This is a genomic window from Alicyclobacillus pomorum DSM 14955 (genome assembly GCF_000472905.1).
Classification (GTDB): Bacteria; Bacillota; Bacilli; order Alicyclobacillales; family Alicyclobacillaceae; genus Alicyclobacillus_A; species Alicyclobacillus_A pomorum.
Genome location: NZ_AXAR01000009.1, coordinates 57,672 through 114,857, shown reverse-complemented (window position 1 = coordinate 114,857; position 57,186 = coordinate 57,672). Strand labels below are relative to the sequence as shown.

At 55.8% G+C, this 57,186-nt stretch carries 63 protein-coding genes and 1 riboswitch (2 of these 64 running past the window's edge); of the genes, 15 read left to right on the top strand and 48 right to left on the bottom strand.

The window, feature by feature from the left end; translation table 11 throughout:
* Positions 1–1,271, bottom strand: partial view of an L-glutamate gamma-semialdehyde dehydrogenase gene (pruA, locus tag YWK_RS0110940; RefSeq protein WP_026964823.1) — the 5' portion only. It extends 280 nt beyond the left edge of the window; only the first 1,271 of its 1,551 coding nucleotides appear in the window; its start codon is at positions 1,269–1,271; its stop codon lies beyond the left edge, outside the window.
* A gap of 236 nt (positions 1,272–1,507) precedes the next feature.
* Here pruA and YWK_RS0110935 point away from each other — a divergent pair, with 236 nt between their 5' ends.
* Entirely contained in the window at positions 1,508–2,923 is a 1,416-nt protein-coding gene (locus YWK_RS0110935) for a sigma-54 interaction domain-containing protein (RefSeq protein ID WP_156909121.1), read from the top strand.
* A gap of 358 nt (positions 2,924–3,281) precedes the next feature.
* Positions 3,282–4,715, top strand: coding sequence for an amino acid permease (locus YWK_RS0110930; protein ID WP_026964821.1), 1,434 nt, complete (start codon positions 3,282–3,284; stop codon positions 4,713–4,715).
* Between the two features lie 73 nt (positions 4,716–4,788).
* Here the strand turns inward: YWK_RS0110930 and YWK_RS0110925 are convergent, their stop codons facing one another.
* Entirely contained in the window at positions 4,789–6,210 is a 1,422-nt protein-coding gene (locus tag YWK_RS0110925) for an MFS transporter (protein WP_084453647.1), read from the bottom strand.
* A gap of 138 nt (positions 6,211–6,348) precedes the next feature.
* A riboswitch (cyclic di-AMP (ydaO/yuaA leader) is annotated at positions 6,349–6,482 on the bottom strand.
* 817 nt (positions 6,483–7,299) lie between these two features.
* On the opposite strand from YWK_RS0110925, the gene YWK_RS21910 reads away from it, so the two are divergent.
* The 3 genes from YWK_RS21910 to YWK_RS0110905 all read left to right on the top strand — a co-directional run bounded on the left by YWK_RS21910 (position 7,300) and on the right by YWK_RS0110905 (position 9,150).
* Entirely contained in the window at positions 7,300–7,470 is a 171-nt protein-coding gene (locus tag YWK_RS21910) for a hypothetical protein (protein WP_156909120.1), read from the top strand.
* 617 nt (positions 7,471–8,087) lie between these two features.
* Positions 8,088–8,753, top strand: coding sequence for an SOS response-associated peptidase (locus YWK_RS0110910; protein ID WP_026964819.1), 666 nt, complete (start codon positions 8,088–8,090; stop codon positions 8,751–8,753).
* Between the two features lie 49 nt (positions 8,754–8,802).
* On the top strand, positions 8,803–9,150 hold the full coding sequence (locus YWK_RS0110905) for a hypothetical protein (RefSeq protein WP_026964818.1): 348 nt from the start codon (positions 8,803–8,805) through the stop codon (positions 9,148–9,150).
* Positions 9,151–9,347: 197 nt separating this feature from the next.
* On the opposite strand, the gene YWK_RS19510 is transcribed toward YWK_RS0110905, so the two are convergent.
* From YWK_RS19510 to YWK_RS19485, 13 genes are all read right to left on the bottom strand, one after another.
* Positions 9,348–9,932: a cupin domain-containing protein gene (locus YWK_RS19510; protein WP_051375492.1), complete on the bottom strand. Its 585-nt coding sequence runs from the start codon at positions 9,930–9,932 to the stop codon at positions 9,348–9,350.
* A 267-nt stretch (positions 9,933–10,199) separates the two neighbouring features.
* Positions 10,200–10,619 carry a hypothetical protein gene (locus tag YWK_RS0110895; RefSeq protein WP_026964817.1) on the bottom strand — a complete coding sequence of 140 codons (420 nt, stop codon included), beginning with the start codon at positions 10,617–10,619 and terminating at the stop codon, positions 10,200–10,202.
* A 196-nt stretch (positions 10,620–10,815) separates the two neighbouring features.
* Positions 10,816–12,435, bottom strand: coding sequence for a chaperonin GroEL (gene groL, locus YWK_RS0110890; RefSeq protein WP_026964816.1), 1,620 nt, complete (start codon positions 12,433–12,435; stop codon positions 10,816–10,818).
* 32 nt (positions 12,436–12,467) lie between these two features.
* Positions 12,468–12,752 (bottom strand): co-chaperone GroES, encoded by a 285-nt coding sequence (groES, locus tag YWK_RS0110885; protein ID WP_026964815.1) that lies wholly within the window; start codon positions 12,750–12,752, stop codon positions 12,468–12,470.
* Positions 12,753–12,919: 167 nt separating this feature from the next.
* Positions 12,920–13,663 carry a twin-arginine translocase subunit TatC gene (tatC, locus tag YWK_RS0110880; protein WP_026964814.1) on the bottom strand — a complete coding sequence of 248 codons (744 nt, stop codon included), beginning with the start codon at positions 13,661–13,663 and terminating at the stop codon, positions 12,920–12,922.
* Positions 13,664–13,692: 29 nt separating this feature from the next.
* A complete protein-coding gene (gene tatA / locus YWK_RS0110875) occupies positions 13,693–13,941 on the bottom strand; it encodes a twin-arginine translocase TatA/TatE family subunit (RefSeq protein ID WP_026964813.1) in 249 nt (82 codons plus the stop codon).
* Between the two features lie 7 nt (positions 13,942–13,948).
* A complete protein-coding gene (gene mobB, locus YWK_RS19505; protein WP_051375491.1) occupies positions 13,949–14,512 on the bottom strand; it encodes a molybdopterin-guanine dinucleotide biosynthesis protein B in 564 nt (187 codons plus the stop codon).
* Positions 14,505–15,485: a molybdopterin-binding protein gene (locus YWK_RS0110865; protein ID WP_026964812.1), complete on the bottom strand. Its 981-nt coding sequence runs from the start codon at positions 15,483–15,485 to the stop codon at positions 14,505–14,507. The genes mobB and YWK_RS0110865 overlap by 8 nt, the downstream gene beginning before the upstream one ends.
* Positions 15,482–16,102: a molybdenum cofactor guanylyltransferase gene (gene mobA / locus YWK_RS19500; RefSeq protein WP_051375490.1), complete on the bottom strand. Its 621-nt coding sequence runs from the start codon at positions 16,100–16,102 to the stop codon at positions 15,482–15,484. The genes YWK_RS0110865 and mobA overlap by 4 nt, the downstream gene beginning before the upstream one ends.
* Positions 16,078–16,722 carry a 5-formyltetrahydrofolate cyclo-ligase gene (locus YWK_RS19495; RefSeq protein ID WP_051375489.1) on the bottom strand — a complete coding sequence of 215 codons (645 nt, stop codon included), beginning with the start codon at positions 16,720–16,722 and terminating at the stop codon, positions 16,078–16,080. Before YWK_RS19495 ends, mobA begins: the two co-directional genes overlap by 25 nt.
* A complete protein-coding gene (locus tag YWK_RS21055; protein WP_415782804.1) occupies positions 16,715–17,617 on the bottom strand; it encodes a phosphatase PAP2 family protein in 903 nt (300 codons plus the stop codon). The genes YWK_RS19495 and YWK_RS21055 overlap by 8 nt, the downstream gene beginning before the upstream one ends.
* Before the next feature lie 171 nt (positions 17,618–17,788).
* Positions 17,789–18,421 carry an HlyD family secretion protein gene (locus YWK_RS0110845; protein WP_156909125.1) on the bottom strand — a complete coding sequence of 211 codons (633 nt, stop codon included), beginning with the start codon at positions 18,419–18,421 and terminating at the stop codon, positions 17,789–17,791.
* A gap of 21 nt (positions 18,422–18,442) precedes the next feature.
* Positions 18,443–20,107, bottom strand: coding sequence for an MFS transporter (locus YWK_RS19485; RefSeq protein ID WP_084453640.1), 1,665 nt, complete (start codon positions 20,105–20,107; stop codon positions 18,443–18,445).
* A gap of 241 nt (positions 20,108–20,348) precedes the next feature.
* Between YWK_RS19485 and YWK_RS0110830 the strand changes: the two genes are divergently transcribed.
* The gene (locus tag YWK_RS0110830; protein WP_026964809.1) at positions 20,349–21,248 is read left to right on the top strand and encodes a LysR family transcriptional regulator; all 900 of its coding nucleotides are present in this window, start codon (positions 20,349–20,351) and stop codon (positions 21,246–21,248) included.
* A 43-nt stretch (positions 21,249–21,291) separates the two neighbouring features.
* Here the strand turns inward: YWK_RS0110830 and YWK_RS0110825 are convergent, their stop codons facing one another.
* Complete coding sequence (locus YWK_RS0110825) at positions 21,292–21,480, bottom strand: H-type small acid-soluble spore protein (protein ID WP_026964808.1); 189 nt, start codon at positions 21,478–21,480, stop codon at positions 21,292–21,294.
* A gap of 170 nt (positions 21,481–21,650) precedes the next feature.
* On the opposite strand from YWK_RS0110825, the gene YWK_RS0110820 reads away from it, so the two are divergent.
* Positions 21,651–23,612, top strand: a complete 1,962-nt coding sequence (locus YWK_RS0110820) for an ABC-F family ATP-binding cassette domain-containing protein (RefSeq protein ID WP_026964807.1) — start codon at positions 21,651–21,653, stop codon at positions 23,610–23,612.
* A gap of 56 nt (positions 23,613–23,668) precedes the next feature.
* On the opposite strand, the gene YWK_RS0110815 is transcribed toward YWK_RS0110820, so the two are convergent.
* The 4 genes from YWK_RS0110815 to thiE are packed head-to-tail and all read right to left on the bottom strand — an operon-like array spanning position 23,669 to position 26,511.
* Positions 23,669–24,448 carry a thiazole synthase gene (locus YWK_RS0110815; protein ID WP_035466733.1) on the bottom strand — a complete coding sequence of 260 codons (780 nt, stop codon included), beginning with the start codon at positions 24,446–24,448 and terminating at the stop codon, positions 23,669–23,671.
* A gap of 59 nt (positions 24,449–24,507) precedes the next feature.
* On the bottom strand, positions 24,508–24,708 hold the full coding sequence (gene thiS, locus YWK_RS0110810; RefSeq protein ID WP_026964805.1) for a sulfur carrier protein ThiS: 201 nt from the start codon (positions 24,706–24,708) through the stop codon (positions 24,508–24,510).
* Positions 24,702–25,838 carry a glycine oxidase ThiO gene (gene thiO / locus YWK_RS19480; protein ID WP_051375487.1) on the bottom strand — a complete coding sequence of 379 codons (1,137 nt, stop codon included), beginning with the start codon at positions 25,836–25,838 and terminating at the stop codon, positions 24,702–24,704. Before thiO ends, thiS begins: the two co-directional genes overlap by 7 nt.
* The gene (gene thiE, locus YWK_RS0110800) at positions 25,822–26,511 is read right to left on the bottom strand and encodes a thiamine phosphate synthase (protein WP_026964804.1); all 690 of its coding nucleotides are present in this window, start codon (positions 26,509–26,511) and stop codon (positions 25,822–25,824) included. The genes thiO and thiE overlap by 17 nt, the downstream gene beginning before the upstream one ends.
* A 365-nt stretch (positions 26,512–26,876) precedes the next feature.
* Between thiE and YWK_RS0110795 the strand changes: the two genes are divergently transcribed.
* A complete protein-coding gene (locus tag YWK_RS0110795; protein WP_051375498.1) occupies positions 26,877–27,893 on the top strand; it encodes a ThiF family adenylyltransferase in 1,017 nt (338 codons plus the stop codon).
* A gap of 40 nt (positions 27,894–27,933) precedes the next feature.
* Here YWK_RS0110795 and YWK_RS0110790 read toward each other — a convergent pair whose 3' ends face one another.
* The 8 genes from YWK_RS0110790 to YWK_RS0110755 form a co-directional block, all read right to left on the bottom strand.
* Entirely contained in the window at positions 27,934–28,683 is a 750-nt protein-coding gene (locus tag YWK_RS0110790) for a metal-dependent hydrolase (protein WP_026964802.1), read from the bottom strand.
* A 272-nt stretch (positions 28,684–28,955) separates the two neighbouring features.
* On the bottom strand, positions 28,956–29,873 hold the full coding sequence (gene cysK / locus YWK_RS0110785) for a cysteine synthase A (RefSeq protein ID WP_026964801.1): 918 nt from the start codon (positions 29,871–29,873) through the stop codon (positions 28,956–28,958).
* Between the two features lie 196 nt (positions 29,874–30,069).
* Positions 30,070–31,092 carry a tRNA (adenosine(37)-N6)-threonylcarbamoyltransferase complex transferase subunit TsaD gene (gene tsaD / locus YWK_RS0110780; protein ID WP_026964800.1) on the bottom strand — a complete coding sequence of 341 codons (1,023 nt, stop codon included), beginning with the start codon at positions 31,090–31,092 and terminating at the stop codon, positions 30,070–30,072.
* A complete protein-coding gene (gene rimI, locus YWK_RS0110775; RefSeq protein WP_026964799.1) occupies positions 31,089–31,571 on the bottom strand; it encodes a ribosomal protein S18-alanine N-acetyltransferase in 483 nt (160 codons plus the stop codon). The genes tsaD and rimI overlap by 4 nt, the downstream gene beginning before the upstream one ends.
* Positions 31,568–32,299 carry a tRNA (adenosine(37)-N6)-threonylcarbamoyltransferase complex dimerization subunit type 1 TsaB gene (tsaB, locus tag YWK_RS21050; protein WP_051375486.1) on the bottom strand — a complete coding sequence of 244 codons (732 nt, stop codon included), beginning with the start codon at positions 32,297–32,299 and terminating at the stop codon, positions 31,568–31,570. The genes rimI and tsaB overlap by 4 nt, the downstream gene beginning before the upstream one ends.
* The gene (gene tsaE, locus YWK_RS0110765) at positions 32,287–32,796 is read right to left on the bottom strand and encodes a tRNA (adenosine(37)-N6)-threonylcarbamoyltransferase complex ATPase subunit type 1 TsaE (RefSeq protein ID WP_026964798.1); all 510 of its coding nucleotides are present in this window, start codon (positions 32,794–32,796) and stop codon (positions 32,287–32,289) included. The genes tsaB and tsaE overlap by 13 nt, the downstream gene beginning before the upstream one ends.
* A gap of 42 nt (positions 32,797–32,838) precedes the next feature.
* Positions 32,839–33,837 (bottom strand): thiamine-phosphate kinase, encoded by a 999-nt coding sequence (gene thiL / locus YWK_RS0110760; RefSeq protein ID WP_035466697.1) that lies wholly within the window; start codon positions 33,835–33,837, stop codon positions 32,839–32,841.
* Positions 33,834–35,450: an amidohydrolase gene (locus YWK_RS0110755; protein WP_245578599.1), complete on the bottom strand. Its 1,617-nt coding sequence runs from the start codon at positions 35,448–35,450 to the stop codon at positions 33,834–33,836. Before YWK_RS0110755 ends, thiL begins: the two co-directional genes overlap by 4 nt.
* A 163-nt stretch (positions 35,451–35,613) precedes the next feature.
* Between YWK_RS0110755 and YWK_RS0110750 the strand changes: the two genes are divergently transcribed.
* Positions 35,614–36,210 carry a DedA family protein gene (locus YWK_RS0110750; protein WP_169727169.1) on the top strand — a complete coding sequence of 199 codons (597 nt, stop codon included), beginning with the start codon at positions 35,614–35,616 and terminating at the stop codon, positions 36,208–36,210.
* Between the two features lie 15 nt (positions 36,211–36,225).
* A complete protein-coding gene (locus YWK_RS0110745; RefSeq protein ID WP_026964794.1) occupies positions 36,226–36,474 on the top strand; it encodes a DUF1450 domain-containing protein in 249 nt (82 codons plus the stop codon).
* Between the two features lie 69 nt (positions 36,475–36,543).
* On the opposite strand, the gene YWK_RS0110740 is transcribed toward YWK_RS0110745, so the two are convergent.
* The 10 genes from YWK_RS0110740 to acpS form a co-directional block, all read right to left on the bottom strand.
* Positions 36,544–36,762: a DUF2922 domain-containing protein gene (locus YWK_RS0110740; protein ID WP_026964793.1), complete on the bottom strand. Its 219-nt coding sequence runs from the start codon at positions 36,760–36,762 to the stop codon at positions 36,544–36,546.
* A gap of 49 nt (positions 36,763–36,811) precedes the next feature.
* Complete coding sequence (locus YWK_RS19470; RefSeq protein WP_051375484.1) at positions 36,812–37,030, bottom strand: DUF1659 domain-containing protein; 219 nt, start codon at positions 37,028–37,030, stop codon at positions 36,812–36,814.
* A 95-nt stretch (positions 37,031–37,125) separates the two neighbouring features.
* Positions 37,126–37,863, bottom strand: coding sequence for a gamma-glutamyl-gamma-aminobutyrate hydrolase family protein (locus YWK_RS0110730; RefSeq protein WP_026964792.1), 738 nt, complete (start codon positions 37,861–37,863; stop codon positions 37,126–37,128).
* 228 nt (positions 37,864–38,091) lie between these two features.
* Positions 38,092–39,345, bottom strand: coding sequence for an adenosylhomocysteinase (locus YWK_RS0110725; protein WP_026964791.1), 1,254 nt, complete (start codon positions 39,343–39,345; stop codon positions 38,092–38,094).
* 145 nt (positions 39,346–39,490) lie between these two features.
* The gene (locus YWK_RS0110720; protein ID WP_026964790.1) at positions 39,491–39,841 is read right to left on the bottom strand and encodes a type II toxin-antitoxin system PemK/MazF family toxin; all 351 of its coding nucleotides are present in this window, start codon (positions 39,839–39,841) and stop codon (positions 39,491–39,493) included.
* Between the two features lie 4 nt (positions 39,842–39,845).
* Positions 39,846–40,118, bottom strand: coding sequence for a CopG family ribbon-helix-helix protein (locus YWK_RS0110715; protein WP_026964789.1), 273 nt, complete (start codon positions 40,116–40,118; stop codon positions 39,846–39,848).
* A 154-nt stretch (positions 40,119–40,272) separates the two neighbouring features.
* Positions 40,273–41,478 carry an alanine racemase gene (gene alr, locus YWK_RS0110710; RefSeq protein ID WP_026964788.1) on the bottom strand — a complete coding sequence of 402 codons (1,206 nt, stop codon included), beginning with the start codon at positions 41,476–41,478 and terminating at the stop codon, positions 40,273–40,275.
* Between the two features lie 154 nt (positions 41,479–41,632).
* Complete coding sequence (locus YWK_RS0110705; protein WP_035466696.1) at positions 41,633–42,628, bottom strand: LolA family protein; 996 nt, start codon at positions 42,626–42,628, stop codon at positions 41,633–41,635.
* Positions 42,629–42,662: 34 nt separating this feature from the next.
* Complete coding sequence (locus YWK_RS19465) at positions 42,663–44,117, bottom strand: NAD(P)H-hydrate dehydratase (RefSeq protein WP_084453636.1); 1,455 nt, start codon at positions 44,115–44,117, stop codon at positions 42,663–42,665.
* 64 nt (positions 44,118–44,181) lie between these two features.
* Positions 44,182–44,562 (bottom strand): holo-ACP synthase, encoded by a 381-nt coding sequence (gene acpS / locus YWK_RS0110695; RefSeq protein ID WP_026964786.1) that lies wholly within the window; start codon positions 44,560–44,562, stop codon positions 44,182–44,184.
* Between the two features lie 128 nt (positions 44,563–44,690).
* Between acpS and YWK_RS0110690 the strand changes: the two genes are divergently transcribed.
* Positions 44,691–45,428 carry a hypothetical protein gene (locus YWK_RS0110690; protein ID WP_026964785.1) on the top strand — a complete coding sequence of 246 codons (738 nt, stop codon included), beginning with the start codon at positions 44,691–44,693 and terminating at the stop codon, positions 45,426–45,428.
* A gap of 46 nt (positions 45,429–45,474) precedes the next feature.
* On the opposite strand, the gene YWK_RS0110685 is transcribed toward YWK_RS0110690, so the two are convergent.
* The gene (locus tag YWK_RS0110685) at positions 45,475–46,218 is read right to left on the bottom strand and encodes a DUF190 domain-containing protein (protein ID WP_026964784.1); all 744 of its coding nucleotides are present in this window, start codon (positions 46,216–46,218) and stop codon (positions 45,475–45,477) included.
* A 92-nt stretch (positions 46,219–46,310) separates the two neighbouring features.
* On the opposite strand from YWK_RS0110685, the gene YWK_RS0110680 reads away from it, so the two are divergent.
* Positions 46,311–46,508, top strand: coding sequence for a hypothetical protein (locus YWK_RS0110680; protein WP_026964783.1), 198 nt, complete (start codon positions 46,311–46,313; stop codon positions 46,506–46,508).
* 162 nt (positions 46,509–46,670) lie between these two features.
* Here the strand turns inward: YWK_RS0110680 and YWK_RS21905 are convergent, their stop codons facing one another.
* The gene (locus YWK_RS21905) at positions 46,671–46,946 is read right to left on the bottom strand and encodes a hypothetical protein (protein ID WP_156909119.1); all 276 of its coding nucleotides are present in this window, start codon (positions 46,944–46,946) and stop codon (positions 46,671–46,673) included.
* A 220-nt stretch (positions 46,947–47,166) separates the two neighbouring features.
* Between YWK_RS21905 and map the strand changes: the two genes are divergently transcribed.
* Positions 47,167–47,913, top strand: coding sequence for a type I methionyl aminopeptidase (map, locus tag YWK_RS0110675; RefSeq protein WP_026964782.1), 747 nt, complete (start codon positions 47,167–47,169; stop codon positions 47,911–47,913).
* 102 nt (positions 47,914–48,015) lie between these two features.
* Here the strand turns inward: map and YWK_RS0110670 are convergent, their stop codons facing one another.
* Complete coding sequence (locus tag YWK_RS0110670) at positions 48,016–49,170, bottom strand: VIT1/CCC1 transporter family protein (protein ID WP_245578595.1); 1,155 nt, start codon at positions 49,168–49,170, stop codon at positions 48,016–48,018.
* A 121-nt stretch (positions 49,171–49,291) separates the two neighbouring features.
* On the opposite strand from YWK_RS0110670, the gene YWK_RS22245 reads away from it, so the two are divergent.
* On the top strand, positions 49,292–49,444 hold the full coding sequence (locus YWK_RS22245) for a DUF488 family protein, N3 subclade (protein WP_211231397.1): 153 nt from the start codon (positions 49,292–49,294) through the stop codon (positions 49,442–49,444).
* Between the two features lie 52 nt (positions 49,445–49,496).
* Here the strand turns inward: YWK_RS22245 and YWK_RS0110660 are convergent, their stop codons facing one another.
* The 7 genes from YWK_RS0110660 to YWK_RS0110630 form a co-directional block, all read right to left on the bottom strand.
* Positions 49,497–49,874 carry a toprim domain-containing protein gene (locus YWK_RS0110660; RefSeq protein ID WP_026964780.1) on the bottom strand — a complete coding sequence of 126 codons (378 nt, stop codon included), beginning with the start codon at positions 49,872–49,874 and terminating at the stop codon, positions 49,497–49,499.
* A 96-nt stretch (positions 49,875–49,970) separates the two neighbouring features.
* Positions 49,971–50,648, bottom strand: a complete 678-nt coding sequence (locus YWK_RS19460; protein WP_156909118.1) for a GntR family transcriptional regulator — start codon at positions 50,646–50,648, stop codon at positions 49,971–49,973.
* Positions 50,649–50,769: 121 nt separating this feature from the next.
* On the bottom strand, positions 50,770–52,455 hold the full coding sequence (locus YWK_RS0110650) for an ABC transporter substrate-binding protein (protein ID WP_026964779.1): 1,686 nt from the start codon (positions 52,453–52,455) through the stop codon (positions 50,770–50,772).
* A 145-nt stretch (positions 52,456–52,600) separates the two neighbouring features.
* Positions 52,601–53,521: an ABC transporter permease gene (locus YWK_RS0110645; RefSeq protein ID WP_026964778.1), complete on the bottom strand. Its 921-nt coding sequence runs from the start codon at positions 53,519–53,521 to the stop codon at positions 52,601–52,603.
* A gap of 12 nt (positions 53,522–53,533) precedes the next feature.
* Positions 53,534–54,445, bottom strand: a complete 912-nt coding sequence (locus YWK_RS0110640) for an ABC transporter permease (protein WP_026964777.1) — start codon at positions 54,443–54,445, stop codon at positions 53,534–53,536.
* A gap of 28 nt (positions 54,446–54,473) precedes the next feature.
* Complete coding sequence (locus tag YWK_RS0110635; RefSeq protein ID WP_026964776.1) at positions 54,474–55,442, bottom strand: ABC transporter ATP-binding protein; 969 nt, start codon at positions 55,440–55,442, stop codon at positions 54,474–54,476.
* On the bottom strand, positions 55,439–56,419 hold the full coding sequence (locus YWK_RS0110630) for an ABC transporter ATP-binding protein (protein WP_026964775.1): 981 nt from the start codon (positions 56,417–56,419) through the stop codon (positions 55,439–55,441). The genes YWK_RS0110635 and YWK_RS0110630 overlap by 4 nt, the downstream gene beginning before the upstream one ends.
* Before the next feature lie 597 nt (positions 56,420–57,016).
* Here YWK_RS0110630 and YWK_RS21045 point away from each other — a divergent pair.
* A protein-coding gene (locus YWK_RS21045) for an SGNH/GDSL hydrolase family protein (protein WP_156909117.1) crosses the window boundary here: on the top strand, positions 57,017–57,186 show its beginning. 595 nt of this gene lie beyond the right edge of the window; the window shows 170 of its 765 coding nt (coding positions 1–170); it begins with the start codon at positions 57,017–57,019; its stop codon lies off the right edge, out of view.

The following is a 57,186-nucleotide window of genomic DNA, read 5'->3' as shown; positions in this document are numbered from 1 at the left end:
GCGACGACAGGACCAAAGATTTCTTCTTGAGAAATGCGGGCAGTCGGCGCAACGTCAGCGAAGATGGTCGGCTGAATGAAGTATCCCGGCGTTTCCGTCGCTTCACCGCCGCACATCAACTTGCCTTCTTGTTTCCCAATCTGAATGTACTCCGTGATCTTCTTATAGGCCTTTTCGTCAATGACAGGGCCCATGTAATTCCCGGCGTCTCTGACGTCGCCGACTTTCAATTCCTTGGTCAGTTCAACCACTCGCTGGAGCAGTTCATCGTACACGGCTTCATGTGCGATGACGCGCGAGCACGCCGAACACTTCTGGCCGCAGAACCCGAATGCCGAAGCAACGATGTTTTTGGCAGCCAACTCAAGGTCTGCGGATTCGTCGACGATAATGGCATCCTTTCCACCCATTTCAGCAATCACGCGTTTGATCCAAAGCTGCCCCGGCGCTCTCTTGGCAGCTCGCTCATTGATGCGAAGACCCACGTCGCGCGACCCGGTGAACGTCACAAACCGAGTCAACCTGTGGTCAACCATGTAGTCGCCGATTTCTTGCGGATCGCCCGGCACGAAGTTGACAACGCCATCTGGCAGTCCTACTTCCTTCAACACCTCAAGGAACTTGTACGCGATGACAGGCGTTGGACTTGCCGGTTTTAAGAGTACCGTGTTCCCTGCAACAATCGCAGCGGCCGTCATACCGCCCATGATGGCCAGTGGGAAATTCCAGGGTGGAATAACGACGCCCACACCAAGTGGAATGTAATGCATTTGGTTGTCTTCACCCGGCAGGGGAACGAGCGTGTGTTTGCCGCGCTCCGCAAGGGCAATCATTTGCCGACCGTAGTACTCCAAAAAGTCGATACATTCTGCAGTATCTGCGTCCGCTTCGGCCCGGCTTTTTCCTGACTCCAACAGCAACCACGACGAGAATTCATGTTTTCTGCGGCGAATGATGGCCGCCGCTTTGAAAAGGTAACCGGTACGTTGTTCTGCAGGTACGCGGGACCAGGTTTTGAACGTCTCCGTTGCCACTTGAAAAGCCCGATCCACGTCAGCCTGGCTTGCTTTGGATACACGCCCCACAATTTCACTGCGGTTGGACGGATTATATGAATCCAGCAGGCGGTCTGTGAAGATTTCTTCTCCACCAATCACGAGCGGATACGTCTTGCCAAGCTCACGCGTGACTTTTTCAAGTGCAGCGTTGAATGCGTCGAGATTGGCTTGGACTGAGAAGTCGACGAGGGGTTCCGGACTGTACGGAATCATGGGAAAGCCTCCTTATGAGTTCATCATGCTTGCTGAACAAAACGTCCCAACATGCATGGCGCATCAATAAAGCGTTTTCAAGCGTATGATTCTAAATGATGCAAAAGAAATTTGCACAAATCAAGTGCCGTTGTTTGTTGCAGGTGCAAAATTAATTTGCATAACGTCCGGTCGCGTTGTACCATGAGGCCATTGGAACGCCGTCATCCGTTGGAACAAATTGAGGTGGAGATGGAATGGATAATCCGAGTGGCCGGTGGAAACTCGATGAGTTGTTCAACATGTATGAATTTCTGCTGGATCAACTCGACGAGGGGGTCCACGTCATCGACAAGACGGGCAAGACCGTCATTTATAACCGCAAAATGGCTGAAATGGAGGGCATGGCAAAGTCGGATGTCTTGAACAAAGACGTCCTCGACGTGTTCAAGTTCCCTGAAGAGGGGCACAGCACGCTACTTCACGCGCTGCACACCGGACAAGCGACGGAAAACGTCAAACAGACGTATTTCAACGTGAAAGGCAAAGAAATTACCACCGTGAACAACACCATTCCGATTGTCATCGATGGGGACGTGCTGGGAGCGGTTGAAATCGCCCGGGATATTACAAAGATGGAGCGCATTCAGGAAAACATTCTGAAACGCGGCGATACCCGATACACATTTGACAGCATCATTGGCGAAAGCGATGCCTTACACGAAGTATTGGAGCACGCGAAGCGAGCGGCGCGAACGAATTCTTCGGTTCTGATTGTCGGTGAAACCGGCACCGGAAAAGAGTTGGTCGCACAGAGTATCCACAACGGCAGTCCAAGGTCTGGGGCTCCCTTTGTTTCTCAGAACTGCGCTGCGCTTCCCGAGTCACTCATTGAAGGCATCCTCTTCGGCACCACCAAAGGCGCGTTTACAGGAGCCATTGACCGTCCGGGCTTGTTGGAACAGGCCGATGGCGGCACGCTGTTACTCGATGAATTGAATTCGTTGAGTTTGGGGCTGCAAGCGAAGCTTCTCCGATGTCTCCAGGAAAAAACGGTACGTCGCTTGGGAGATACAAAGGACAGAAGCGTGGACGTGCGAATCATTGCAACCATAAACGAAGACCCTTTGGACGCTGTCGCGGGTGGGCGGCTCCGCAAAGACTTGTACTACCGTCTAAGCGTGGTCACCCTGTTTCTCCCACCCCTCCGGGAGCGCCGAGAGGATATCCCTCTCTTAACCCAGTTTTTCGTGGAAAAGTACAATCAGCTGTTTCACATGCACGTGTCCGGCGTGTCTGAAGATGTCATGAAGTACTTTTTGTCCTATCCGTGGCCGGGGAACGTACGAGAACTGGAACATACCATTGAGGGCGCAATGAACATGGCGACAGATTACTCCGACATCGAAGTTGTGAATCTGCCGTTTCATATGCGCTGGAAGATGAATTCACTGGATGAAACGGAGTTACACGCAGACGGCAGCGACCCGACAAGCCCGTCAGGCGTCCGGCAAACCAAGCGGTTGCAGAATCAACTCGATGATTACGAACGAACGTATATACAGAAAATCCTCGCCAAACATGATGGAAATATTTCGGCTGCAGCGCGCGAGATGGGTATCAGTCGCCAGAGCTTACAATACCGATTGCGCAAGTTCGACATCCAAAAGTGAAGACACCATAACAACCTCCCCTCCTGCAAAGAGGATTCATGATACAGTCTGATGTGCAAACGATATGCAAACGATTTTTGCATTCCGCCGATGAATTTGGCGGAATTTTTGCTTTGTCGACACACAATCCATGGAAGTTCGTCCAAATCATCTCCTATCCACTACGAAGGAGATGTAGTATGCTTATGGTTGCGATAGAAGATTACAAATTTCGAGATCTATTGCGATGTTGGCACGAATCTTGCTGCAAGTCGTATGTTCAACCGAGAAAACGGTTACAAACCGGTATTTTCAGAACCTACAAATGTTCCATACAGATGCGAACAGCTTCTGACAGTAGACAGGGGGTACACACGCCATGGAACAACTGAACCAAATTATTAAAAAGGAATCCGGGCTAAAACGAGGCATGCGAAGCCGCCATATGTTCATGATCTCGATTGGCGGCGTCATCGGAACCGGGTTGTTCGTCGGCTCCGGGTACACCATCAACCAAGCCGGTCCCGGAGGTGCAGTTCTCGCTTATATCTTGGGCGGGTTGCTGGTCGGCATCGTCATGATGTGTCTCGGAGAACTCGCGACCATTATGCCCGTCGCGGGATCGTTCAAGACGTACGCTCAAGAATTCATCAGTCCAGGCGTTGGATTTTTGAGTGCTTGGTTGTACTGGTTGAACGGTGCCATCACGATTACTGTGGAGTGGCTCGCCGCGGCGATGATATTGCAGCAGTATTTCCCACATGTCCCGCTGGGAATATGGTACGTGTTGTTCTTCGCGATTTACCTGCTGCTCAACATCATGGCTGTCAGTGTGTATGGTGAGTCGGAATTTTGGTTCGCCAGCATCAAGGTCATCGGTATTGTCGTGGCATCTCTCGTCGGTCTTGCGGTCATATTCGGGTGGACAGGCCACACTGCGTTAGGAGCGCAAAACTACATACACCACGGTGGATTGTTCCCGAATGGGTTTACTGCCGTCTTGTTTGCACTCGTATCCGTGTGTTTCTCCTACAGTGGGACTGAGCTCATTGGCATTGCCGCGGGTGAAAGTAACGACCCAGCGCGTTCGGTTCCCCGTGCTGTCCGTACCACGAGTATTCGCACCCTGCTGTTTTACGTGCTTTCGATGGTCGTGTTGGTCGGCATTATTCCTTGGCAATCCGCAGGTGTGAACGACAGTCCGTTTGCAACGATTTTCCAAGTCGCGGGGATCCCCTACGCCCACATGATTATGGATTTTATCGTCGTCACATCTGCATTGTCTGCGGGGTCATCTTGGACGTATGCGTCGTCACGCCTGCTGTGGTCGATGTCCCTCGATGGGATGGCACCTCGTTTTCTCAGCCGCTTGAGCAAACGGCAAGTGCCCGTCCGGGCGGTCGTTGTCACCATGGTCGTTGGCGTCGCAGGATTAGGGCTATACATGGTGTCGCCGGACAAGCTGTACACCTGGATCTTATCGGGGATTGGGTTAGTGGTGGTCATCGATTGGGCCATTATCTGCTGGGCTCAACTCGGGTTCCGTTACAAGTACATCCGCTCTGGCGGTGATGTGAGCAAGCTGCCGTATCGCACGCCCCTGTTCCCGGTGTTGCCTATCCTGGGCATTGTTGCAAATGTGGCGATTGGCGTCAGCCTGTGGTTTGTTCCAGGGCAACGGATCACCATCTACACAGGTGTCCCCATCATCGCCATCATTATGCTGTACTACTTTCTGTTTGCGAGAAAACGCATCATACGAAAGCAAGGAGAAACACAGACAGCGATGCAGCATCAGCCAACCGCGCTGTAACCTGTGGGGCCTCATACACAACGAACCAGGCAGGCAATCCGCCTGCCTGGTTCATCACAAAGTCGCATGCCTGTTAGGACATATTCACGACATCTGTCCCGTCCTCCTTGATTCGTTCCTCAATCTCTTTCCGCTCTTCCCGCCACCATATCGAGCCCTCGTTCTCCTTCAGAGCTTCGGCGATTTCAGCTTCGCTAGCAACTGCCGGCGGGGACCCACGAAGTGGTCTTCCGGAAGTATCCTTCACAAAAATCGTGAGGACGACCAGGCCAATCACGCACGCGAAAATCAGGTAATACGCGGGAACCATGCGGTTGGCAGTGAGATTCATCAGCCACGCAACAACCAACGGAGCCGTTCCCCCAAATAAGGAAGTTGAAATATTGTACGTGATGGCAAGACCACCGTAACGGACATTTGTAAAGAAAAGGGAGGGCAGTAATGCAGGCATCGTGCCCTGGAACGAGGCGAGGAAGACCGCAAGAACCATGAGGCCCAAAAATACGCCGATATTCGTGCCGCTGTCAATGAGCCAGAACGAAGGGATGGACAGTACAATCACTCCGATTAGTCCCAACTGTACCAGCCGTTTGCCGCTGATGCGGTCGCCAATGCAGCCCATCGCGATGACAATCGGAATCATGATAAACATAACAATCAAAATCATCAGCAATCCCTTTGTGGCACCATAGCCGAGTACGGCGGTTAAGTGCGATGGCATATACGACAGGACGATATAGTCCACCACGTTGTAAAAGAACACGAGGATCAAGCCAACCAGCAGGGGGCGCCGGTGATACAATAGGATCTCTTTGATGCCCACATGTTTTCTTTCGTCGCGGACCTTTTCCATCTTCTCGAATGCAGGGGTTTCCTCCAGGTGCGTTCGCAAGTAAAGACCAATCAGCCCCAACGGTGCCGCGATAAGAAAGGGAATCCGCCAACCCCATTGCAACATAGCTGCATTTCCCAGCCAAAACGTCAGCAGGGTGACGATGCCGGATCCAAAGATGTATCCGACGAGTGTCCCGACTTCCAGTCCGCTCGCCAGCCTGCCACGTTGCTTATCCGGTGACGATTCCGCGATAAACGTCATGGCTCCGGCGTACTCGCCTCCCGTCGAAAACCCTTGAACCAAACGGCCGAGCAGGAGCAAAATGGGTGCCGCCACGCCAATGGATGCGTATCCAGGGATTAAGCCGATACTCAGTGTGGCCAAGGCCATCAGCAGCAGTGTGAACGTGAGGACTTTTTTACGTCCAATGCGATCCCCCAAGGTTCCGAAGAACATGCCGCCGATTGGGCGCACGAGAAAGGCAATCGCAAAGGTGGCTAGACTGTAAAGCAGTTGTGCCGAACCCGTGAATTGTGGAAAGAAGACCTTACCAATGATTGTGGCTAAGTAGGAGTAGATGCCGAAGTCGAACCACTCCATGGCATTACCGACTGCGGTGCCAACAACGGCTTGTTTTACCACACGCAGATCCACAACCATAATGTCGTCTCTTCGCAATCGTTTTTTCGCCGCCAATAAACACCCTCCTATTGTGGTTTTTTAGGTAACGAACGGTGTCCAGCGCAAAAACCCCCCGTAGACCATCTACGGGGGTCAGGATAAGTGCGCATAAATCCACTCTCTTCTCTTATACGCTTACGAAGTTAGCTGACGGATTAGGACGAAGAGATTGTCCTTCCAGTTCACCAAACTGGATTCACCCCAAGAACTTGGTTCCCCCGTTCCCTTACGGGATTCAGCGAAAACGTTATTTAGTTGTGTGTGTAAGTGTAGTTTGAAAATGATGTAACATCAACCAGGGTTCTGAGCAGCGAATGTCAGGATCCAAGTGGATTCCAGAGGATACGTTGGCCGACATACTGTAATGATTGATTACAGCGATTGCGTAGATATTTTCGATAATTCTGTTTATTGACTCACTTGGACTACTCTTCTTTGGTTGTGGGCTAGAATCCCGGGTGCTGTTCTTTTGTTCTCCGCTGAATCCACACGATAACCACAATCTCTCCATATCTTCTGTGCAGATTTTTCACATCTGCCTTGTACACTATGCTTGTAGGTAAGGCGACACAAGGGGTCGCCACTGTTACTGGCGAAGGCGGGGCCAGTAACCTGCACCCTGCGTATTCCATTTCACGCTCCTACTCCATGTATGACGCTCGCTGATGTGAGCGTCCCTTTTTTTGAATCCGACACCCAGTCAATGTACTACTTGCCGCTGTTGAACTTTGGTTTCACTTCGATGGATTGTCGAACCCGGAATGAAGGCTTGATATGGGGAGAAATATTCACTTTTCACACCCTAACCACAATCTCTCCACAATCTGTACACATATTTTAAACATTTATCCTGTACACTCTTTCTTGGGTTGAGTGCTCGCGTTTGTCTCAACCGTCGCTGGTGTAGTGTGTGGCCAGTGACGATTCCCTCTCTCCTTTTCGATATGTCACGCTCACTGAGGTGAGCGTCTTTTTTTATCCCACGGAATTCAATGTAGTTCTCAGCACAAACACTGTATAAGGAGCTCGGCTTCCGGTGAACCCTTCCTCAAGAAAGGGGGTGCTGAAATGAAAGAACCTTTGTTATTGGTCGCTGCAGGTACGCTGCTCTGTATGGTTGCGTACTTCATGCTGGATGCTCTGATGACCAATAATCCAGCTCGTCGCCGCCGTGATGAACAGGATCTTCGGATCATCGGCGAAGCGGCGGGTGCACTGCAACCGATTGTCGAGTTCTGATACTCGAAACAACTAGCCCACACCTACCATGTGTGGGCTGTCTTTGTTCACCGCTACTCCGCAGAGGGATTGGACATGTGAAGTTCGTGATCTTCAGTTGTACTGATCGGAAAATTCAAGAGATTGAAGGAAATGCACGAAATGGCCCTGATATGGCCCCTGCTCCTGCTACTCCTTCTCCGGCCAAAGCCGCCGCAGAAACCAGTGCGCCAGCCACAGCACCGACAAGCTCCCAAGTAGGCCCCCAAACACCAGCCCAAGCAACAGCCACACAAATCACCACTCCTATTGTTGACACCAACGTAACATCCGCAAAAAGACGTTTACACAAGCATTAGTATCTGCACTCCAAGGGCTGATTAACCACATCAAACAACTTGTACCCCAGCTGCAAAGCCGACAAGGAAGGACTAGCTATCGCCGTGATATAGGGAAACGAAATGCATACCGTGTACGAAGGCCTCCACGATGAAATGAGTGGGGGTCTTTTTATATGGTCAAACAAGAACCCCCTCATGGATCATCGAACCAACCATCTCACCTTGATATTCGAACATACGTTCGCATAGTATAGGATATGCTACATCGAGATCAAAGTTCTCTCGAGGTGATTTATCATGTGCGGACGGTTTACGATGGCCTATGAAGATTGGTCTTTCATGATGGATTACTTTGAGCTCACCGACTACGGATTTCGCTATCCCCCACGATACAACATAGCGCCTACGCAGAAGGTCATGGCTGTCATCTCTGACGGCAGGGAACGCCGCGCTGGACAACTGCGGTGGGGATTGATTCCGGAGTGGTCTGAGACGGAGACAACGACGTTTAACACCTTCAATGCGCGGTCAGAAACACTACTGGTGGCACCGTCGTTCCGAAACCTAGTGAGCAGGAAAAGGTGTGTCATCGTCGCTGATGGAATATACGAGTGGCACCGCACGACCAAAAAGCCGTACCGGATCCGCCTCAAGAAGCAGGATGTGTTCGGCATGGCCGGGTTGTGGAGTACGTGGCGGTCACCAGACGGAAAGAAGAAAGTACACTCCTGCACAATCATCACGTGTGATCCGAATCTGTTCATGCGCCATCTGCACGACAGAATGCCGGTGATACTGACGAAAGACACCATGGACATGTGGCTGGACCGCAGCATCACGGACACTGACACGGTGATGTCCGTACTGCAGCCGTATGAGGGCGAGATGTACGCGTACCGAGTGCCTGAGTTGGTCGGGAATGTGCGGAATGATGGACCGGAGTGTATTGAGAAGGTAAAATGACAAAACGCCCGTACAGGAATCGGTACCCAAGGAACACAGCGGCATTGCCTTGTCTTCGGTCACCCTGTTTCAATCCGTCGGAATGACGATTGGTGTCAGCATCTACGGCAGCATGCTCGCATCGCAGATTACGTCCGGAATGAGTAAATTAATCGGTAAACTGCCGATGGACAGCGCCGGAACCCTCGGTCAGGTGGCAAAAGGCGGCATTCCCGAAGGGCTCGACGTGAAAATCGTGGAGCAGATCAAAACGGTGTTTGCGCACGCGTTTCAGCATCTGTATTGGGTCTCGTTCGTGGTCTCGCTCGTCGTGGTTGTCCTTTGCTGGTTCCTGAAAAACGAGGTGCTGTCCACGTTATCCTCAAAGGTGAAAGAAGAGATACCTTCGGAAGCCTGAGTAACCGGAAGGCGAAGAAAAGAGCTCGAAAAGAGAGCGCGACATAGAACGTGAGATGGAGCCGCTGCTTGTTCTGCCCATGGCACGGTGCGGACTCGTCGGCACGAAGCAAAACGCCCTCATCCAATAATGGACGAGGGCGTTTGTATAGAGAAGAGAGACGCACCCATGCGTGTTCAGTGTGGGTGTGTGCATGCTCACGGATCCCAATACTGCCATCCCGGTTGCTGACCGGGCCGTTGCCGAGTCATTGGTTTTCCGTCGCCGACTGGGGGGCCCAGAATGACGGATTCCTTAATCGGTGCCACTGCTTCGGCATAATCCTCTTCATTCACGCCGTAAGCCCGATGCATGATTTCCTTCGGCGTAGCACGCAGGAAGTCCGATCCGTACACAATGTCTGGTGTCGGATGGTCAAAGATGGCTAGGATATGAACGTTATCGCTTTTCGCCACAATCCAGTGAAACCATCCCTTCGGAAACACGGATACTTGACCAGGGCTCAGCTTGTAAGTCAGAAGTTCTTGAGTAAATGGGTCAAAAACAGACGTGATGACTTTACCACTGACTACAATCACCATCTCCGTCACATTCGTATGCCAATGGGGTTGGATGATGATACCCTTGCTCATATAGACATTGAAAAAGCCGTTTTTTATCGCTGGAAATTGCTCTCCAAACAGCTGAGTGATGTAATTATGTGCGTCTCGTTTGTAATTTACCACTGCGTTGGAATCGGCTTTCAGTGTTAGGTCTGGAGACTGCAAAACGGAATCATGCATTGAACAGTACCCTCCCCTTCTGGGTAAACTATGCCCGAGGGGAACGGGTTGCTACTGGGCCTCCGCTTCATCGAGAGCGCTCTACTGTGTCACCTACTCTTTGGCACGAAACAAAAATGCCCCCATTCCATACGGATGAGGGCCATTGTGGGGAAGAGAGAAGCTCACCATTGCATTATGGCCAGGCAGGCGTTCACATAAACACACCTTGAACAAACGGAAGGAGCATAATAGATTGGTGTTTATCCAGGCGATAAAGTGATTGGTTTATTGATTGGTTCCCGTGTCAAACGTCTTCGCAATGGCTGCAAGCTGCTGCGGCGAAAACTGCGAAAGAACTTCTTGTGCCAGTTCTTTCTCTTGCTCAGGCGTGAGGGAGTCTCTTTCATTGTAAGCTTGTAGCAATTTCATATCTTCGCCTGGGGACATATGATTGATGGCATATTCAATGGCGTCCTGTTGGCTTTTAAAAGTCAATCCGCCTGTGTCTTGGGATGCATACTTGTGTATCAGGTATTGGACTTCCGGATTGTTCAATGCCTCATTGATCCGTTGTTTTAGCTCCGGGGAATTGAGTAAAGAAACCACTTTCGCACTGACTTTATTTACGAGCATATTCTTCGCGTACCAACCGACACCAACGACGACAATCGCCAATACTATCACAGTGGTAAGAAACTTCTTCACAAATACCCCTCCTTCCCGAAACAAGTATAACAAATTGTCCCCACTTCTTCGTGAGATGGAGTTTCCAGTGACAGGCGTCAACGCGTCGAAAAGACTTCCGAAACACGAGGATTAGAAAACGATTTGCAAACCGCCACAACAAAAAAGGAGAACCCCTGTCGAAACAGGGATTCTCCCGAGCGGGCTGGGCCCGAAATTACATCATGTCCATGCCGCCCATGCCGCCACCTGCTGCCGGTTTTTCCTTCTCCGGCTTGTCGGCGACAGCCGCTTCCGTGGTGAGGAAGGTAGCGGCAACGCTGGCTGCGTTTTGCAGCGCGGAGCGGGTAACCTTCGCCGGGTCGACGATACCAGCGGAGATCATGTCTACCCATTCGCCGGTTGCTGCATTGTAACCGAAGCCAATCTTTTCCTTCTTGATGCGTTCCACGATGACGGAACCTTCCACGCCAGCGTTCTCTGCAATCTGGCGAATCGGAGCTTCCAGAGCCTTGCGAACCAGGTTCACACCCGTCAGCTCGTCGCCTTCTGCCTTGACGTTATCCAGCGCAGAGAGGATGTTGATGAACGCCGTACCGCCACCAGCGACCATACCTTCTTCGACACCAGCGCGGGTTGCGTTCAGCGCGTCTTCGATGCGCAGTTTCTTTTCCTTTAATTCGGTTTCCGTTGCGGCACCGACCTTGATGACAGCTACGCCGCCAGCGAGTTTCGCCAGGCGTTCTTGCAGCTTTTCGCGGTCGAAGTCGGACGTGGTTTCTTCGATTTGCAGTTTGATTTGGTTGATGCGAGCGTCGATTTCCTTCTTGTCGCCAGCACCGTCCACGATGATGGTGTTTTCCTTGCTTACGCGGACTTGACGAGCGCGGCCGAGTTGGTCAATCGTGGTGTTCTTGAGTTCGAGGCCGAGCTCTTCGCTGATGACTTGACCACCCGTGAGGATGGAGATGTCTTGCAGCATCGCCTTACGGCGGTCACCGAAGCCAGGCGCCTTCACAGCGACAGCCGTGAACGTACCGCGCAGCTTGTTGACGACGAGGGTTGCGAGCGCTTCACCTTCGACGTCTTCAGCAATCAGCAACAGCGGACGACCGGATTGTACAACGCGTTCCAGAACCGGCAGGATCTCTTGGATGTTGCTGATCTTCTTGTCGGTGATGAGGATGAACGGATCATCCAGAACGGCTTCCATCTTGTCGGTGTCCGTAACCATGTACGGAGAGATGTAGCCGCGGTCAAATTGCATACCTTCGACGACTTCCAGCTCCGTGTTGAAGCCCTTGGATTCTTCAACTGTGATGACGCCGTCCTTACCGACTTTCTCCATTGCGTCAGCAATGAGAACGCCGATTTCTTCAGCGCCTGCGGAGATGGCAGCCACTTGCGCGATGTTTTCGCGGCCTTGAACCGGCTTGGAGATCCGCTTGATTTCTTCAACAGCGGCGGCTACAGCCTTTTCAATACCCTTGCGCAGAACCATCGGGTTTGCGCCAGCAGCTACGTTCTTCAAACCTTCACGAATCATCGCTTGAGCCAGAACCGTAGCCGTGGTGGTACCGTCACCAGCGACGTCGTTCGTCTTGGTGGCGACTTCCTTCACCAATTGCGCACCCATGTTTTCGAATGCGTCTTCCAGTTCAATTTCCTTCGCAATCGTCACACCGTCGTTGGTAATGAGCGGTGAGCCGAACTTCTTCTCCAACACAACGTTGCGTCCCTTGGGACCAAGGGTTACTTTTACAGCATCAGCAAGCGCATCCACACCGCGCAGCATGGCGCGACGGGCGTCTTCGCTAAACTTAATCTCTTTCGCCATGTTCCGTCGACCTCCTCAGTGAAATATGTAGGTTACTTTTCAACAATCGCGAGAATGTCGCTCTCGCGGAGAATCAGCAGTTCGTCGTTATCAATCTTCACTTCGGTACCCGCGTACTTGGAGTAGATCACGCGGTCGCCGACTTTAACTTCCAGTTCAACGCGCTTTCCGTCTTCGAAACGGCCCGGTCCAACTGCAATGACTTCGCCTTCTTGCGGCTTTTCTTTTGCAGTGTCCGGCAAAACGATGCCGCTAGCTGTCTTTTCCTCACGGGAAAGCGGGCGTACAACCACACGGTCAGCGAGTGGTTTTACCATGTAAGAACCCTCCTTGAATGTCTGAGTTCATTTGTTAGCACTCGTCTTGCGTGAGTGCTAAATCCAAGACTTATATTACTCAAGGGCTGCCGTGTTTGCAAGAGATCCTTGCACAAAAATTTGTTGGCTGGGGCAGCTTGTAACGGGCCAAAAATCTGGCCATTTTCCTACCCTTCCTTGCCCGTTTTCGGTGCCGCTTGACCGCGCTTATTCTCGACAAGGGCCGACAGGACTATGCTCACTTCATACAGCAAAATCATGGGGACAACCACACTCAGATGAGAAATCAATTCGGGCGGGCTGATGAGCACCCCGATAACGACGCAAATCAGGTACGCAAACCGCCGTACTTTTCTGAGATACCGCGGCGTCATGACGCCAATTCGGGTCAGAAACACCACCGCAATCGGCAGTTCGAAAATGAGCGACAAGGGCAGACAGATGTTCATGATGAACCCGAAGTAAGAGCCTGCCCTCAACATGACGGTGAAGTGCTGGTGTGCGATGTTAAGCAGGAAGTGCAAGATGGTTGGGAACACGATGAACCACGAAAAGCATAGTCCCAGAACAAACATGAACAGCGTAACGGGCAGCAGGCGCAGCGCATAGCGCCGTTCCACGGGCGTCAGTCCGGGTTGGACGAATTTCCAGATCTGATACAGCGCAAACGGCATCGTGAGCCCTACGCTCACAAACCCGGCGATGCCCATGTACACCGTAATCACTTCACCTGGCGAGGTCACCATCAACTTGTATCCCTCGCGCACGAGCGGAGAAACTAGATAACTGTAAATGTTCGCAACAAAAGCAAGACTTGCTGCCATCAACACGACAAACACGACACAGACGTAGATGATGCGTTTTCGCAAGTCTGACAGGTGTTCAACAAAGGTCATTCGCGACGGTGCCATCGCCAGCCTCCAATGCGTTGCAAGCGACTTCAGCGTTGCTCGTCCGACTTCAAATCAATCGGCTCTACTTTCACAGGCGAGCTGGACTGCACGGAATCTTGCGAGTTTTCGCGCGTGATCTTATTCTCGTCGTCCATAATGCCCTTTGTGGCATCTTTGAACTCTTTGAGGCCTTTGCCAAACGCCTTTCCAATCTCCGGGAGCTTACTTGGACCAAACACCAGGAGTAGTGCAATCAATATGAGTATCAGGCCAGGGATACCGATGTTTCCTAACACTGAAACCTCACCTCCCGAGATGGTAGCAAAGCTGAACCACGTCGTCCTCATCATACACTCGCCACGAGTCTCCGACAAGATGGGCCACTTCGGGTGAGCTGACCACCGCGTACACATTCTGCAGCGCTTGACGGTTCAGCCACGCCACATCCGATGGACGGCGGACGGGCACGACCTTTTTCAATCGACTAGACTTGTAGCCTTCCACTATGATGATGTCGAGGGGTGTTCCACTGCTCGCAGCAGCATCCACCATCCGGCGGCAGAGCGCTTCCACGTGGTCCGCATCCTTGTCTGCTGTCACGCGGAGCAAGGTCTGTCCGCCGCCGGCGACCATCGTGACGGCGGCGCCTGCCTGCGCATAGCGAACGGTGTCGCTGTCCGGCTTTTCCCAGTCGTCCCAGCCACGCGCATCCGCGTGTCCGTCGTGCTTGAGGACACCGACGTGCAGTCCCATCTTTCGCCACTCCACGCACATCCGGGCAATCAAGGTGGTCTTTCCGGCGTCCTGAGGACCAACCACCGACACCACGAACGGTCGCCCTGTCCGAGAAGTACTTTCGTTACGCATTGAGCCAACCGCCGACGCCAAGCCGGGCGATGTCGTCACGCGTGAGCTTCTGACCTGCCAACACGCGGGGAAGCAGGATGTCGAACGACGTCACCGGATCGTAAATGACTGCGCCGGGGAGACCAAAAATCGCTGTCGATCCGCGGTACGCCAACATCAACATGGAGCCAGGCAGCATCGGCGTACCGTACGTCACCACCTCGTCGGCCGCAGCGCGAATGGCCGCCGGTGATCTGTCATCCGGGTCCACCGACATACCTCCGGTGACACACACGAGCGGGATGCCTTCTTCGCAGGCCAACTGAATTTCCTTCGTAATCTCTGTCTGTTCGTCCCCCGGAAAGACCTGGCGAACCACCTGTACGCCATAGGCCGCGAGTTTCTCGCCCAAAACCGGCCCTGCTTTGTCGGCGATTCGACCCGACTGAATCTCGCTGCCGGTGGTGACGAGAACGGCTTTGTCCACCACGTAGGGGAGCACGTCAACAACCGGTTGGCCGGTTGCGATATTCAAAACTTTCTCTACTTTTTGCTTCTCAATCAGCAGTGGAATTGGGCGAATGCCAGCGACGGAAGTGCCGGCTTTGACATGAATGTTCGGTCGGCGGGTGGTCAACGAGATGCCGTCAATCCGGTTGATGTCGAACATCCGTTGCTCATCCACTGCAAGCATGCCATCACTGCGGGCCTTCAACACCACTTTGCCCTCGTGGACGTCGGAAAACACAATCCCGTCCCCTGCAACGGCCCGGGACATCGCGACGGCCGCGTCATTTTCGTGCATTTCATCAGGCCCTATCTCCAGCACGTAGATATGGCGTTTCCCGATGTCCAGCAACATGGGGATGTCTTCCTCTCGAATCACGTGACCTTTGCGAAACACCGGGCCTTTGAACTCCCCGGGCACAATTCGAGTCAAATCGTGAGCCAGCACAAGGCCTACCGCTTGCTCCACAGGCACTTCGCGTTTCACACGCCACTCCTCCCATCACTCAGCCACGCCTCGTAATCCTCCGGCGTATGTATCGGCCGCGTCCACCACGCTGGCCACTGCGCCTCGTCTGCATCCACCACAGCGCACGTCAAATCGGCCACCACACGCATCAATCGGGTCTCTCCGTGTTGTACAGCGCTGCGCCAGGCTTGTCCCACTGCACTGCGGTAGGCCGCGAGCAGCGGTTGCAACCGCCCGTCTCGACGCACCACAACCCCATCGGCGGCAATCGCATCCTGCTCCAGTGCGGCCTTCAGCTCGTCCAACACCTGTCGCTGGAGTCCCGGCAAATCCCCCGCGCAGACGAGGCATGCGTCGCGCACGGTCCAGTCCACCTGTGACCACGCGTGTGCGAGGGCAAACAGCGGGCCGCGGTGGGCGTGTGGATCGTGTAGGATGTGTGCGCAAGGAAACAGCCCCTCCGGGAACGTACCCGGTGCCGTCACAACGTACACGTCATCGACTACCGCTGAGACCACCTGCACCACGTGTTGCAAGACGGTAGTGGTGGCGTCGGGGTGTCGCGGCAGACGGAGCTTGTCCACGCCCATGCGGCGGCTCTGGCCGCCAGCTAATACAATGCCGCCAATCCGCACGAAACCACTCCTTCTTCCGTCACCACGAAGTGCATGCGGACGTCGTGTGGTTGCAGCGGTAGCCAGTCCGCCAATTGGGCCGCGTACGCGACCCCAATGCGCAACACGTCGCCACTGAGGCGTTCAAACAGGCGGTCGTAATAGCCCCCGCCGTACCCCAGCCGCCCCCCGTCTTTGGTGAAGGCGAGTCCAGGCACAACCACCGCAAACAATTCGCCATCCGCCATCCACGGTTGCGTGGAAACAGGCTCCCAGATTCCATACGCCCCCTTGACCCACGAGGTTCGTTCATCCGCCTCGCGAAACGCTATCGTGCGGGTCTCGGGGTGGGTCACCGGAAAGCCGGTTTTCCAGGATGCTCTTCGCAGAGCGTCCGCTGCGTCCATTACGTCGACTTCTCCGCGGTGTGCGCGGTACAGCGCGACCGACCGTTTGTGGACCTTTCCTTGTTCGCGAAATTCATGGAACAGTCCCACCAGGTGTAAAGCGATGGACACCTCCGCCGCATGGCGGGCGTCCATGGTCAATTGACTGCGGATCTGTTGGTAATGTTGACGCAGTGTCCGCTTTTGCTCGGCCCATCCAGTGGACGGACGGCTTGTGTGTTCGGCATCACGCATTCGGTTCGCCTCTTCGGTACACGCCGCACAACTGGAACACATACGGGGCGCCGAGCGTCCCCCACAGTCCCATCAGGAGATCTCGGCTCACCAGCCAGATGGTGTCAGGCGGCCATTTTACAATCCATTTTAACGCAACTAGCCCCGCAATGCCGATGACACTGGCACATACGCGCTTCCAGACGGCGGGATCCATCTCCGTGCCAAGGTACCTCTCTTCGAGCAGAGCGCCCACCCCGAGGCCAAGCAGCATCGCCGCATACGCTGCGGAGGCAGATCCGCGGTGTACCACCAACAGGACGCCTGGCAGCAACAGCGCAAACGTCATGCGAATCTTGAACGCAAATGTGCGATACGTCCACCACTTCCCCATCCACCAACCACAGACGCCAAACAAAAGACCCAGTGCCCACCCGATAAGGACGTCAATCGGCCAGTGCAACCCCAGGTATAGCCTGGATACGCCAATGGCCAACACCAAGAGCAGAGCGATGGGCCAGAACCACTTTTGGCGGATCCACTTGCCGATGATGACCCAGAACGTCATTGGCCCTTGGGCGTGTCCGCTCGGAAATGAGTAGATGCCATTGGCCGATTCGGTATACAGGGACCGGATGCCCGGTACCCCAATCGGGCGCACAATGCTGGTGACCTGCTTCAACCACTCATTGCTGTACATGGAGGCCAGAAATACGTAAGCGAGGCGCAACCCAACGGTTCTGTGGATGGACCAAAAGACAATGGGCAAGGCGACCATATAGACGTTTTCCAAGCCGACCATGGACAACCACTTGGCCGCTTTGTCCAGGTCTGGTGTTGCGTACGATTGCAACCACACCAATAAGTTATACTGCCACAGGTACCCGTTAGGCAGCGGAAAGTCCGGTGCGTACACAGGCATGCCCCCCGTCCCATACTTGAACAACCTTCGCTTGCGCACGATATCCTCTGCGCTGGCTAGCGGTTATTCCACCCTTTTCGTACAACCTTGTAGAGTGTATGAGACAAGGGAGACAAGGTATGCTCCCAGTATGTAAAACGGGACAGCCAGAAGCCGTCCCGTTCCTCATCGATGGATCCGTACCGTTGCGTTCATTCCTGGTACCAAACCACTCACACCGGAAGTGAGCTGGATTTTCACAGGAATGACTTGAGTGACCTTCGTGTAGTTGGCATCCGTATTTCCTGTAGGGAGCGGAGAGAATGTCGATGCCGTCGCGTAGCCGATTTGTTTCACGACACCGCTGTACGTGGTGCCTGGATACGCATCAATGTACACGTCGACGGTTTGACCCACTTTGACGTGATTGATTTCCGTTTCCTTGATATTGGCGGTGACCCACAGGTTGTTCATGTCGTACGCGTACGCGAGCGGTGTACCTGCAGCGACAAATTGGTTGTCGACGGCCAGGTTTTGAACAATGGTGGAGTCCGATGGATCCGTCACGTTGACATTCGCCGTACCATTCCCCGTCGAGCCTTGAATCGTACCGACGGTATCACCACTGTGAAAATGCTGTCCAACCTGTCCATTCCAATTGGTCAATTTCCCCGTTGCAGGCGCAGCAATGACGATTTGCTGTCCCGATACCTGCGCGTTATCCGTTTTGATGTAATTTGTCGACTGGTTGTAGAAGTAGTACCCGACAAAGCCCGCAATGATGACGATGAAGATGAAGCACGTTTGAAGTACAATCATACGTTTCGCATTCACAGTGTGTCAGTCTCCTTTCACTCCGAGCATGGGTCGATGTCCTGGTGTCTCCACGATGGGACCGATAGCAAGTGCAGGTTTCCTCTGAAGCTGCTCTTTTTGTACAAGGGACCGACCTTTTCCAGTGACCGCCATCCCGATGGAAGCGACCGCCATGATGACACCAGACACAAGCAGCATCGTGAATAGGTCCTGGTAAGCATTCAGCAGAGATGCCTTTTGTGAATTCATCATGAGCGTGGCAAAGGCCAATGTCTTCGCGCTCGCCATCGCATGGCCACTGTCCACAAAGTGTTGCGTGAGTCCGGCCATTTCCATGTTCACCTGCGGGTTCGCTAGGCTGATCTGTCCACGTAGGTTTTCGTAGTGAATGGTCGTCTCCTTGTACAAAAACCACGCAACGACCGGTACAACAATGGCAGCGATAAAGTTCCGATTGAAATGCAGCGTGACAGAACGCCACCGTGCTTGATGAATGTCGCCGGCCAGCGCAGTTGCTAATGCGCCGGATACCAGTACCATTCCGATGGAACCGCCCACGCAGCCCATCTGTAGGTTCAGCGTGGTGAATGAAGTGTCTGGTCCAATGTTCCGCCATTGCACGCTGACCAAGATGACCGCGAGAGACCCTATCATACCGAGCATCCCAGCGCCGACTTTGTCATATAACCAGGTACTCAGAAGAGCGGCTACAACGACGCCCACGATAAACCAGAGATAAAAGTAGGTCAGTGGTACGAATGGGGCCTCTTTCACGTTTCGTAGAAATCCACTGGTCCCCATCAGTGCGACAATCAATGCAACATGGCTCGCAATGGCCATCACGACCCCAGAAGCTTGTTTCACAGATTGGATGGAACGGAAAGGAACCAAAGGGGCTTCCACAGTACACTCAACCACGATGAATATCGCAAACAGAATCACTGTGGCGACGAAGAATGGCCACACATATACGGAGCCAAAACCCAACTTCTCGAGATTCACTAATGGGAATAGAACGACGGTCACCGTAGCCGCAAGAATGAGCGCACCCCATCTGTCAAAAGGAGGATGATGGTGTTCTTTGGGCTCATTTCTCGGCAAGACCGCGGCCCCGACCCACAAGCAAAGCAATGAGGGCAAGCAGCACAGCATAAACAACCATCGCCAAGCGTCCATACTTAACGACAAACTACCTAAAAATGCGCCAACCGAAGACGCCCCAAATAGTCCGCCAATCGCTAAAAACAAAAACCAATTTCGCACCTGGTTTGGAAAGGAAATCAAACCGACAGGCAAGATGGTCAAAAACAGTGCACCAGCGCTCAACCCTTGAATGAGTCTCCCGATTGTGAGAAAAGGCATTTCTGGAGATACGAGACTTATCACTGATCCGAACAGGAAGATGAGCACCAGCGTTAGATAGCTTCGCCGAAGTCCAAACTGTCTTGAAAAGACAGGTCCAAACGGTACACACAGGGCAAAAGCCAAATTGGATATCACAGAAGGCAGGAGTAAGTCGTACGAACCAGCCGCAAATGTATTTTGGATAATGGTCTGGTTCAGCATATAGGAGACGTTGAGAACATACTGAGGCCCAAACGCAAACATCGTTAACAAGGAGATGAACAAGTGTCTGGGGGCATGTCCTGTATTCGCACCGGCTGCTGTTGAGCCGTTGAGTTGACTCACCGAGATACCTCCTTCTCTTGAAATGTCCGCAGCTGATGGAATCGTGGAATGCTCCGCAAGTGAATCCATGAACCAGCGATGTACAAAACAGCCAACAACAGGTTCCGTACAATGCGCGGTGTTTGCGGCAAGCACGTTGACGGATCCATTTTAGGAACCCATTCTCATGATGTAAAATACATAATTGGCTATAAGTTAATTTATCTTGGTCTATTGATTTTGTGGATCAGGTGAGATGATTGTGGAGTTCCTTCAACTCAAGTACTTCCAAACTGTTGCTCAGCTGGAACACATGACGAAGGCTGCGGAACAACTTCAAATCGCGCAACCCTCTCTGAGTAAAACGATTGCACGCTTGGAGGAAGACCTTGGCGTTCCTCTGTTCGACCGCCAGGGACGTCAGATACGTTTAAATGCGTATGGCAAGGCATTCCTGGATCGTGTAAAACGAGCCTTTATGGAACTGAACGAGGGGAAACGTGAGATACGAGATTTAGCGGGGCTCAATCAGGGAATGGTGACATTGTCCGTATCCATCCCTAGTATATTGCCTGGATTGTTAAGTTCATTTTTGGCTCAATATCCTGACGTTCATTTCCGGCAATACTTTGAATCTCCTTCATCCATGAAACAACAGCTCGAAAATGGGGAAGTTGACTTTTCCATTTCTTCGGAGCCCATTGAAGGACCAGACATCGAATGGAGGCCCCTCATCACGGAGGAAATTTTCTTAGTCGTCCCTCCGGGGCATCCTTTGTCTGGACGTGACAGCGTGCTGCTGAGTGAGGTCAAACATGAACCTTTCATCAGCATGAATGCTGGTAATGGATTTCGTGACCTGACCGATAGGTTTTGTCACATGGCTGGGTTTACCCCGAACATTTGTTTTTCGGTAGATGAACCAGATGTCATCGGCAGACTCGTGAGACAGGGACTGGGTATCGCTTTCGTTCCAGCGTTATCCTGGCTCGCAGCATCTCCACGGTTGTCCAATCGATTGCGCATTATTGAACCGACGTGCCAACGTACCATTGGGTTGGCATGGTCCAAGAGACGTTATTTATCCTCTGCAGCGCAACGCTTTCGCGAGTTTGTCATCCAATATTTTGCGACCCTCTCGTCTGAGGTCGAGCGTATCTAGCCGCGAACAAAGAAACCACCTCCCGGCGAGGTGGTTTCGAGCGTTATTGGTACCCTTGTGGTTCATGAAGCCGTCCCACTTCCACGCGCAACACATCTCCTGTGCGCAAAGAGTGAACCGTGGCCGTTTTGTTGTCTGGATTGACGTCGTCAATCCACACCGAATCCCCTTCGTACAACACGTCGTATTGCTGCTGAGATTTCAGAATTTCCAACGCACGCTGAACTTCCATGAGCACCCCTCCAATCCCGTTTAGAATTTTCCTTAGATTGAAGGTTTATACAAAAGCCGCGGATGCTCAACTTGGCGGCGCTGCCGGTGTTCGGTACACTGGCGGTAGATATATGAACCGCGGCTCACCACCATGGCGCCGCAGGAACTGAACAAACGAGGAGACACCTCATGATTCTGCTACAAGCAAGCCATATCGCAAAACATTACGACATCCACGATGTGTTGATAGATGCCAGTCTGACGGTGCAAACCGGAGACCGCGTTGCGCTGGTGGGGCCCAATGGCGCCGGTAAGTCCACCCTGCTTCGCATTGCTGTCCAAGAGGAACTGCCGGATGCCGGAGAAGTGAGCGTCGCAAAGGGAACGAGTGTAGGATATGTGTCTCAGTTTGTAGACGCAAAACCCGGGGCCACCGTCTTCGGGTATGTGGCGGAGACGTTCACCGACTTGTACGACATGGAACGCAAGTTGCGCGAGATGGAACAAGCGATGGCGGACCCTGCCGTGTTCGGTGACGAGCGGAAGTTCCAGGAACTCTCCACCGCGTACGATAGGCTGCGCAACCAGTTTGAAGCAGCAGGAGGATACGCGGTAGAAGCCCGCGTGCGCCGCGTGCTCGACGGCCTGAGGTTTCCGTCTGACATGCACCAGCGGCGGGTCGAATCACTGAGCGGCGGCCAAAAGACGCGGCTCTCTCTGGCTCGCTTGCTCGCTTGGCAACCCGACCTGCTCGTGCTCGACGAGCCCACCAACTACCTGGACACCGAGACCATCTCCTGGCTTGAGAGCTACCTGGAAGGATACGAAGGCGCGCTGCTGTTGGTCTCCCACGACCGCTATTTTCTAGACAAAGTCGCCACCGTGATTTACGAGTTGGAGGACGGAAAAACAACGCGGTACGTAGGCAATTACAGCGAATACATTGAGCAAAAAGCGGCACGTCTCGAAGCCGACATGAAGCGCTACGAAGCACAGCAGAAAGAGATTGCGCGGATGGAGACGTTTATTCAAAAGAACATCGTCCGGGCGACCACCACGAAGCGGGCCCAGAGTCGCCGCAAGATGCTGGAACGGATGGAGCGCATTGAGAAGCCCAATGTGAACACGCCGCAGATGGCTCTGCGATTTTCGTGTGCGAGGGAGTCCGGCAAGGACGTGCTCACCGTCGAAGACCTCGTCATCGGCTACCCCGGCAAGACGTTGCCCGGGCCTCTGCAGCTGCGTGTTGCCAAAGGTCAACGCATCGCCATCCTCGGACCCAACGGGACAGGCAAGTCGACGTTTCTCAAGGCGATTGTCGGTAAAGTGAAGCCCCTCGCGGGCAGCATCCGCTGGGGCACCCACGTCACCATCGGCTACTACGACCAGGAACAGGCAGATCTGCATCCCAACAAAACGGTGCTGAGCGAAGTGTGGGACGAGTACCCGACACTCGACATGACCACCGTCCGCACTGCGCTCGGCCGTTTCCTGTTTCGCGGCACGGACGTGGACAAGCCGGTCGCGTCACTCAGCGGCGGTGAACGGAGCCGCCTTGCACTGTGCAAGCTGATGCTAAAGCAAGCCAACGTTCTCGTCATGGACGAGCCAACCAACCACCTCGACCTTGTCAGCAAGGAAGTGCTGGAGGATGCACTGCAGGACTACGAGGGTACGTTGCTGTTCGTCTCGCACGACCGTTACTTTATCGACACCCTTGCCACGCACGTCGTCACGATGGATGAACGAGGGTTCCACGTGTACATCGGAAACTACAGTGAGTACGTGGCAAAAATCGAGGAAGAGAAAAAGTGGGCAGACGAAGTGGTATCGCAGACGCCTGCGGCAAAAGGGGAGCGAAAACCGCCCGCGCCCCCCGCTGACGCCCGCCGCCACGTCCGATCCGCCGACATCCGCAAACTCCGCGAACGCGTTGCGGGCCTGGAAGCCCGCATAGCAGAAGTGGAATCTCGCCAGCAAGCGATTGCCACGGAGTTGACGGAGGCGGCCATCGCCCAAAACGTCGAACAGACCATCGCCCTGAATGACGAAATGCAGCGGCTGGAACAGGAGATGGAAACCCTCATCGCAGACTGGGAAGAAGCGGCTGCGAAACTCGAAGAACTGGAATCCATCCAAAGCCAGAACTAACCCGGAGCACTCGTGCAAGGGGCATCTACATCGGCGACGCTCGGTTTTTCAACGGGTCATTTGCCGACCATTCCCACCACCGGACTGCTTGGGGAGGCCGTTTCGGATTTTGGCATCCTGCCGGCTAAGTAGGCCGCGCGGCCTGCTTGTACGCCCAATGCCATCGCGCGAGCCATTTCAATCGGATTCCGCGCCTTCGCAATCGCTGTGTTGACAAGCACGGCATCTGCACCGAGTTCCATCGCCAATGCGGCATCCGAGGGTGCGCCGATGCCAGCGTCGATGACCACCGGGACTTTGCCCCGAGCGACATCGATAATCCGCAGAAGGCGCTCTGGATTGGGCAGACCTTGTCCTGTACCAATGGCCGATCCGTACGGCATAACGGTCGCACAGCCGACGTCGATGAGGCGTTGGGCCACCGTATGGTCGTCCGTCGTGTACGGCAACACGACAAACCCTTCTTCGACGAGCGTTTTTGCGGCTTCAACAGTGGCTATGGGATCCGGAAGAAGGGTCCCATCCGCCGGAATGACCTCGAGTTTGACCCAATTGGAAAGTCCGGCCGCACGCGCGAGACGAGCTGTGCGCACCGCCTCCTCCGCTGTCTGGCAACCCGCTGTATTCGGCAGGATAAAATAACGGTCGAGATTGATGTAGTTTAACAAGGATTCTTCACGAGTGTCGAGGTTGACGCGGCGTACGGCAACGGTGACAATCTCTGTGCCAGACGCCTCCAAAGCTTCTTTCATTTCTTGAAATGTCGCGTATTTCCCCGTCCCGACCATTAAACGGGAGTGGAATTCTCGGTCCGCGATTCTCAACGTATCTGTCACTGGAAGCCCCCCTGGATGGATGATGAACTGCTTGCTGATTGCTGAATCCTCCGCCGTGCTCAACCGCCGCCAACAAACCGAACAATTTCAACCGTGTCCCCCTCGGATAAGAGGGTGTGTTCGTAGTTCACTCGTTCGATGATGGTTCCATTCTTTTCAACGGCCACTCGCTCCTGGGTGAGCTGAAACTGGTTCAGTAAATCCTGAATGGATGAACCACCGGTTACTTCGCGCCGCTGTCCGTTGACCGTTATCACCATGTTGCATGTCCCTCCTTCATGGCAAGATGGACTTCGGGCCGAAATGCGGACCACAGTTCTGGCGCTGGATTCCCCTCAATGGAATGCACCACCATCTTTGCTGTCAGTGGCGTGAGCAGAATGCCGTTTCGGAAATGACCCACCGCAACGTGGATCCGCGGATGTCCGGGAATCGGTCCGATGGCAGGGAATCCGGTCGCCGAACCGGGGCGAAGTCCACTCCAGGCACGTTCGAACTGTGCATCGGAGAGGCCCGGTGCAATGGATTGCACTCGGCTGAACAGTTCATGCAACGCTTCCATGGTGACGGTTCGGTTGTACCCTGCACCATGCTCCTCCGTTGCACCGACGACGATGCTGCCATTGCGTTTTGGCACGAGATAGATGTCGTCTGAGAACACCGTCTTGGTCAGGCGAATGTTTCCCGTCGGACGGATGGAAAACAGTTGACCTTTGACGGGAGCAATGCCAAACTGAACGCCACTTCCTTGAAGGATTTTGTCCGCCCAGGCCCCCGCAGCGACAACGGCGGTATCTGCGGTGAAGGAATCGGTCGGTGTATGTACCACCACGTGTGTCCCTGTGGACTGGATGTCTGTCACGTCGGCACCCTCCAGGACGGTGCATCGCTTCTTCGCCGCCACACCGACCGCGCAAGCGACGCGCGGAGCGAAGACATTTCCGTCCTCCGGCAAAAACAATGCACCATGCACTGGGGCCAGTGCCGGTTCAAGTTCTGCCACCAACGTGGAGGGAATCCACTCCGCTCGACCGCCGTCTGCCGTTTGCCAGCGCATCCGTTCCTGTAATACCTCGACCTCTCCTTCACATGTCGCGACCTGCAAGATGCCGTTTCGGGTGTACTCGATGTCAATGCCTGTTTCTTCAAACAATTCCATGCTGAATCTTGGGTACAGAGACCGGCTTTCTAAGCAGAGATGGTAGAAGGGGCCTGGCTCTTTTACCTCGAGTTGCGCGCCGAGCATACCTGCTGCCGCGCTGGAAGCTTCCTGACCGATTTGCCCACGCTCCAACAACAAAACCTTTCGCCCGGTCTGACCGAGGCGCCATGCAATCGCTGAGCCAATGGCACCACCGCCCACGACAATCACATCATAGGAATTCGCCAATCGCATTCACCGTCCCAACCGGAAACGCAAATCTAGGTTTGGTTCTCGCCTTGTCCATTTCTTCTTTCAAGCGCTCTGTCGCATATCGTGGATTCGCGTGATGGAGGACAGCGCCAATCACCGCGACCCCGCTGCAACCTGTATCCAGCACAGGGCCGACGTTGTGCACGTCAATACCACCGATGGCGATGACCGGAATGTCGACCGCACCGACGACGCGCTCCAGTGCCAACAGACCGCGTGGTGGCTCACCTTGGTGAGACTCGCTGGCGAAAATGTGTCCAAACGTGACGTAATCTACTCCGGCAGCCGCGGCCAATTTGGCCTCTTCCACACTGTGTACGGAGACGCCGACGAGGCCGTGCCACGAAGATTGTTTCGTGACCGTCTTGACCACACCAGGGGGGAGGGATCGACTCGCCAAATGAACCCCATCCGCACAGACTGCCATGGCGACATCCACCCTGTCGTTGACAAACAACTGAGGCGTACGGTCCATTTGGCTCAATTTCTCCTTGAGTGACGTGCAGAGTTGGTAGGTTTCTATGGCGGGTGCCTTCTTCTCACGAATCTGAATGACGTCTGCTCCGCCTTCCGCGGCTTGGGTGAGCACGTCGAGCAATGGGACGGGCTTTCGCTGCCGGTCACTGATGACGTGCAATACGGCGCGCATTGCGAGCACCTGCCTTTCGGGGAAAATCACGGAGATGCATCACCGGGTGTCTTGGAACGAAAAAAACCGTACCTCAAAGAAAAGGTACGGCGGGTGTCCATTCTCAGCCCAGCAAACGCAACCACGTGAGACTATCGTTGTGGTATTTTCATGTTCATCTCGTTGGCCATAAGGTACCATGCTGTACTTCCGTCGTCAAGCAAAGGTAGATTTGTGGTAGAACCTGTGTGGTCGCATATGTCATGGCGTCATGAGAAATGACGTACTTGTGCGAACATCACGACGGATGAGATACTCGCGGTGGGCCTCTGGGTGTAAAATGGAGCAAATTCTATGAAAGGAGACCCGATATGTCAACGGACACGATGCGCGAACGGTATTCTCGACAAATGTTGTTTCGCCCGATTGGACCCACAGGACAGGAACGTCTCGCGCAGGCTCGCGTTGCCATCGTTGGCATGGGCGCTTTAGGCACGATATTATCCACACAAGTGGTTCGTGCCGGGGTCGGCTTTGTGCGCTTGATTGATAGGGATATCATCGAGCCCTCCAATCTTCAGCGCCAGGCTTTGTACGATGAAATCGATGCCAAAGAAGGTTTGCCGAAATCAGTGGCTGCGAAAGAAAAGTTGCAGCGGGCAAACTCCGACGTAGAAATAGAAGCGCTTGCCACAGATCTCACGTGGCGCAATGCAGAGTCTTTGCTCACCGACGTGGACGTGATTTTGGATGGCACGGACAACTTTCAAACGCGGTATTTGATCAACGATGTCGCTGTGAAACACGGGATTGCGTGGAGCTACGGAGGTGCCGTCAGCTCCTATGGCACCACGGCATTTCTGCGCCCGGGCATCACCCCGTGTCTCGTGTGTCTATTGGGTCCCGAACAAGGCGGTGGTACTGACACATGTGATACGGTCGGTGTGATTGCGCCGATTGTGTCCATCATCGCTTCCTTGCAGGTGGCGGAGACGCTGAAATACCTCACTGGAAACGCGGAGTCGCTGGCCAATGGCCTGACCTATGTCGACGTCTGGAGCAACGAGTTCCGCCGTATCGGCTATCCTGGACGAAACGAGGCTTGTCCATGCTGTGGACAACACCAGTATCGGGCACTTCAAAAGCAACAGGATGCACTGACAGTATCTTTGTGTGGCCGTCAGACGATTCAGGTCCGGCCGGACTCGGGAAGAACTGTGTCTTTCGATGGGATGGCCCATCGATTGCGTCAAGTCGGACAGGTTCGGTACACAGAGCATCTGTTGCGGTTTGAAGTCGAAGATGTGGTCATGACGCTGTTCAGGGACGGCAGAGCACTGATTCAAGGGACCGAGGACCCATCCCGGGCCCGCAGCCTATACGCGAGGTACATCGGGATGTGAACGAGGCGCTGATGCAGCGCCCCGTTCTTCAAGCGACCCGTTACCAGATGACCATCGCAATGAACGCCAGAGTGGCCAACCCACCAATCATGTGGTCCCAAACGCTCCCGGTGTACACCAATCGGATGCCTTGTCGATGTCGCCACGGCCAAAACAACGGGACGCCCCCTGAGACCCCGTCTGCCATCATGTGGAATGCGTATCCCAAGATGATGCCATCGGCGACATTTCCAAGGTGGTAGCGAGAAAGCGCGACCAGTGCGCCACAGGAGAGCAACACCAGGCCCAGCAAACTGTGTGTGAACGTTCGGTGCGGCGTGAACATGGCTCCCGCCGCCCAACACGCAAGCAAAATTCCAGCGAGGAAAGGAAGGTGTCCGACGAATGATAGGAGTAACAATCCCCCTCCTAACACCGCTAACCCGACCCTTCGCGCTGTATTAGACCGTACGCCACTCAGGAGGGCAAGCAGAACCACAAGTGCCCACGCAAAGATGGAAGACTGCATGTGCAAGAGAAACACCAGTGCAATCAACATAGCCGTCAGCACCAGCTGCCCGATACGTTCCACCTTGTGAGCCATGAGTGAATGGCGTTCTTCCAAGTCGGGCAAGAGACTGCCGACCAGCGCACCCACCACGAGAGATCCCTCAGCTACAACCGTGTGAGGTACAACGTCCCAGTTCAAACTCACCACATCTCGCAGGGCTATCCAATGCACGCCGAAAACAGCGGGCGCCAGTGCGGCTGTAGCGACCGCGCCGATGGCCATGTGGGTTCTGCCGAGCATCGGTGACTCCTCCTCTTCTACGTCACTCCTGCCATAACAAGGGTATTATTACCATTCATGCCATGACAGATCCTATTCATTATATATTATCGTTTTTTAGGTAGGGATTGGATTGTTGTGATCCGACATGAACATAAGCGCTGGTACGGCATTGGGGCCTCCCTCTCGTCTCACCCCTACAAGAAAACGAACCACGCTCCCCACTGAGGGGATCCGTGGTTCGTTTTGCATACAGGGCACAATACGAAGCCCTACCTGTGAATATCTCGCACTTAGTCCTGGAACAGCGGGGTGGACAAATAACGCTCGCCGTTGGACGGAGACACCGTCAGGACGCGGTGGCCTTTGCCCAGTTCCTTGGCCACTTGCAGCGCGATGTGCACGTTGGCTCCGGTGGAAATGCCGACGAGCAATCCTTCTTCGCGGGCCAGGCGGCGTGCCACTTCAAAGGCAGTTTCGTTCTCAACCGTACGCACTTCGTCGTAGAGGTTTGTATCCAGGATGGAAGGAATGAAGTTCGCACCAATACCTTGAATCTTGTGCGGGCCCGGTTTTCCACCGGAAAGAATCGGGGATGCTGCCGGTTCCACGGCAATCAGTTTGCAGTTTGGAATCTCGCGGCGCAGTACGCGTCCGACCCCCGTCAGCGTGCCGCCGGTACCCACACCGGCGATGAAGGCATCCAGTTTTCCGTCCACTTGCTTCACAATTTCAACACCAGTAGTCCGTTCGTGGATCTCGGGGTTGGCCGGGTTGTCAAACTGCTGAGCCATAAAGTAACCGTACTTCTCCTGCAGTTCGCGAGCCTTCTCGACAGCGCCCCGCATTCCGTCCGCACCTGGCGTCAAGACCAGCTCTGCACCGTAGGCTTTGAGGAGGCTGCGACGTTCTTGGCTCATCGTCTCCGGCATCGTGAGGACGACTTTGTAACCTTTTGCGGCAGCCACCAAAGCGAGGCCAATGCCGGTGTTCCCACTGGTGGGTTCCACGATGGTGTCACCAGGCTTCAGCTTTCCTTCACGTTCAGCAGCTTCAATCATCGATAGCGCAATCCGGTCTTTCACACTGCCGCCAGGGTTAAACCACTCCAGCTTCACGAATACCTCTGCAGAGCCTTCTTCAGGCAGCCGATTGAGTCGTACCACTGGCGTGTTGCCAATCAATTCGAGAATCGAATTTGCCACATTCATGGATCATGCCCTCCCTCATATGTAGGCGAATGTTCTGCAAACACGTTGGTGCAGATGGTGTAGATATCCACATGTCCACAGGGTTATCCACAACGCGAAATGCAGTCTACAACAGAGATTTTGACACGTTTCCACAAAATCCACAACTACACTTTCCACACACTGTGGAAAAACGACAGGGCCGACAACGGCCCGTCTATACCTTCCCCGCCTGCCAATCGGATAGGGAAAACGTGGCATGGGCGTTCAACCACAAGTTGTGTCGAACACCGGCCCGGAGCAGGAAAGTCCCTGCGGCAGCAATCATCGCCGCGTTGTCAGTACAGAGTTGGAGGGGCGGGAAATGCACGGCGAACCCATCGGCGTTCGCCCGCTCAGACAGTGCGCGGCGCAGGCCCTGGTTGGCGGCAACGCCACCTGCCACGACCACCGTTTGGTATCCCGTGTGCTTTACCGCTCTCGCCGTTTTTTCCACAAGCACTTCGACGACCGCCTGTTGAAAACTAGCACACACATCCTCCACCACAATCTCTTCGCCGCGGTTCCGACGCTTGGTGAGTTCGTTGGCAACTGCCGACTTGAGGCCGCTGAACGAGAAGTCGTAGCTGTCTTCCTCTATCAGAGATCTGGGAAACGCGTACGCTTCTGGATTTCCGACCGCGGCCAACCGGTCCACTTTCGGCCCGCCCGGATACGACAGCCCGACCAATCTCGCCACCTTGTCGTACGCTTCGCCAGCCGCGTCGTCTTTCGTCCCGCCCAGTTTGCTGAAACGGAACTGCTCGTCCACCACCAGAATTTCCGTGTGTCCGCCGGAGACTACCAAGGCGAGCGCGGGAAACTGGAGATCCGTATTCAGGCAGGCCGCTGCCACATGGCCGGCAATGTGGTGCACCCCCACCAGCGGCAGTCCCGTCGCCAATGCGTATCCCTTGGCTGCCGAAACACCGACCAACAAGGCGCCGAGTAATCCCGGTCCGCAAGTGACAGCGATGCCGTCCAATTCTTTCCATGTCATGCCAGCCTCGGTCAGCGCCTGGTCGACCACCCACGTCACGGTTTCCACGTGCTTGCGCGACGCAACTTCCGGTACCACGCCGCCAAAGCGTTCGTGCGTGTGGATTTGGGACGCAATGATTTGCGACGCGATGGTCCGACCGTCCACGACGACCGCTGCCGCCGTCTCGTCACAGCTCGTCTCAATACCCAATACGTTCACACATTTGCCCCCAAGTCCGCCCACATAATGAGCGCGTCTTCGTTGTTGTCCGTGTAATATCCCTTGCGCGTTCCAACGCCGACAAACCCCAATTTTCGGTACAGGTTTTGTGCAACCGTGTTGGAGACCCGCACCTCCAGAGTCATTCGGCGAATCCCTTGTCCTACGCATTCTGCCATTAACGCCCGCAGCAGCGTCTCACCGAGATGCCTGCCGCGAAAGTCTGGATGCACAGCAATGTTCGTCACATGGCCCTCGTCCACAATCAACCAGACGCCAGCATACCCGATGACTCGCCCCTGATATTCCGCGACAATGTAACGAGCCAAATGGTTGTCCGCCAATTCCGTGAGAAACGCCTGTCTGGACCACGGCGCTGTAAAAGAGCGGTGTTCTACTTCCAGCACCTGCTCTACGTCGGAGAGCATCATGCGTCGCAGCGTGACGCGCTCCTCCTCGTGCAACTCGCCAACGCTCACTGGCCTTCACGCTCCTTCTCCGCCAACCGAACCTCCGCTTCCACAGGCAGTGCGTAGTCCGGGACCACGGTGTGAATATCCGTGCCGGACGCAGAGGGTAAAGGTTGATGGTGGAACAGCCGAAGCAGCGCGGGGGCCAAGTCCGGTGCCACCTCGGATAAATGCACGCGCGTCTCGCCGGTGGCCGGCAGGTCCTCCAGCACTTTGTGCTTCGGCTCGAAGTCGTGGACAATCACCGCCATCCTCGCATCTCCGCGGCGTTGTTGCATCGCGTCTCCCCACTCAGACACTGGGCGCACCTGGGGCGGCAACAACGCCTCCCAGCGCCTTCCGACTTTTCGATATAAAGCCCCATATGCACGTTTGCGCCGGGCGTACAGAAGCGGCAGCGCGATGACACCCCCCGCCTCATACGGCACGGCGGACTCCGCCATTCCGAGGAGCGTCGATACCGACACCAACGGGATGGTCAGAGCACTGGCCATGGCCTTGGCCGTAGCCACGCCAAGTCTCACACCAGTGTATGAACCAGGTCCAATGCCCACCACAATCTGCGTCAATTGTGTCGGCTGCAAAGACGCTGTTTCCAGCACCGCAGCAATCGCGGGTTGCAACACCCGGGAATGGCCGCGCGGCACCATCGACGCCATGCTGGCCAGCGGTGTTGCCCCCGCTCCAACAGCAACAGCGGCCACATTCGTGGCCGTATCTAACGTTAAAACAGCCATTTTTTCACCCACTCGTCGAGCAACGCAAAGCTCCGTTCACCGGTCGATTTACAATGAAATACGCGCTCGTCAATCCGCGGCAGCGGTTGCCGGGCAATCTCAATGTGCAGCGCGTCGGGGATCTCCCGCTCAACGCCGGATGGCCATTCTATCAACACAGCGCCATCTCCCTCGAGGTAATCTTCCCAGCCGAGGCTCTGCAGCGCTGCCTGTACGCCATCCGCATCCACTGCTCCGCCTTCGTACAGGCGGTATAGATCCATGTGCACCAGGGGAATTCGGCCCTCGTATTCAGCCACGAGCGTGAAGGTGGGACTGGTGACCTCATCTTCCACGCCAAGCCCCTTGGCCACCCCTTTGCTGAACGTCGTTTTCCCAACGCCCAGATCTCCCGACAGCAGCACGACGTCGCCGGGCTCCAACAGTTCACCCAGCCGCTGTCCCAAGTTGTTCGTCTGTCCTGACGAATGCGTAGTAATGGCCATCTCGCGAACCATCGGACGCCTCCTCCTGCCACAGGACCATCGCGCAATCTCCCGTTACTCCTGTGCAAAATGATTGTACCCTTTCGGGCGGATCACTTCTAACCCAGACGGTGAATCCGCAATCACACCATCCCCAGGTTCCACTCTGCCGATGGCGGATAGGGAGATGCCGACGCTTTGGCAACGTGCCAGCGCCCGCGCAAACACCGTGGGTGGCGCAGTCCCCACCAGCTGAAAGTCCTCTCCCCCGTACCAAGCGTACGCCAGGGGGTCTTCGCCACGCCGGCGGGCAAAGTTCTTCGTCGCCGGGTGGAGTGGAATCTTCGCGCTGTCAATCCGCAGCCGCACGCCGCTCGCTTTGGCAATTTCGTTTAACTCGCTCGCCAGCCCGTCGCTGATGTCGTTGCAACTGTTTGCTCCCTCTTCGCGGAGAATGGCCGCAGCCGCCACCTGTGGCTCCGGGTGGCGGTGAAAGTCGATGAGTTGCAGTGCTTCATCGGACGGAACTGCAGCGGGCCGCTCCAGCAAATACCGTAACCCAGCTTCGGAGCCCCCGACGCTGCCCGTCACAAACACCACATCGCCCGGTTTCGCCCCACTGCGAAGGAGCGCTTGCCCCTTCGGTACCGCACCAAGCACCGTACTGGTCACCACAAACGGGCCTGACGTACGCACCACGTCCCCACCTATCAACGCGCACGCGTAGGTTTCGCACGCTTCCGCCACGCCGTCGTACAGCGCTTCCAGATCCGTCAGCGTGCGCTCCTTCGGAATCGCCAGCGACAGCAGAACCTGCCTCGGCGCTCCGCCCATCGCCGCAACGTCGCTCAGGGACACCGCCACCACTTTGTACCCCACGTCCCGCCACGTCATGGTCTGGGCGGTGAAATGGACCTCCTGCACCATGGTGTCAATCGTCGCCAGTTGGTCTTCGTCCGCCCCGACCGTAAACACTGCCGCGTCGTCGCCGACCCCGACCTTGACTGACGGGTGGGTCGACTTCACGCGCTCCACCAGATGATGAATCAATCCGAATTCGTCGAATCCGTTCACGCTGTCCACTCCGCTTCTGATCCGTCCGCCGCGTAAGCGACTGCCCCACCCACGATGGTGTACAGAACGCGCGCGTCACGGATGTCATCCGCCTGGGCAGGGTCTGCAATGTCCCTGTCCACAATCGTGAAGTCCGCGACATAGCCCGGCGCAATCAAACCTTTGCTGTGCTCCGCGCCATTCGCGAAGCACGCGTCATGGGTGAACAGCTTCAACGCCTCCAGCGGCGTAAAGGCTTGTTCCAACCCAAATCCCGGTCCGTCCGCGTACGGTTGTCTCCGCACCACCGCCGCGTGCATGCCAAGCAACGGTTCCATCGGCTCAATGGGCGCGTCCGATCCGCCCGCCAACCGCAGCCCCGCCTCTTTCAACGTCCGCCAAGCACAGGCAAGGCGCGCCCGCTCGGCCCCGATTCGCTCGATAATCCAAGGAAAGTCGCTGACCGTAAAGCGCGGCTGAATATCGAGCACCACTCGGTCACCCAGCTGAACCATCCGCTGAACCAAATCCGGGTTCACGACTTCCGCGTGGATGATTCTATCCCGCATCGCCACGGGCGGCGCCGCTTCCAGGGCCGCCACCGTCGCCTCCAGCCCCGCGTCGCCGATGGCGTGGATGGCCGCGCCGAACCCTTTCTCATGGGCCATTCGGACGCGTTCCACGAGTTCTTCGCGGCTGTACATGGGCGTCCCGCGCCAGCCCGGCTGATCCGCGTAATCGTCCAATAACCACGCGGTGCGGCCACCGAGCGCACCGTCCGAGAACAACTTTGCATCCCCCAGTTCCAGCCACTCATTCGGCTTTGGTAACTCCGTCATCGCTTCGCGGCATTCATCGAGGTAATGCCAGTCCACCAGGGCGTGTACGCGCAACCGCACGCCGTCCTCGTGGATGAGGCGGTGGTACAGTTCCCACATGACCGTGAAGTTCTGTGGACCGCGCACGTCGTCCGTGTGGACCGCTGTGATGCCTGCCCGCAAAGCCGCCTCCATGCCAGCGCGAAACGCTTTGTACCAGTCGGCGTAGGTCCGCTTCGGAACCGCTTTCCAAATCGGCGCTGACGCGTTGTCATAGACAAGGCCGTTCAAACGGCCCTGAGCGTCTCTGCCGTACGCACCATCGGGCGGATTGGCCGCATGGTCATCGAGACCGGCTGCGGCAAAGGCAGCCGTGTTGACCAAGTAGACGTGATGGCAGATGCGGTAGAGCAACAGCGGGCGGCCACCCGCCGCCGCATCGAGTTCCTCGATGGAAGGCAATGTTTTGTCCTCCCACTGATTTTCGTTCCAGCCCCCGCCGAGGATCCAAGCGTCTTTGGCAAGTTGGTTCGCATAGGCCGCAATCCGTTCCAACAACTCCCGGCGATGCCGCACGCCGGTCACGTCCAGCTGCAACGATTGCTCACCGACACCGGACACATGCAGATGGCTGTCCACAAATCCGGGCAGCACTGTGGCCCCTGCCACATCCAGGACGCGGTCAATGCCCCCCGCACATTGCAGCGCCAAGTCGGGTCCACTCCCGACCGCGACAATTCTGTCTTCATCTACAACCACCGCGTCAAACGTTCTGCCGGTTCCGTCCAGCGTGTAGCCATTCGCGTTTTTCAGCATCCACACCGCGGTTGCCTCCGTTCGTCAATCGGACTGTTTCCAACCATCATAGCAGGAATTTTCCCGATTCTGAAACGTTGCACCTTCCAGGTCATGTCCCCCGACGGAAAGTCGTATGTATGAAAGGACAAGGTCCGAAGTGACGCGCAGAGGATGTGGTCGGTTGTTTGACTGGTTCGGATGGATGGCGGACAGTGTGCTCTCACTGGGCTATGTCGGGGTGTTCTTGGCATTGGTGTTAGAAGGACTGGGGCTCCCCTTTCCGGGAGACGTCGCAATGGCGTTTTACGGCTTCGCGGCTGCGCGCGGAGATGTGCACCTGGGTGCCGTCATGGGCTGCAGCCTCGTCGGTTACATGACCGGATCGACCATAGCGTATACCGTGAGCCGGAAATTTGGCGGCCACTGGTTGGATACCATGTCACACCGGATGTTGCTGAACCAGCGCAGTGTCATGAGTACGTCCGGATTGATTCGCAGATACGGCGCGTGGTTGCTCATCCCAGGCCGCTTTCTCCCCGGCGTAAGATCCGTCAGTTCCTACGTGGCTGGTATCAGCCGCATGGATTTTCAGGCGTTCCTGCTTTACACTGGGATTGGAGCAGCACTATGGTGCGCGGGTTGGGTGGCGCTCGGATTCTGGTGCGGGGAACACCTCACGGCGGTCCTGCACGGAGTACAGTCCAGCTTGGCCTACGTACTGGCTGGCGTACTGGTCGCACTAGTCGGCTTCCTGTGGTACCGTCGCAAAGCCCGTTGACAGGAGGGACACGGTTTGACGAAGCGCAAAATGGAGTATTGTGTGAGCAACGAGGAACGGGGTTCTGGCGAAGTCGCGGTACTCGTCCAGCAACAGTTCCCCGATGTGCGCGTCAAACGTTGGGGGTGTCTCGGGTACTGCCACTTGTGCATTCACAACCCGTACGTGTTGATAGACGACGTGGACTACTTGGAAGCGCCGACGGCAGCCGAATTGTGGGAGCAAGTCAAAGCGAAACTCAGCCACCCAGTGCACACGGAATAAGGAAACGCCCCGCCTCACCCAAACGGTGACGTGGGGCGTTGTTTGTCGCTCGTTTGCAAGTCGCTGGCGTTAGGCAATGGTGGCGCTGTCCGTGGAAACCTGCACGGCACCTACCTTCTTCACGATGGCGCCTTGCGGAAACGCAAAGATTCCCTTGGACACAATCAGGTCCATCGCCTTGCTGACGGCATTCCCATCCAGCGGTTGCTTCGGATTCGGGATGGAAATCCGGACTTTCTTGTCCTGGTCCGTCATAAACGTCAACTGCAGCGTCGTCTTTGCGGCCATCACAGGTCACCTCCCTTCCGTCGTCGCGCGGTCGTTCCGCCAACTTCATTTACGCCTCAATGCCGTTCTGGTCCACCTTCGACACCCCGTACAGGGTCTCTGCGAAGAGCTCTCCCAAGGCTTGTCCAACTGCGAGAATGTCGTCGTCGGAAGCCTTCGGTGACACGTGCGCGTAGTTGCGGTTCTTCAGTTTGGGCAAGCCGCTCGACGTGGTGCCGACCTGAAACTGCAACTGCAGGTGCCGGGAAACCGGAGTCACTGTCGCCATGGAACTCGCCTCCTCTCTTGCGCTGTATCGGGTGCGCACTGCTTCACATGCAAAAAGTCCCCCAGGCGGGGGACAAGAGGTTTCAGTGGTCCAGCTCAGCGCCCGGACGAAGCGGCTGCCACCAGCCCCTGAAACAGTCCGTGGTGTTCTGGATACGTTCGCCACAGGTTTTCCGGGTGCCACTGGACGGCGACAAGAAACGGGTACTGGGCATGCTCCATGGCTTCCACCAGCCCTTCCGCGTCCCAAGCACTGGCCAAGAGGCCACGGCCCAGGTCCTTGACAGCCTGGTGGTGGAAGGAGTTACAAAGCAGTTCGCTGCGCCTCCCCAGGAGTTGGTAGAGTCTGCTGTGTGGCTCCACAGAGAGGCCGTGGCTGAGGTGATTTCGCCGTGCACGCTGCCGGTGCTGGATGGTTCCCCGCCAGTCACGGGGCAAGTCCTGGTACAGCGTGCCGCCGAGCGCCACATTCAATATCTGCATCCCTCGGCAGATGCCGAGAATCGGCTTTCTCCGCTGCATCATGCGGCGAATCAGTGTGAACTCCAAGGCGTCGCGTTCCGGGACAATCTGGCCAAGCCCGTGGTGAGGCTGCTCTTCCCACAGCGACGGATCCACGTCCTCTCCTCCGGCCAGAAGCAGCCCGTCTAGTTTATCCGCGAGGGCGCCAGCTGTGTCAGGGGTTTCAACATAGGGCACGACAACCGGAAGGCCGCCAGCCGTTTCCACCCCCTGGGCGTAGTCGTCGCCAGACACGACGGCAAGTAATACTGGGGATGACGAATTCGTAGCGATGACGTGTCGCGTGCCGGTGATGCCAATGAGCGGTCTCAACTAGGTTCTCCCTCCCGAACTTCTTCCACTGAAGCGAGCGCGGACGTACCGCCTCAGTGATTCGCAGGGCACTCACCTCTACAAAAAAGGCGATGCGGCTTCTGCCACATCGCCTCCATTCGCGGCGATACTCGTGTATCCTACGCCGTGACCACGCTTCCTGTGATCCGCGATGTGCAACCTTCCACGCGAACGATTCGTCCCGATGTTGCGCATCGCGGGTGATGTTTATTCGGTCCAACTGGACAGGTACTTTATCTGCGCTTCTGTCAGGGTGTCAATGGAGATGCCCCATTCCTGCAGCCGCATGGTGGCGACCATGTCGTCCAGGTGTTTGGGAATGGAGTGCAGACCTGGTTGGTAGTTGCCCGTCACCACTTCCCGCAGGCCCAGCGCTTGCAGCGAAAACGTCATGTCCATGACCTCGGCCGGATGTCCATCGCCCGAAGCCAGGTTCACCAGCCGGCCTTCTGCCAGCAGGTAGACTTTGCGACCGTCGTGGAACGCGTACTCTTCAATGTTCTTGCGCACCGTCCGCACAGATTTCGACATAGCGCGCAAGTCGGGCTTGGAGATCTCGACGTCAAAGTGACCCGCGTTGGCGAGCACAGCGCCGTCTTTCATCACTTCAAACGCTTCTCTGGTAATGCAGTCCTTGTTGCCGGTGACTGTGACAAAGAAGTCGCCGTGTTTCGCCGCTTCCACAATCGGCATCACCTCGAAGCCGTCCATCACGGCTTCCAAGGCCTTGATGGGGTCCACTTCCGTCACAATCACACGGGCGCCAAGTCCCTTCGCCCGCATGGCGAGGCCCTTGCCGCACCAACCGTAGCCTACAATGACGGCAGTCTTCCCCGCCACCAGCAGGTTGGTGGTGCGCATGATGCCGTCCCACGCCGATTGACCTGTCCCATAGCGGTTGTCAAACAGGTATTTGCAGTAGGCGTCGTTGACAGCAATCATCGGAAACTTCAAGGTGCCTTCGGCGGCCATGGCCTTGAGGCGCAAAATCCCAGTGGTCGTCTCCTCGCATCCGCCAATGATTTCTTTCGTCTGCTCGGGTCTTTCGCGGTGCAGCGTGGTCACCAAATCTCCGCCGTCGTCAATGATGGCGTCCGGGTGGAAATCGAGCAACTTGTTGATATGCATCTGATACTCTTCGGGCGTTGCGCCGTGCCAAGCGTAGGCGGTCACACCGCTGTCCACCAGCGCGGCAACGACGTCATCCTGGGTCGACAGCGGGTTGCTGGCTGCCACCGCAACTTCCGCGCCGCCAGCCTGCACCACCAGTGCCAGGTATGCGGTCTTCGCCTCTAAGTGAAGACAAATGCCGACCTTTTTGCCCGCAAACGGGCGCTCTTTCTGGAACTGCTCGCGAATGCGCCGCATCAACGGCATGTGGGCTTCCACCCAGTCGATTTTCAAGCGGCCTTCTTTGGCCAGACCAATGTCGCGGATCAAAGATTGTTCCACGGACGTCATTCCGCTCACTCCTCGCGCACCTTTGAGATTGTCTCCTCCATGCATTTCACGGGAACGGGTTCAGCTATCGCCGGCGTCTGCCGACAAGGGTCGCCACATACGAAAATGGAGACGGTTGTCGTCCGCCTCCAGCTCAGTTCGTGCGTCAAAACTCCACGAGACCCAAGCTAATCTGCAGGGCATCGTTCACGCGCCGCATGGTCGCGTCATCCAGGTGAGTGATTTTATCCGTCAAGCGCTGCTTGTCAATGGTGCGAATCTGCTCCAATAAAATGACAGAATCCCGCTCGAGCCCATCTGGCTCTGCAGGAATTTCGACATGCGTGGGCAATTTCGCCTTTTGAATTTGCGCTGTGATGGCAGCGACAATCACCGTGGGGCTAAATCGGTTTCCGATATCGTTTTGAATAATCAAAACCGGCCGAAACCCGCCTTGTTCAGACCCGACGACGGGTGAGAGGTCGGCGAAAAAAATGTCCCCACGCTTGACGTTCAAGTCGTCACACCCCACTCACTAAGCGTTCGACCGTTCCCCCTGCCTCCTGTTCCAATGGAAACGACTCAGACGCAATCCGCAAATTGATCCGCGCCATTTCCATGTAACCTTGTTGCATGGCTGCACGTATATCGCTCATGCGCCGCTCTGTCACATACCGCCTCATCGCTTCGCGAATCACCTCGCTGCGATTCGTGTGTTGCTGATGCGCAATGCCATCCACCTGATGTAATAATTGCTCAGGGATGTTCACTACAATGCGCTTGTGATTCGACACACGCGGCACCTCCACTACAGTACGTACCTTATGACTCATCTGCTATTATAGCGAGCCGGGAAAACGCCTGTCAAAGTGATTCGAAAAAAGTCGTCCACGAAGTCGCACAGGCGAGCGAGTGCCTTGACACGGCGAAGCATTGCTGCCCTGACACTCACTTCACATAGATCCGAGGTACGCGTGGAGACAGAGCGCACATCAATTCGTAAGAAATCGTCCCGAGGCGATTCGCCAGCTCATCCAGCGACAATACAGGTTCCTCTCGGGCCGACTCGCGGAAGGTGGTCCGTAACCACTCCAGCGCCTCGTCCGTGCCGATGCCATAATGAGACAAGTTTTGACGAGTCCAATCGGAAGGTGCCCGGTGTCCATACAACGTGACACAGTCACCTGTAGACACCTCGTCGACGTCTGTCACGTCAATCATCAATTGATCCATGCAGACATTTCCAATCACTGGAACGCGCTGACCCTTCACCCACACGAAGCTCTGGTTAGACAGTCGCCGCGGGTATCCATCCGCGTAGCCCACCGGTACTGTCGCCACCTTAGTCACCCGAGGCGCCGTAAACGTGGCCCCATATCCAACCGATTCTCCCGTTTGAATGGTATGCACACGCGTCACAAAGCTGTACAGATTCAGTGCTGGCTTCAGCGATACAGATGGCACAAATGCATCGCTGGGCGCATACCCATACGCACTAATGCCAATGCGCACCATGTCAAACTGCCAGTCTAAGCGTCGCAGCGCAGCCGCACTGTTTGCAGCGTGAACGAGTTTGGGATGGAGACCAACATTCGACAGGATGCCCAACATTTCTTGAAATCGTCTGATCTGTTGTTCCGCATGATGCAGCGTCTCAGCATCCGCGCAAGCCAAGTGTGTAAAGGCGCCTTGACACTCTACGTCTGACCGAGCCAATATCCACTGTGCCAAGCGCACACATTCTTCGTTTGTTCGGACACCCAGCCGCGTCATGCCGGTGTCAATTTTCAAATGCCCCTTGATGGGCGGTGACAAAGGCACATCTGGCCAATCCAAACAATCTTCCGTCAACGTCACGTCCAATTGGAATTTGGCAGCCGCCATCGCGCTTTCGTACGTTGACGCACCCAACACCAAAACCGGCGTTTGAATCCCTGCCTCGCGCAGCGCAATACCTTCTTCCACGCTGGCGACGGCTAGGTACGACGCGCCTCCTTGCACTGCCGCGCGAGCGACTTCCACGGCACCGTGACCATAGCCGTTAGCCTTCACCGTGACCAACACTCTAGTGGTCGGCGCCAGCCGCGCGCGAATGGCTGCGACATTTTCCCGAATCGCGTCCAAATCGACGACGGCGAACGTTCCACGGTACACGTCGTCACCCCCAAGTACTCCACTTGTCCGCCCGAAGGCAATACCCAAAGTGTACTCGAGAGCTCCGGATTCGGCAAATTCAACAATGTGCAAATCGCTCGCTGAAAATAAAAACGCCCCTTCCCTGCGTTGAGGGAGAGAGGCGTTGCCAGTCTTACTTGCCGACTTGGCCAAACGTAGAAATGGCGACCGCCTTCATTTGTTCCAAGGAGAGTTTCCCACTGCTCAAGGAGAACTCGTAGCCGTTGTTGAGCCAGGTCAACTGGTGCGAATCGTTCGACCCATAGTATAACGCCGGAACGCCGTAGAGGTCTACGAGTTCCCCAGCCGGAACCCCAGCAACCCCGGGACCCGGAATCGATTCGGCCAGCGTGAACGTGTGGTCTCCCGTGTAGCGGAGCAGCGCGGACGTCGCCGAATCCTGTCGTTCGACATCCAGCGAGTCGCCCAGCGTTTCGTCCGGTGCCACCCAGGCGAAATTGTCACTCACGTTCGCCATGGTGGCTTTCGTCGAACTGGTCGCGATTTTGTGCGGATCGAAATCGGTGTTGCTATACTTCACACCCGTCTTGAAACTGGTGAACTCCAGCGTCACGATGGCCGTGTCGTCTTTGTCGAAGAGCACCACTTTTTTCGGCTGATAATTCTGCGCATTGATGGTGACTTCCTGGCGGGAGACGATGTCGCCGCCCTGTGTCGCAGGCAACGTGAATCGGTAGTCTCCACCCTGTTTCGCCAGCTTCACGTTCTTGTCGGTCGACAGTTGCTGCAAGAGTTGATCATATAAATAGATGTGTCCTTGATTTTGCGCCCAATTGCCGTTGAATCGGAAGACCTTTTGCAACGACGGACTCACGACGAACATCCCGTTGCCGTTGCGGACAATCACCTGATTGATATTCTTGTTGGCGTCTCCGAGCTCAATCTTGTAGACATCTGGTGATTCGTAACTGGTGTGAATATAGTATGTTTGCGATCCGTTGTCCATTTGTACGGTCATCTTGGCTTCACTTTGGTAATTGACCGTCTCCAGCTTTTCCGCCTGTGTCTGCAGTTTCGACGTGACTTGGTTTTTGGAAGGTGCACCGCATCCTGCGACAAGCCCGACTACCAGCCCCATCGCCAATATCCATCCACTGATTTTACGCATAGTCCACCTCGCCTTTCGTCGACAAAACACCCATTCACAGCGATTCCTCGGGATCCGCGTCGAAATGGAGGGATATTGCGCGGGAAATATTTTCGACAACATCCGTCGCCATGGTACTGGCTCTGCCCAAGTGCTGCCCTGCCAACTCACCCGCCAACCCGTGGATGTAGGCGCCAGCGCAGGCCGCGTCGAAACTGGGCACCCCTTGCGCCTGCAGACCGCCAATGACGCCGGCCAGTACATCTCCGGTCCCAGCCGTGGCCAGCGATGCGTCACCCGTCGGCACCACGCGCAGCCGGCCATCGGGATGGGCAACCAGAGACCGGTACCCTTTCAGCACCACCACTGCCTTCGTCTGTTCGGCCAGTGTTTGCGCTGCGCGGATTCGATTGGCCTGCACCTCTGCCGTCGACCACTGCAACAGTCGGCCACACTCCTTGGGATGTGGCGTTAGCACCCAGTCCCCGTTCAGACGAGGAACGTCCTGCATCAGTGCCAACCCATCGGCATCCAGGACACCGGGCCCTTTGTGGGACGTCATGACGGATTGCCAGTCACTCCGGTCTGGCCCCAGCCCAGGGCCGACCACAATACTGTCGCAATCGTCGAAGAGCGCGGTCGGCGACGTGGCTTTGCGCAACACGAATTCGTACGGAGCGCCGTTTGGAATGTCCGACCCGCCGAGAATCACCAGGCCGGCGCCTGCGCGAGCCGCACCCAGTCCCGCCAAAATGGCGGCGCCGTGCATACTGCCGACAGCGATGCCCACTCGGCCGTACGTTCCCTTGTGCGTATCCGACGACCGCCGAGGGAAGGCGATCCGCACAGCATCGGGCGTTACCCAGGCTGCGCACATGTTCGCATCCGCAGGCTCAATGCCGATGTCGACCACTTCGACCGCGCCGGCCAACAGACAGCCTGGCGTGACCGCCGTGCCAAGTTTTTGGTAGCCCATGGCCACCGTGACATGAGCGCGTACTGCGGCGCCGTCGACCCTGCCCGTGCTGGCGTCCACACCGGACGGGACATCCACAGCCACCGTCCAGGGGGATACTGCGTTGACGCGTTCCATGAGTTCGGCGAGCACACCGGTCACCGGGCGTGTCACACCCGTGCCGAGCAAAGCGTCCACGTACACGTCGGCAGGCGGAATGGATCCACCGGATACGTATACTTCATACGGAACATCTGCCGCGAGGGCCATGTCCGCTGCCTGCTTGGCGTCCCCAGACAAGGCGTTGGGTTCCACCGTCGTGACCACGTGGACGAAAGGCACACCGAAGTGCCGCAGCCAGCGCGCAGCAATCCATCCATCGCCGCCGTTGTTGCCCTTGCCGCAAAGCACCGTTACGCGCTTTGGGTGTTGCTTCATGACGACCTCTGCCACTTGTTTTCCCGCATGCTCCATTAAGAGAATTCCGGGTATGCGCCGTGTTGTGATGGTGCGTCTGTCTAGTGCTTGCATTTGCTCGCTCGTTACAAGATACACTCGGTACCCTCCCCGAGGATTGGTATTACATATATTCCGCCCGTCCCACGAATAGTACAATCCTCTACTCGTCCGGGTCTGCCTCCAGAATGGCGGTTGCAAAAGCCATGGTCGACGTGTGCGTCACGGAAACGCTCCACCGTCCACGAAATTCTTGTGGCAAATCGCTGTGCAGGAATCGGACCTGCAGCCCCCTCTGACCAACAACTAGTTCCACGAGATTCATCCTCAGTCGCCCAATGCCGCAGCCTGCCGCCTTCGCTATCGCTTCTTTGGCGGCAAATCGGCCTGCGAGAAACTCCACCATCCGCTCCACCGAAACATTGGCGCACTGGATCCGTTCGTTGGGCGCGAGGATACGCTGTAACAGCCTGTCGCCCTGCCGCTCGTACGCCGCACGGATTCGCCCGATGTCCACGAGGTCCGTGCCAAGTCCCAACAGCATCCGGTCGCCTCCTTTCACACTTGAATTCAAGGCATGTCCATGTAGAATGAGTAGGGAATCGACGAGTTTTCCAAATCGTTCGATATGTATGATAGGCCAGCGATTAACTCGATAAGGTGGTCGATGTCGTGATTCATCAATTCTGGCGTTCCATCCTCGGTCTCATGCTCGTCTGCACGGTCTTTACCGCGGTGTCCTGGTGGTATCTGGTGTCCACGGATATCGTACTGACAGCACCCGCCATCCGTGAACAGCTGTTGTCTCTGCCAACCAGCATTCCGTCCATTTGGAACATCATCCGCCCTAGCACCAATATATCCTGGTTGTCGCCGTTTGTCGTACTGCTTGTCCAGGTGTTCCTCACCGGCGGATTTTACGGCAGCCTTGTCCGCATCAACACACGTCAGGCTGTATCTCTCACGACGTTCCTCCACGACGCCGCGCGCAGCTTCTGGCGACTGTTCCTGTGGTACCTGCTGTGGACCGGCATCAACATCCTCTTGGCGGGTGTCGTTCGGGTGTTCCCACAGATGAACGTGACGTTGACCGTTTTGGTTCTTCTGCTGCGGTTTCTCTTCCTGTTTGCCGACGTGGCGCTGGTCTCCGAGCGCAACATTCCATTGGCGTTCCAATCGGCGGTTGGCACGCTGCTGTCCAGCGTGATGGCGATGCTTCCCTACGGCGTTCTCCTTGTCTTTCTGACGGGATTCTCGCTCTCTTTGTCCATTCACGTGTCCTGGTTTGGATTGGCGGGATTGGCTGTCGCGTACGGAATCGCAGTGACGTGGCTCCTCCACATGGTGGTGGCGCGCTACATATACTTCTCGAATTGGGCAGACCGCGCCGGGGTTCGCGCACAGGCGTAAATCCGCTGACGTTGGCCGCCGAGCCCATCCGACCGCCGGCTGAACGTCAGGGATGGCTGGGATGGTGCCACACCACCGGCTTGCTCACGATGAATCCATGCCCGTCCACCAATGTCACCAGTTCCGGCAGACAAGGTTCCAAGGTCTCCGCTTTGTCGAGCACGGTGACCACGATGGGTACGTCACTCTTCTGAAACCACCGGGCGCGCGAGCGAATTTGGCGCATGTGCCCGTACCCGGAGATGCTGCGCGCCGTGGAGACCCAGAGGATGTCTCGGTGACGCAGGAATTCAGCCACCGCCTGGTAGACCGGCTTGCCTCCGATGCGGTTCTGTTCCAACGTAAAGATCTGCACCTGTAGGCCGTCGTACGCGACGCCAGACGTGTGCTCTGGAACGTTCATTGGTTGCTGATGTCCCGGCTCCTTCACCGCATCTCCTCCTCCACCGTCTCCAGTCGGCCACACATGCCCCTGCTCCACCACCAGAATGCCCTTTTTCCCCATCCGCTTTTGGCACACGGGAATGAAGCGCTCCAGAGCGGGCACCGTGTCCACAAATTCCAGCAGCACTGGAAGCTGATTGGACGACACTTCACTTTCCACGGTTCGAAACGTGCGCTTGGACCGACTGCCTTCGACGTGACTCCACACCGTGCCCCCGCGCAGCCCGCAATCCATCGCGTCCTGGAGCAGCACTTTGTACAGCAAGCGTCCCCGCCAGTCTGTCTCGGCGCCGTTCCACACCCCCGCTTTCAGCACGCTACACGACGAGCACAGTGCTTCATTCATGAAAAAACCTCCATCCGCCATGTGGACTGTGCAAGTCTCGGGCGATTGTGGCACAATGTCTGTGGTACTTGTTCCAAGAGAGGAGTCAGGCTGTGCATACGCTTCTACACCTCGGACTCGACGCTGTCTTTTGCATTGTGATTGCCGTTCTCTTCACCATATTCGTCATCGTGCGACCAGATGCGAACCGCACCGTATCCCGCCGTCGCCTGATTGGCATTGCCTGCGTCGGACTGGTCATCGGCATCGTCTTTCTGAGTACGTCGTCACTTTACGTACAGTCCTCCTGACAGGGCCTTGCTTTCTCTATCAGGATGGCCTCTCAGCGCCTCGTTTTAACCGGGGCATAGGAAAACGGGTTGCCTCGGCAACCCGTAGATAGGACGTAGATAGGACACGTCAGAATATGCATCATTCCATACTTTCCCCAACGCCAACGCACCGTGCGCTCGTCAAATCTTCCAGTCGCTCAATCTTCCACGACGGTCCAAAATCGGCTGTAGTCGTCTGTCACTGGATCTCGGCTTATCCCGCGAGGTGAATGCTCCGACTGCGGAATGACCGGCTTGCCGCAGTACGGGCAGTTCCAGATCCGATTGAATTCGGCGCTCGAAAATGCGGATTCCCCGCAATGAGGACAGACGGCTGAGGGCACCTTTGGTCACTCTCCCTGTACGCTCCGCGCCGTACACTTCGCCAGCAGAGCGAAACGCAAGTTTCTCATACATGGTATTCTGATTCTATTATATCCATCGATTGGGAACCTTGCGACGAAAAAGGCACCTCGTCTACCCTTTCACGTGACACACAGAATATGGTGGCATGTCCGTCGCATCCGGAATCGGTTTTGGGTATGATGGAACACAGTGAAAGAGGTAGAATAAGCGGGTGACGGACGTTTTTAGGGCACAGTACATGTGACTACCGTGTGTAAATGGAGGTTTCACGTTGATTGTCACGAAGAGCAATTACGAAATACAGCTGATGCGCGAAGCAGGCAAGGTGGTCGCGGAATGCCATGCGGCATTGAAGGACTTTATCAAGCCCGGCATCACCACCTTGCAAATTGACGAATTCGTGGAGAAATTTATTACGCGCCACAAGATGATCCCGGCGCAGAAGGGCTACAACGGGTATCCGTTCGCAGCCTGCACGTCGGTCAACGACGTGATTTGCCATGGGTTCCCGAGCGACTACGTGCTCAAGGATGGAGACATCATCACCGTGGACATGGTTGCGTTGCACAAGGGGCTGCACGCCGACTCCGCCTGGAGCTACGCCGTCGGCAACATTAGCAAAGAAGCACAGCACCTGCTCGACGTGACCCATACAGCCTTGTTCAAAGGCATTGAGCAGGCCATCATTGGCAACCACATTTCAGATATTGGCCACGCGATTCAGACGTACGTGGAATCGGAAGGTCTGTCGGTCGTTCGCGACTACATTGGCCACGGCATTGGCCGCAAGATGCACGAACCACCGGAAGTACTGCACTTCGGACCGCCGCACCGGGGACCGAAAATCCGCAAAGGCATGACGTTTACGATTGAGCCGATGGTCAACATCGGAACGTATGAGACCGTGTTGGACGAAGACGGCTGGACGGCCCGGACGGCAGACGGCAGCCTCACCACCCAGTACGAACATACGCTGGTCATCACGGACAACGGCCCGGAGATTTTGACCGCGCTCTAAGGGCAGGAGCGATTGGCAAATCGCAGAAATGGCGCGCCCAGGAAAGGCGCGCCATTTGCGTGTTCAGAGATTCGGTTGTGAAATCGCCTGAAACCAGACGTCCTAGACCGCTGTGACGCCGAAAATGGAAGACCCAATGGCCCCAAGTGCGTAAGACACAACGCCGACGATGATACCGACCAGTGTCATTTCGAGACCGCTCGACCACCAACTCCGAACGGTGATGAGGCTCTTCGCAGCACCGACAGCGAAGTGCGCCAACAAGCTGACAATCGCGGCAGCAACCATGGCTGGGAGGCCACTCAAGAAGAAGAAGGGCACCAGCGGAATAATGCCGCCGACGAACGTGGACAAGCTGCCAAACAAAGCAGATTTCCACGGATTCCCGCGTCCTTCCTCGTGAAATCCAAACTCCTCCTGCACCATGGTCTTGAGAAACTGGTCCTTATCCTGGGCAATCGTCTCCGCAATCTTGGCGGACTCCTCCGGCGTGAAACCCTTGAGTTGGTAGAGCAACGCCAGTTCCTCGATTTCGTGCTCTGGTTCCTCTTCGATTTCCCGCCGTTCCTGGGCCAACGTGGTCTCCATCACTTCGTTCTCCGACTTCGTCGCGAGCCAGGCTCCGGCCCCCATGGACAACGTGCTGGCCAGCGCGCCAAAGAAGCCACTGATGAGCACTGTGTGCGTGTTCTCCGTGAATCCAGCAACACCGGAAATGATGCCAAAAATCGCGCCCAGGCCGTCGTTCACCCCGTAAATGGCGTCCCCGACCCAGTCCTTGGATCCTTGACGGTGACGCTCACGACCCCACAGGCTGCGGAGTCGCTTCTCCGGACTGTGTCCTTGCTTCAACAATTCATCCAGTTCTCCGTGCGCCGCCTCGTCGGCGTCAATCTCGTCGAGGATGCGCAGGATGTCTTCGTCGTTGATGACGTTGCGCAGGGAGCGGTACCACGTGGCATTGCTGTCTTCAATGGCTTCAATCCGCTGCACAATCCCCACTGGATTCAGGCCTTTGATGGAGACATGCGGTTTCTGGAGGGTGGTCACGTCATACCCCGACGCCCTGAGCTTTTCCTCCCACATGCGCGCGTGCTTGTACTCCACGTCCGCAAGCTGGGCGAAAATGTTCTTCCGCCGCTCATTGGTCTCTTGCTGTGCGGAGAGTTCGTACAGGGCGGCCGCTTCCATTTCGCGCCGCCAGTTTTCGACCATGGTTTTCTGTATATAATCGCGGTTTGCGGATTCGGTCGTCATCCTACGCCTCCTTCGCGCGTGACTTTCGCGTGCAGATCTGTCGTTGCGTTGCAAATGTCGAGTATAATAGCATAATACCTGATCCTTTCGCACGGCTAAAGCGCTCGGAGGAACACGCACCATGCACGAACTACAGTTGAAACGAGTCTACGAACCATGGTCCACAAGCGACGGAACGCGCATTCTTGTGGATAGACTGTGGCCCCGCGCGGCGCGCGATCCGATTCACAACCACGCCCAAGTCCTGTACGACGTCCTGAATGCAAATATGTAAAGCCCTCGGCCGATACCGAGAGCCCATACAAAATGTTGCAAATTACTCCTGTTTACAGGTCAAACAGCTCCGGGTGGAGCCACTTATCATCCACTTCAAAATGTGCGTCTGCGAGGACGCGGGCCAGGTGTTCCAAGGGGGTTCGCGCAACTTCCCGGTACATGCGGCGCGTGTACAGGTGTTTCGCGTTGGGCAACTCCCTTTTCAATTGACTCCGCAATTTCATGCCCGATGCATCCGCATCCACCAGCACATACACGTCTTCTTCGTCTTGCAGTTCCTGAATGAACATCTCCATTTTCTCGTAACTCAAGGTCCCGAACGTACACACAATCCGCACGGGTTCATCCAAGACGGCGAGCAACCGCTCCCGGTCCGTCTTGCCTTCCACAATAATCACTTTCTCCGCGTCCTCGCTTCGAATCGTCATGAAAGCCACCCTTTCTTTTCGGGCCTTTCCACAAAGTACGCGCGGCAAGGAAAAGCGGCACGGCGTGTCCTTTTCATCAAACGACGAATGTATCGTTCAGTGTATGCTAGAGACACCGGAAAGACTCGTCCGAAAGTAATCTGCCTGACGCTCGTAGTGTTCCGTCACAACGCGCACAGCCAGGTCGACATCCTTGGCCCGCAAGGCATTGAGAATCTCTTGATGGCGCGCAGGGAATTCCGACAAGTGTGCGGCATCTTGGATACCCGTAGTATAGGTCACCCCATGCAGCGGATCGAGTGCGTGAAAGGCCATGGACAAGCGCTTATGGTCAGCAAGATCGACAATGAATCCGTGAAACGACAAATCCGCGTCAATCCACGCGGACACATCCAAACCTGTAGAAGCACACGCTGACTGCATGTCCTGAAGAAACGATTGCAGCGTCTCCATGTCGCGTTCGCTCAGGTTCGGCAATCCCAAGCGGACGGCGAAGGCCTCCAATGTGCCGCGGAGTGTCTGCACTTCCCACGCTGTCTTCGCATCCAACGAGCGGACTTCAGCACCGCGCCGAGGGTGAATGACCAGCAATCCTTCGGCTGCAAGTTGCTGAATCGCCTCGCGCACCGGACCGCGACTGATTCCCATTTGCTGTGCGATGGCAAGCTCCACAAGGCGACTGCCTGGCTTTAATTCGCCCCGTAAAATGGCCTGTCGCAACGTACGAGCCGTGTGTTCGGTCAAGCTGACCGCGCGTGGTTTTTCCAGACTCATCACACTCCCTTCCCCTTACCTTGTACGCGTTGTGATTCAACACATTACAGCAGTGACGCGGTAAAGTGACGTGGGTGAGAGAGAAGCAGAGGAGTCCCTCTGCCTCTCACCTTGCAACGAATCAGTGTTTGGATACCCAGATGTCCGCGAGCGGATCCTCCAAGACCGGGTTGGTGTAGAAGTTGTGTACCCAGGACTGGTGAATCGTTGTTGCCACCGGGTTGTACAGAGGCACCCATGCGGCGTCATCGAGAATCTGGTCCTGAATCTTGTCGTACAGCGCGTAGCGCTCCGGACCGTCCGGCATGGTTGCAGCCTGTGCCAGTTCCTTGTCGACTTCTGGGTTCTTGTAGTTCGCCCAGTTGTTGATAGGTGCCTGCGCACTGTTGAAGAGGACGTCCAGGAAGTCGTACGGATCTGGGAAGTCTGCAAACCAACCGTACAGGCCCATCTGCGCCTTACCAGACTCCGCCTTGCTCAGGTAGTCGCTCTCACCGACTTGCTGCAGGTTCACCGTGATGCCGACGGCCTTCAGGTCCGCCTGGATGGACTGCGCGCATTCGGTCAACGGCGAGCGGTTGCGGACCACCATGTTGACGGTCAGGTTGGATACGCCCGCCTGTTTGAGGAGTTCTTTCGCCTTTTGTGGATCGTACTTGTAGTTGACATCGTCCTTGCCGTGCAAAGTCTTTGTATACCCTTCAATACCAGGCGGCAAGATCTCATTGGTCACCTGCGCACGCCCGTTGTTCAACTTCACGAGGTTGTCCTTGTTGATGGCGTACTCGATAGCCTGACGGACGAGCTTGTTGTTGAACGGCGCAACCTGCGTATTGAGACCGAGGTAATAGACACCCATCAGCGGTTGCTTTTTAATAAGCGACTGATACTGCGGGTCATTGCTCCACTTCAGGAAGGACTGCGCTGGGATGTCTTGCGTAAAGTCACTCATAAACGCCGTGTTGCCCTGTTCAAAACTGAGCGCCGTAGCGCTTGGATTGCTGTTGATGTGGACGTCGATTTCATCCAGGTACGGCTTCTTGTCCTTATCGAAGTAGTTCGGATTGCGCACCAGGACCATTTCCTTGCCGAAATCATAGGATTTCATCATAAACGGACCAGTGCCCATGGGTTTGTGGTCAAACGCCTTGTCGCCACCGATGGATTGGATGTACTTCTCGTCCACCGGCGAGAAGAACGGCATGGCCAAGATTTTCGTGAAGTACGTCGCCGGTTTGGTCAGTTTGATGACGAGCGTGTAGTCGTCCTTCGCGACCACACCGGTCAGTTCCTTGGTTTTCCCATTGTAGAAGTCGTCTGCACCTTGAATCGCGGGATCAATGAAACCGACGGCCGGAGATTGCAAGCTCTTCGTCAAAATCCGTTTGAACTCGTCCACGAAACATTGGGCGGTCACCGGATCACCGTTGGCAAATTTGACCCCTTTCCGCAGGTGGAACGTGTAGGTCAGTCCATCCTTAGAAATGTCCGGCATCGAGGTGGCCAGGTCCGGTTGCAGTTCAGCCGTACCCGGTTTGTACGTCAGCAGTTGGTTGTACAATTGTTGCGGCAGGAATTCCCAGTCCCCCTGGTCGTACGCCACCGCAGGATCCAGGTGCGCCAAATCGTCGTTGATATCGATGTCAATCTTGCCACCCTTTTGCGGAGTACCGGTGTCTCCAGAAGGAGTGCTTGTCGGGGCATTTCCCGTGTTTCCGGTGCTGCCACCGCCACAACCAGCCAGGACGGCCGTTGCGAGCGCTGCCGTGCTCAGCACGGCAAGTCCCTTTTTCCACAAACTGTTCATCACATGAAGCCTCCCTTTTTCTCATCGAGAATGGATGAAACGTTTTGATAATTGCTGAGAAATGGCTTGCGGCCTCCCGGAGATTCCTCCTGTGCCGCAGGGCATCGCCCCTTTCTCGCAAAAGTTTGTTCCACCAAACGCTGTCTCAGCTCAGGCTGATGCGCGGGTCAATGACGGAGTAGACGATGTCGACCACAAAGTTGGCCACCACCACGAACACCGCGGCGAGCAGCACGGTCGCCATAATGACTGGGAAGTCGAGGTTTTCAATGGACTGCCAGGCAAGTTGTCCAATGCCCGGGTAGTTGAACACCGTTTCCGTCAACACAACCCCGCCGAACAGCTGTGCGATATCCATCCCCGCGTAGGTGACGGCGGGCAACAGCCCGTTTCTCATCGCGTGGTGGGTGATGACCCGGCGCGGCGGGACGCCAAAGGCGCGCGCGGTGCGGATGTAATCCTGGCCCATGACTTCCACCATGGAACTTTTCATGAGTCGCTGATAGAACGCCATACCGGTGACACCCAGGGTGATGGACGGAAGAATCAAATGCGAAATGCCTCCAGCCCCGCCCAGAGGCAAAATGCCGAGGCCGTGCGCGACGTTCTGGATGAGCCACATGCCGAACACGAACACAGGCATAGAAATTCCGACCAGCGACAGGAACGAAAGAATGTAATCTGCAATGCGGCGGTGGTACAGCGCGCCGAAGATACCGAGCGGAATCCCCAGGATTAACTCAACAATCCAGCCGCCAAGGGCCAATTGCACGGTGTTTCCCAGGCGCTGCCCCAGCAGCTCGGTGACGGGCAGGTTGTTGTGGTACGAAAAGCCCAGGTTCCCCTGCAGAAGCCGCCCGACGTAGTGAATGTATTGAATGGGCAGCGGCTGATCCAGTCCTAAGTTGTGGCGCACAGCGTCCACCACGCTCTGCGGCGCCTTCGCACCCACGATGAGGCGTGCGGGATCTCCAGGCGCTGCGTAAGCGATGATGAACGTGATGATGGAGATGCCGAAGAGAACGACGACAGCGCCGATGAGCCGCCGGATGATATATGATGCCATGCGAGCTCCCTCCTATTTTCCAACCTTCGGATCGAGCCAGTCGCGAAGACCGTCCCCGAGCAGATTGAATCCAATCGTAGCCACGAGCAGCGAGATACCCGGGGCGTAAATCAGCCATGGCGCGAGTTGATAATAGCCCATGCCTTCCTGAATCATGTTCCCCCAGCTGGGGTTGGGCGGCTGAACGCCAAACCCGAGGAAGCTGAGCGCGGCTTCCAGCATAATGTTTTGTCCAATGGCGAGCGCCAAGTAGATGATGACCGGCGTCACGACGTTTGGCAGCACCTCGACGAAGATGATGTTCCAGGCCGATGCGCCCAAGGATTTTGCCGCCTGCACGTACTCCAGTTCCTTGACGGACAGCACCTGGCTGCGGATGATGCGCGCCATCTGCGCCCAACCGAACACGCCAATGGCGATGAATACGTTGTGCACACTCGGCGAGAGCGCTGCGACCAACGCAACGACGAAGAGTAGAAACGGGAACGCCAACACCATGTCGGTGATACGCATGATGACCATGTCTACCCAACCGCCGAAATACCCCGAGATGACCCCGAGCAGCGCGCCGATGAAGAGGCTGATGAGCCCGGCGAAGAACCCGACTTCCAACGACACGCGGGCACCAAATAGGACGCGCGAAAACACGTCTCGGCCTTGCGTGTCGGTGCCGAGGATGTACTCGTGGCTAGGCGGCCTCGGCGCCCCCAGCTGGGTCAGGCCATCCGGCATCGGCTTGAGCGGATCGTAGTGGGCGATGACCGGCGCAAACAGCGCGATGATGACCATGACCAGGACAATCAGGCCGCCGATGACGACCGATGGATACCGCTTCACAAACTTGAGTAATTCAAACTTTCTTTTTGTCTGAGTGACCGACCCTGCACCCGGTGAGAGGGACGGTTCAAGAGCAACGTTGTTCACGGGGTATTTCCTCCCTTTTCACACGGATTTACGAATAGAGGTGGCAGGCCACGTGGTGTCCCGGCTTGACTTCTTTCCAAACCGGTTTTTTCGCCTTGCAGACGTCCATTGCGTCCTTGCACCGCGTGTGGAACGGGCATCCAGACGGCGGATTGGCCGGACTGGGCAGATCTCCGCGGAGCAGAATGCGCTCCCGCTTGACCTCCGGGTCTGGAACTGGAATGGCGGACAGAAGCGCCTGTGTGTACGGGTGGAGCGGGTTGTCAAACAGCTCCAGGCTTTCCGCCAACTCCGCCATTTGCCCAAGGTACATGACGGCAATCCTATCGCTGATGTGCCGAACGACACTGAGGTCGTGCGCAATGAACAAGTACGTGAGTCCAAACTCCTGCTGCAGGTCTTCGAGCAAGTTGATGATCTGCGACTGGACGGAAACGTCGAGCGCCGAGACCGGTTCATCGAGGACGATGAGACTTGGATTCAACGTCAGGGCACGGGCAATGCCGATGCGCTGCCGCTGCCCACCGGAAAATTCGTGCGGGTACTTGTTGGCAGCCGACGGGTCGAGGCCGCAGCGTTCGAGTAACGTCCGTACTCGCTTGCTGCGCTCCGCGGGGGTATACAGCCCGTGAATTTGCATCGGCCGCTCCAGAATCTTCCCCACTTTGTACCTGGGATTCAGCGAAGCATACGGGTCCTGAAAGACAATCTGCATCTTCTGACGGAGATGACGCAGGCTGCTCTTCGAGAGCTTGGTCAGGTTTTTGTCCTGAAACAAGACGTCTCCGCTCGTCGGTTCAATCAGCCTGAGGATGGAGCGCCCGGTGGTGGACTTACCGCACCCGGACTCTCCGACAATCCCCAGCGTCTCTCCCTTGTGCACAGTAAAATTGACATCATCCACCGCTTTGACGTATCCGACGGTGCGGCGAAGCACGCCTTTTCGAATGGGAAAGTATTTCTTCAGGTTTGATACCGTGAGCAATGTCTCTGTCATTGTGCAACAGCCTCCTCTGCCAACCAGCAACTCACCCGGGAACCTGCGGCCACTTTCGTCAGTGGAGGATGCTCCGTGCGGCAAATCTCCTTGGCGAAGGGGCAGCGCGGTGCGAATCGGCACCCCACCGGCATGTTGGCCAGCGAAGGCACGTTGCCCTTAATCGGGGTCAAGCGTTCTCTCTCTCCGGTCAGTTTTGGAATCGAATTCAGGAGACCAACGGTGTACGGATGTTGCGGGTTGCGAAAGACGCTGCGAACATCCCCTTCTTCAACAACCTTGCCCGCGTACATGACGATGACGCGCTCGCACATCTCTGCGACCACGCCGAGGTCGTGCGTGATGAGCAACAGCGCCATGTTGTTTTTGGCCTGCAGCTGGCGCAACAAGTCGAGAATCTGCGCTTGGACCGTGACGTCGAGCGCGGTCGTGGGCTCGTCCGCAATCAGCAGCTTCGGTTCACACGCCATCGCCATGGCAATCATGACGCGCTGGCGCATGCCACCGGACAGCTGGTGCGGGTACTCTTTCGCAATTTGTTCTGGGCGTGGAATACCGACCGAGCGGAGCAACTCCACGACGCGGTCATGCATCTCCCGCTTGGACATTTTGCGGTGCATGCGCAGCGGTTCGCTGATTTGATCCTCAATGCGCAAGACAGGATTGAGGGCGGACATCGGCTCTTGGAAAATCATCGAAATGTCGTTCCCTCTGTATTTGCGCACTTCAGACTCTTTTAAGCCCAATAAATCCTTGCCTTCAAAACGTATGGAACCCTCGATTTTCGCGGTCTTGGGCAGCAACCGCATGATGGACAGCGACGTGACACTTTTTCCACAGCCAGACTCTCCGACCAAACCTACGGTTTCCCCAGGCCTGAGAGAGAGACTGACACCTGCCACCGCGTTCATATACCCCGTATCCGACTTGAACGAAATCCTCAAATCGGAAATATCCAAAAGTGGTGCGCCACTCATCCCTTCACATCCTTCTTTTCTGCATCTGCGGCGTACGAGTGCGCCTCTCACAGGCGTCCGCTGCATTGCGGAACGCTGCGATGTCTCACAGTTGAAATTCAAAGATCATTCAAATAGTCTTAATAGTTGACTGTAAACTATTATTCGTAGTAGATCGTCAACTGTCAACAAAATTTTAACGGTAAATTATCACTATTAGACATCATTCGACATCAATCGCGGTTTGTCGGGCTTGTCCAAGTGTTTTCCCCTCTTCCACGCTGACTGAATGGAACAGATAGTAGACACTGTCCCGCGCGCATCTTGTCGGTTGAACATAGCATGGTAGGAGTCGTGAGAGGAAGCGCGTGAACGTCCCGTGACAGGTGGGGCGTCTTCAGGCACGACGATGTGATCCGGAGGTGGCAACAGACATACCCTTTGCATACGGTACCGAAATGATAAATGAGGAGGACTTCCGCCTCCTCCGCACGAGTTACCCGTGGTGATTTTGCATCAGACGGCGGTCGTCGTGGTGCAAGTCGTGGTGGTGTAACCCGGGACTATCTGAAAATGTAGTGAGTGCTACACACACTGTTAATACATGCGGCGGGACAAATGGAGGTCAGGGACAAAAGTCCAGACCTAGGGGAATTCGGCGTACAAATTCACCCGACCTTCCGCCGCAGCGGGTTTGAAGGGGAGTTTATCGTGTCTCGCACATCCTATCTGGCACTCGGCGATTCCATCACATGCGGCGTGGGGGCAACGGCCCCCGCCAACGGATT

Coding starts and splice junctions, on each gene's coding strand:
- YWK_RS0110935 (WP_156909121.1), top strand. CDS start 1,508: ATGGATAATCCGAGTGGCCGGTGGAAACTCGATGAGTTGTTCAACATG.
- YWK_RS0110930 (WP_026964821.1), top strand. CDS start 3,282: ATGGAACAACTGAACCAAATTATTAAAAAGGAATCCGGGCTAAAACGA.
- YWK_RS0110925 (WP_084453647.1), bottom strand. CDS start 6,210: ATGGTTGTGGATCTGCGTGTGGTAAAACAAGCCGTTGTTGGCACCGCA.
- YWK_RS21910 (WP_156909120.1), top strand. CDS start 7,300: ATGAAAGAACCTTTGTTATTGGTCGCTGCAGGTACGCTGCTCTGTATG.
- YWK_RS0110910 (WP_026964819.1), top strand. CDS start 8,088: ATGTGCGGACGGTTTACGATGGCCTATGAAGATTGGTCTTTCATGATG.
- YWK_RS19510 (WP_051375492.1), bottom strand. CDS start 9,932: ATGCATGATTCCGTTTTGCAGTCTCCAGACCTAACACTGAAAGCCGAT.
- groL (WP_026964816.1), bottom strand. CDS start 12,435: ATGGCGAAAGAGATTAAGTTTAGCGAAGACGCCCGTCGCGCCATGCTG.
- groES (WP_026964815.1), bottom strand. CDS start 12,752: ATGGTAAAACCACTCGCTGACCGTGTGGTTGTACGCCCGCTTTCCCGT.
- tatC (WP_026964814.1), bottom strand. CDS start 13,663: ATGGCACCGTCGCGAATGACCTTTGTTGAACACCTGTCAGACTTGCGA.
- mobB (WP_051375491.1), bottom strand. CDS start 14,512: ATGCGTAACGAAAGTACTTCTCGGACAGGGCGACCGTTCGTGGTGTCG.
- YWK_RS19495 (WP_051375489.1), bottom strand. CDS start 16,722: ATGCGTGATGCCGAACACACAAGCCGTCCGTCCACTGGATGGGCCGAG.
- YWK_RS0110845 (WP_156909125.1), bottom strand. CDS start 18,421: ATGATTGTACTTCAAACGTGCTTCATCTTCATCGTCATCATTGCGGGC.
- YWK_RS0110825 (WP_026964808.1), bottom strand. CDS start 21,480: ATGGAAGTTCAGCGTGCGTTGGAAATTCTGAAATCTCAGCAGCAATAC.
- YWK_RS0110820 (WP_026964807.1), top strand. CDS start 21,651: ATGATTCTGCTACAAGCAAGCCATATCGCAAAACATTACGACATCCAC.
- thiS (WP_026964805.1), bottom strand. CDS start 24,708: ATGGTGATAACGGTCAACGGACAGCGGCGCGAAGTAACCGGTGGTTCA.
- thiE (WP_026964804.1), bottom strand. CDS start 26,511: ATGCGCGCCGTATTGCACGTCATCAGTGACCGGCAGCGAAAGCCCGTC.
- YWK_RS0110795 (WP_051375498.1), top strand. CDS start 26,877: ATGCGCGAACGGTATTCTCGACAAATGTTGTTTCGCCCGATTGGACCC.
- YWK_RS0110790 (WP_026964802.1), bottom strand. CDS start 28,683: ATGCTCGGCAGAACCCACATGGCCATCGGCGCGGTCGCTACAGCCGCA.
- cysK (WP_026964801.1), bottom strand. CDS start 29,873: ATGAATGTGGCAAATTCGATTCTCGAATTGATTGGCAACACGCCAGTG.
- tsaB (WP_051375486.1), bottom strand. CDS start 32,299: ATGGCTGTTTTAACGTTAGATACGGCCACGAATGTGGCCGCTGTTGCT.
- tsaE (WP_026964798.1), bottom strand. CDS start 32,796: ATGGTTCGCGAGATGGCCATTACTACGCATTCGTCAGGACAGACGAAC.
- YWK_RS0110755 (WP_245578599.1), bottom strand. CDS start 35,450: ATGCTGAAAAACGCGAATGGCTACACGCTGGACGGAACCGGCAGAACG.
- YWK_RS0110740 (WP_026964793.1), bottom strand. CDS start 36,762: ATGGCCGCAAAGACGACGCTGCAGTTGACGTTTATGACGGACCAGGAC.
- YWK_RS19470 (WP_051375484.1), bottom strand. CDS start 37,030: ATGGCGACAGTGACTCCGGTTTCCCGGCACCTGCAGTTGCAGTTTCAG.
- YWK_RS0110725 (WP_026964791.1), bottom strand. CDS start 39,345: ATGACGTCCGTGGAACAATCTTTGATCCGCGACATTGGTCTGGCCAAA.
- YWK_RS0110705 (WP_035466696.1), bottom strand. CDS start 42,628: ATGCGTAAAATCAGTGGATGGATATTGGCGATGGGGCTGGTAGTCGGG.
- acpS (WP_026964786.1), bottom strand. CDS start 44,562: ATGCTGTTGGGACTTGGCACGGACCTCGTGGACATCGGGCGAATCCGT.
- YWK_RS0110685 (WP_026964784.1), bottom strand. CDS start 46,218: ATGAATGAAGCACTGTGCTCGTCGTGTAGCGTGCTGAAAGCGGGGGTG.
- YWK_RS21905 (WP_156909119.1), bottom strand. CDS start 46,946: ATGTATGAGAAACTTGCGTTTCGCTCTGCTGGCGAAGTGTACGGCGCG.
- YWK_RS0110670 (WP_245578595.1), bottom strand. CDS start 49,170: ATGACGACCGAATCCGCAAACCGCGATTATATACAGAAAACCATGGTC.
- YWK_RS22245 (WP_211231397.1), top strand. CDS start 49,292: ATGCACGAACTACAGTTGAAACGAGTCTACGAACCATGGTCCACAAGC.
- YWK_RS0110660 (WP_026964780.1), bottom strand. CDS start 49,874: ATGACGATTCGAAGCGAGGACGCGGAGAAAGTGATTATTGTGGAAGGC.
- YWK_RS19460 (WP_156909118.1), bottom strand. CDS start 50,648: ATGAGTCTGGAAAAACCACGCGCGGTCAGCTTGACCGAACACACGGCT.
- YWK_RS0110650 (WP_026964779.1), bottom strand. CDS start 52,455: ATGAACAGTTTGTGGAAAAAGGGACTTGCCGTGCTGAGCACGGCAGCG.
- YWK_RS0110645 (WP_026964778.1), bottom strand. CDS start 53,521: ATGGCATCATATATCATCCGGCGGCTCATCGGCGCTGTCGTCGTTCTC.
- YWK_RS0110635 (WP_026964776.1), bottom strand. CDS start 55,442: ATGACAGAGACATTGCTCACGGTATCAAACCTGAAGAAATACTTTCCC.
- YWK_RS0110630 (WP_026964775.1), bottom strand. CDS start 56,419: ATGAGTGGCGCACCACTTTTGGATATTTCCGATTTGAGGATTTCGTTC.